This window comes from Microbacterium sp. NPDC055683 (assembly GCF_053617895.1).
This window is the reverse complement of record NZ_JBSHGQ010000026.1, coordinates 1-55,111: the sequence shown is the minus strand read 5'-3', so window position 1 is coordinate 55,111 and position 55,111 is coordinate 1. Positions and strand designations below refer to the sequence as shown.

At 73.0% G+C, this 55,111-nt stretch carries 46 protein-coding genes and 1 pseudogene; 33 read left to right on the top strand and 14 right to left on the bottom strand.

Going from position 1 to position 55,111, the window contains the following annotated elements; translation table 11 throughout:
- Positions 1-48 precede the first annotated feature (48 nt).
- A complete protein-coding gene (locus ACWGPF_RS11270) occupies positions 49-1,050 on the bottom strand; it encodes an isopenicillin N synthase family dioxygenase (RefSeq protein ID WP_345438059.1) in 1,002 nt (333 codons plus the stop codon).
- A gap of 181 nt (positions 1,051-1,231) precedes the next feature.
- Between ACWGPF_RS11270 and ACWGPF_RS11265 the strand changes: the two genes are divergently transcribed.
- On the top strand, positions 1,232-2,563 hold the full coding sequence (locus ACWGPF_RS11265; protein ID WP_452332915.1) for an amidohydrolase family protein: 1,332 nt from the start codon (positions 1,232-1,234) through the stop codon (positions 2,561-2,563).
- Between the two features lie 28 nt (positions 2,564-2,591).
- A complete protein-coding gene (locus ACWGPF_RS11260) occupies positions 2,592-2,942 on the top strand; it encodes a heavy-metal-associated domain-containing protein (protein ID WP_452332914.1) in 351 nt (116 codons plus the stop codon).
- A 72-nt stretch (positions 2,943-3,014) separates the two neighbouring features.
- On the opposite strand, the gene ACWGPF_RS11255 is transcribed toward ACWGPF_RS11260, so the two are convergent.
- Positions 3,015-4,388: a lactonase family protein gene (locus ACWGPF_RS11255; protein WP_452332913.1), complete on the bottom strand. Its 1,374-nt coding sequence runs from the start codon at positions 4,386-4,388 to the stop codon at positions 3,015-3,017.
- A gap of 223 nt (positions 4,389-4,611) precedes the next feature.
- Here ACWGPF_RS11255 and ACWGPF_RS11250 point away from each other — a divergent pair, with 223 nt between their 5' ends.
- From ACWGPF_RS11250 to ACWGPF_RS11225, 6 genes are all read left to right on the top strand, one after another.
- Positions 4,612-5,307 (top strand): DUF1684 domain-containing protein, encoded by a 696-nt coding sequence (locus ACWGPF_RS11250; protein WP_452332912.1) that lies wholly within the window; start codon positions 4,612-4,614, stop codon positions 5,305-5,307.
- Positions 5,308-5,335: 28 nt separating this feature from the next.
- On the top strand, positions 5,336-6,832 hold the full coding sequence (locus ACWGPF_RS11245) for an ABC transporter substrate-binding protein (RefSeq protein WP_452332911.1): 1,497 nt from the start codon (positions 5,336-5,338) through the stop codon (positions 6,830-6,832).
- Positions 6,833-6,900: 68 nt separating this feature from the next.
- Positions 6,901-7,863, top strand: coding sequence for an ABC transporter permease (locus ACWGPF_RS11240; RefSeq protein ID WP_452332910.1), 963 nt, complete (start codon positions 6,901-6,903; stop codon positions 7,861-7,863).
- Entirely contained in the window at positions 7,860-8,720 is an 861-nt protein-coding gene (locus ACWGPF_RS11235) for an ABC transporter permease (RefSeq protein WP_452332909.1), read from the top strand. The genes ACWGPF_RS11240 and ACWGPF_RS11235 overlap by 4 nt, the downstream gene beginning before the upstream one ends.
- Complete coding sequence (locus ACWGPF_RS11230; RefSeq protein ID WP_452332908.1) at positions 8,717-9,508, top strand: ATP-binding cassette domain-containing protein; 792 nt, start codon at positions 8,717-8,719, stop codon at positions 9,506-9,508. Before ACWGPF_RS11235 ends, ACWGPF_RS11230 begins: the two co-directional genes overlap by 4 nt.
- Positions 9,502-10,260, top strand: a complete 759-nt coding sequence (locus tag ACWGPF_RS11225; RefSeq protein ID WP_452332917.1) for an ABC transporter ATP-binding protein — start codon at positions 9,502-9,504, stop codon at positions 10,258-10,260. The genes ACWGPF_RS11230 and ACWGPF_RS11225 overlap by 7 nt, the downstream gene beginning before the upstream one ends.
- A gap of 154 nt (positions 10,261-10,414) precedes the next feature.
- Here ACWGPF_RS11225 and ACWGPF_RS11220 read toward each other — a convergent pair whose 3' ends face one another.
- From ACWGPF_RS11220 to ACWGPF_RS11210, 3 genes are all read right to left on the bottom strand, one after another.
- The gene (locus ACWGPF_RS11220) at positions 10,415-11,254 is read right to left on the bottom strand and encodes an SMP-30/gluconolactonase/LRE family protein (RefSeq protein WP_452332907.1); all 840 of its coding nucleotides are present in this window, start codon (positions 11,252-11,254) and stop codon (positions 10,415-10,417) included.
- A 203-nt stretch (positions 11,255-11,457) separates the two neighbouring features.
- A complete protein-coding gene (locus ACWGPF_RS11215) occupies positions 11,458-12,741 on the bottom strand; it encodes an adenylosuccinate synthase (protein ID WP_452332906.1) in 1,284 nt (427 codons plus the stop codon).
- A 105-nt stretch (positions 12,742-12,846) separates the two neighbouring features.
- Positions 12,847-13,701: a sulfurtransferase gene (locus ACWGPF_RS11210; RefSeq protein ID WP_452332905.1), complete on the bottom strand. Its 855-nt coding sequence runs from the start codon at positions 13,699-13,701 to the stop codon at positions 12,847-12,849.
- A gap of 153 nt (positions 13,702-13,854) precedes the next feature.
- Between ACWGPF_RS11210 and ACWGPF_RS11205 the strand changes: the two genes are divergently transcribed.
- The 18 genes and pseudogenes from ACWGPF_RS11205 to ACWGPF_RS11120 all read left to right on the top strand — a co-directional run bounded on the left by ACWGPF_RS11205 (position 13,855) and on the right by ACWGPF_RS11120 (position 36,106).
- Complete coding sequence (locus tag ACWGPF_RS11205) at positions 13,855-15,039, top strand: LLM class flavin-dependent oxidoreductase (protein ID WP_452332904.1); 1,185 nt, start codon at positions 13,855-13,857, stop codon at positions 15,037-15,039.
- Positions 15,036-16,391 (top strand): NtaA/DmoA family FMN-dependent monooxygenase, encoded by a 1,356-nt coding sequence (locus ACWGPF_RS11200; protein ID WP_452332903.1) that lies wholly within the window; start codon positions 15,036-15,038, stop codon positions 16,389-16,391. Before ACWGPF_RS11205 ends, ACWGPF_RS11200 begins: the two co-directional genes overlap by 4 nt.
- Positions 16,388-18,286 carry an FAD/NAD(P)-binding protein gene (locus ACWGPF_RS11195; RefSeq protein ID WP_452332902.1) on the top strand — a complete coding sequence of 633 codons (1,899 nt, stop codon included), beginning with the start codon at positions 16,388-16,390 and terminating at the stop codon, positions 18,284-18,286. The genes ACWGPF_RS11200 and ACWGPF_RS11195 overlap by 4 nt, the downstream gene beginning before the upstream one ends.
- Before the next feature lie 117 nt (positions 18,287-18,403).
- A complete protein-coding gene (locus ACWGPF_RS11190; protein ID WP_452332901.1) occupies positions 18,404-19,543 on the top strand; it encodes an LLM class flavin-dependent oxidoreductase in 1,140 nt (379 codons plus the stop codon).
- Entirely contained in the window at positions 19,540-20,922 is a 1,383-nt protein-coding gene (locus tag ACWGPF_RS11185) for an NtaA/DmoA family FMN-dependent monooxygenase (protein ID WP_452332900.1), read from the top strand. The genes ACWGPF_RS11190 and ACWGPF_RS11185 overlap by 4 nt, the downstream gene beginning before the upstream one ends.
- Before the next feature lie 130 nt (positions 20,923-21,052).
- A complete protein-coding gene (locus ACWGPF_RS11180) occupies positions 21,053-22,060 on the top strand; it encodes an ABC transporter permease (RefSeq protein ID WP_452332899.1) in 1,008 nt (335 codons plus the stop codon).
- A complete protein-coding gene (locus tag ACWGPF_RS11175) occupies positions 22,057-24,633 on the top strand; it encodes a dipeptide ABC transporter ATP-binding protein (protein ID WP_452332898.1) in 2,577 nt (858 codons plus the stop codon). Before ACWGPF_RS11180 ends, ACWGPF_RS11175 begins: the two co-directional genes overlap by 4 nt.
- Positions 24,634-24,643: 10 nt before the next feature.
- Positions 24,644-26,263, top strand: coding sequence for an ABC transporter substrate-binding protein (locus ACWGPF_RS11170; protein WP_452332897.1), 1,620 nt, complete (start codon positions 24,644-24,646; stop codon positions 26,261-26,263).
- Positions 26,260-27,267, top strand: coding sequence for an LLM class flavin-dependent oxidoreductase (locus ACWGPF_RS11165; protein ID WP_452332896.1), 1,008 nt, complete (start codon positions 26,260-26,262; stop codon positions 27,265-27,267). The genes ACWGPF_RS11170 and ACWGPF_RS11165 overlap by 4 nt, the downstream gene beginning before the upstream one ends.
- A 71-nt stretch (positions 27,268-27,338) precedes the next feature.
- On the top strand, positions 27,339-28,721 hold the full coding sequence (locus ACWGPF_RS11160; protein ID WP_452332895.1) for a M20/M25/M40 family metallo-hydrolase: 1,383 nt from the start codon (positions 27,339-27,341) through the stop codon (positions 28,719-28,721).
- A 136-nt stretch (positions 28,722-28,857) separates the two neighbouring features.
- Positions 28,858-29,154, top strand: coding sequence for a hypothetical protein (locus tag ACWGPF_RS11155; protein ID WP_452332894.1), 297 nt, complete (start codon positions 28,858-28,860; stop codon positions 29,152-29,154).
- A gap of 95 nt (positions 29,155-29,249) precedes the next feature.
- Positions 29,250-29,977, top strand: a pseudogene (locus ACWGPF_RS11150) (transporter substrate-binding domain-containing protein); the annotation flags it as partial.
- Complete coding sequence (locus ACWGPF_RS11145; protein ID WP_452332916.1) at positions 29,966-30,715, top strand: ABC transporter substrate-binding protein/permease; 750 nt, start codon at positions 29,966-29,968, stop codon at positions 30,713-30,715. The pseudogene ACWGPF_RS11150 and the gene ACWGPF_RS11145, both read left to right, overlap by 12 nt.
- A complete protein-coding gene (locus ACWGPF_RS11140) occupies positions 30,712-31,440 on the top strand; it encodes an amino acid ABC transporter ATP-binding protein (RefSeq protein ID WP_345438003.1) in 729 nt (242 codons plus the stop codon). Before ACWGPF_RS11145 ends, ACWGPF_RS11140 begins: the two co-directional genes overlap by 4 nt.
- A 136-nt stretch (positions 31,441-31,576) precedes the next feature.
- Positions 31,577-32,770, top strand: coding sequence for an LLM class flavin-dependent oxidoreductase (locus ACWGPF_RS11135; protein ID WP_452332893.1), 1,194 nt, complete (start codon positions 31,577-31,579; stop codon positions 32,768-32,770).
- 13 nt (positions 32,771-32,783) lie between these two features.
- The gene (locus ACWGPF_RS11130; protein ID WP_452332892.1) at positions 32,784-34,145 is read left to right on the top strand and encodes an NtaA/DmoA family FMN-dependent monooxygenase; all 1,362 of its coding nucleotides are present in this window, start codon (positions 32,784-32,786) and stop codon (positions 34,143-34,145) included.
- 12 nt (positions 34,146-34,157) lie between these two features.
- Positions 34,158-35,021 (top strand): DUF1684 domain-containing protein, encoded by an 864-nt coding sequence (locus ACWGPF_RS11125; RefSeq protein ID WP_452332891.1) that lies wholly within the window; start codon positions 34,158-34,160, stop codon positions 35,019-35,021.
- Entirely contained in the window at positions 35,018-36,106 is a 1,089-nt protein-coding gene (locus ACWGPF_RS11120) for an LLM class flavin-dependent oxidoreductase (RefSeq protein ID WP_452332890.1), read from the top strand. The genes ACWGPF_RS11125 and ACWGPF_RS11120 overlap by 4 nt, the downstream gene beginning before the upstream one ends.
- A gap of 188 nt (positions 36,107-36,294) precedes the next feature.
- Here ACWGPF_RS11120 and ACWGPF_RS11115 read toward each other — a convergent pair whose 3' ends face one another.
- From ACWGPF_RS11115 to ACWGPF_RS11090, 6 genes are all read right to left on the bottom strand, one after another.
- Positions 36,295-37,041: a hypothetical protein gene (locus tag ACWGPF_RS11115; protein WP_452332889.1), complete on the bottom strand. Its 747-nt coding sequence runs from the start codon at positions 37,039-37,041 to the stop codon at positions 36,295-36,297.
- A 340-nt stretch (positions 37,042-37,381) separates the two neighbouring features.
- Positions 37,382-38,437, bottom strand: a complete 1,056-nt coding sequence (locus ACWGPF_RS11110; protein WP_452332888.1) for a GNAT family N-acetyltransferase — start codon at positions 38,435-38,437, stop codon at positions 37,382-37,384.
- On the bottom strand, positions 38,434-39,573 hold the full coding sequence (locus ACWGPF_RS11105; protein WP_452332887.1) for an LLM class flavin-dependent oxidoreductase: 1,140 nt from the start codon (positions 39,571-39,573) through the stop codon (positions 38,434-38,436). Before ACWGPF_RS11105 ends, ACWGPF_RS11110 begins: the two co-directional genes overlap by 4 nt.
- Before the next feature lie 65 nt (positions 39,574-39,638).
- Positions 39,639-40,637, bottom strand: coding sequence for an ABC transporter substrate-binding protein (locus ACWGPF_RS11100; protein ID WP_452332886.1), 999 nt, complete (start codon positions 40,635-40,637; stop codon positions 39,639-39,641).
- Between the two features lie 44 nt (positions 40,638-40,681).
- Positions 40,682-41,467 carry an amino acid ABC transporter ATP-binding protein gene (locus ACWGPF_RS11095; protein ID WP_452332885.1) on the bottom strand — a complete coding sequence of 262 codons (786 nt, stop codon included), beginning with the start codon at positions 41,465-41,467 and terminating at the stop codon, positions 40,682-40,684.
- The gene (locus ACWGPF_RS11090; RefSeq protein WP_452332884.1) at positions 41,464-42,537 is read right to left on the bottom strand and encodes an amino acid ABC transporter permease; all 1,074 of its coding nucleotides are present in this window, start codon (positions 42,535-42,537) and stop codon (positions 41,464-41,466) included. Before ACWGPF_RS11090 ends, ACWGPF_RS11095 begins: the two co-directional genes overlap by 4 nt.
- A gap of 154 nt (positions 42,538-42,691) precedes the next feature.
- On the opposite strand from ACWGPF_RS11090, the gene ACWGPF_RS11085 reads away from it, so the two are divergent.
- Positions 42,692-43,738 carry an aldo/keto reductase gene (locus ACWGPF_RS11085; protein WP_452332883.1) on the top strand — a complete coding sequence of 349 codons (1,047 nt, stop codon included), beginning with the start codon at positions 42,692-42,694 and terminating at the stop codon, positions 43,736-43,738.
- Between the two features lie 930 nt (positions 43,739-44,668).
- Here ACWGPF_RS11085 and ACWGPF_RS11080 read toward each other — a convergent pair.
- Both ACWGPF_RS11080 and ACWGPF_RS11075 read right to left on the bottom strand, forming a co-directional pair.
- Positions 44,669-45,979 carry an LLM class flavin-dependent oxidoreductase gene (locus ACWGPF_RS11080; RefSeq protein WP_452332882.1) on the bottom strand — a complete coding sequence of 437 codons (1,311 nt, stop codon included), beginning with the start codon at positions 45,977-45,979 and terminating at the stop codon, positions 44,669-44,671.
- Positions 45,976-47,043, bottom strand: coding sequence for an LLM class flavin-dependent oxidoreductase (locus tag ACWGPF_RS11075; protein ID WP_452332881.1), 1,068 nt, complete (start codon positions 47,041-47,043; stop codon positions 45,976-45,978). The genes ACWGPF_RS11080 and ACWGPF_RS11075 overlap by 4 nt, the downstream gene beginning before the upstream one ends.
- 153 nt (positions 47,044-47,196) lie before the next feature.
- On the opposite strand from ACWGPF_RS11075, the gene ACWGPF_RS11070 reads away from it, so the two are divergent.
- The 3 genes from ACWGPF_RS11070 to ACWGPF_RS11060 all read left to right on the top strand — a co-directional run bounded on the left by ACWGPF_RS11070 (position 47,197) and on the right by ACWGPF_RS11060 (position 49,888).
- Entirely contained in the window at positions 47,197-47,727 is a 531-nt protein-coding gene (locus ACWGPF_RS11070) for a GNAT family N-acetyltransferase (RefSeq protein WP_452332880.1), read from the top strand.
- A 4-nt stretch (positions 47,728-47,731) separates the two neighbouring features.
- Positions 47,732-48,787 (top strand): D-cysteine desulfhydrase family protein, encoded by a 1,056-nt coding sequence (locus ACWGPF_RS11065; RefSeq protein WP_452332879.1) that lies wholly within the window; start codon positions 47,732-47,734, stop codon positions 48,785-48,787.
- 75 nt (positions 48,788-48,862) lie between these two features.
- Positions 48,863-49,888, top strand: a complete 1,026-nt coding sequence (locus tag ACWGPF_RS11060; protein ID WP_452332878.1) for a PLP-dependent cysteine synthase family protein — start codon at positions 48,863-48,865, stop codon at positions 49,886-49,888.
- A 24-nt stretch (positions 49,889-49,912) separates the two neighbouring features.
- Here the strand turns inward: ACWGPF_RS11060 and ACWGPF_RS11055 are convergent, their stop codons facing one another.
- Positions 49,913-51,229, bottom strand: a complete 1,317-nt coding sequence (locus tag ACWGPF_RS11055; RefSeq protein WP_452332877.1) for a M20/M25/M40 family metallo-hydrolase — start codon at positions 51,227-51,229, stop codon at positions 49,913-49,915.
- 171 nt (positions 51,230-51,400) lie between these two features.
- On the opposite strand from ACWGPF_RS11055, the gene ACWGPF_RS11050 reads away from it, so the two are divergent.
- The 3 genes from ACWGPF_RS11050 to argG all read left to right on the top strand — a co-directional run bounded on the left by ACWGPF_RS11050 (position 51,401) and on the right by argG (position 55,066).
- Positions 51,401-52,810 carry an MFS transporter gene (locus ACWGPF_RS11050; protein ID WP_452332876.1) on the top strand — a complete coding sequence of 470 codons (1,410 nt, stop codon included), beginning with the start codon at positions 51,401-51,403 and terminating at the stop codon, positions 52,808-52,810.
- Between the two features lie 56 nt (positions 52,811-52,866).
- Positions 52,867-53,586: a Pr6Pr family membrane protein gene (locus tag ACWGPF_RS11045; protein WP_452332875.1), complete on the top strand. Its 720-nt coding sequence runs from the start codon at positions 52,867-52,869 to the stop codon at positions 53,584-53,586.
- Positions 53,587-53,647: 61 nt separating this feature from the next.
- A complete protein-coding gene (argG, locus tag ACWGPF_RS11040) occupies positions 53,648-55,066 on the top strand; it encodes an argininosuccinate synthase (protein WP_452332874.1) in 1,419 nt (472 codons plus the stop codon).
- Positions 55,067-55,111 lie beyond the last annotated feature (45 nt).

Genomic DNA, 55,111 nt, shown 5'->3' with positions numbered 1-55,111 from the left:
GGGCGGGCGCCTCGATCGTCGCCCGCCCCGCCCGCTCTGCTCAGCAGATTACCCGCGGCCGCGCGCGTAGTTCGCCGCCACCCGCTGGTCGAGGTAGTCGCGTGCGGTGAGGGGAGGGTACGTGCCCTGGGGCGGCTCGATGACGACGTCGCGGTTCGCCTGCGCGAAGAACGGGATGCTGTAGCGCGCGCCCGTGTACTCGCCGGCGCCCGGCACGCGCACGCGGTGGAAGTTCGACAGCAGCTGGTCGTCGCTCCAGCGCATGAGCATGTCGCCGATGTTGCACGTGATCGCGTCGTCGCTCGGCACGACGGGCGTCCACTCGGGGGCGTCGACATCGCGGCCGGGGCACACCTGCAGCCCGCCCTGGCCCGTGCGCTGGAAGAGCAGCGTGAGGCAGTCGAAGTCGGTGTGGGCGCCCGCGCGCCAGACGCCGGGCTGATCGCGCAGCTCCTCCGGGAGCGCGTAGTAGTGGATGAGCCGGAGCGTCGACTGGTACGCGTCGCTCGACGGGTCGTGCGCCTCCGCGAAGAAGTCGCGCGCGAACCCGAGGCGATCGGCGAAGCACGACAGCACCTGCATCGCGAGCGCCCAGCACTGCGACTCGAAGTCGAGCATGAACGAGCGGAAGCCGGGCAGCTCCTCCTCGTCGGGCCAGAGAGCGGCCATGTGCGGGCGCGTGATCTGGTACGACTCCTTCTGATCGGGGGTGCTCACCGACGGGCGCACCTGGCTCGTGTGCTCCCAGCCGGCGTTGTCGGCCTTGACGAGGGGCAGCTTCTCCTTGCTTCCGCGCGGGAGGTCGAAGAACGCCGCGGAACGGGCGAACGCCTCGTCGACCATCTCCTGCGGGATGGGGTGGTTCACGAGCTGGAAGAAGCCGATCTCCGTCGCCGCACGCCACAGCTGCTCGGTGATCTCCTCCCGGCGGTTCTCGAAATCGGACACGTCGATGCGGGGCACCTCGACGTCGGTGCGCAGCCCGCCGAGGCCGCCCATGCGGGCTTCCTTCTCGAGCTCGGCGAGGTCGTACGAGGGGTTCGCGGTCATGGTGATCCTGCTCTCTCGGCCACATCCCGTGGCCAGGGTGCCCCGGGACGCCGATCGCCTGGGCAGTGGCTCCACTGTGCAGGATTGCATGCGATCTTGTCCATACTGCGCCTTGTAAACTCTGAGTTACATACACTCTCGGGGTTTGCATGGCGGGCCGCCCCACCCTCACGCTGAGGTCATGACCCCCTCCCCGCTCCTGCGCGCCGCGCCGACGCGACGGCCGTCGGCCATCCTCGACTCCTCCGTTTGGAACGGCGAGGAGTTCGTCCCGCACCGCGACGTGCTCATCGAGGACGGCGCGATCGTCGAGGTGCGCGCACACGGCGATCGCGGATGGCCCGTGGCCGACGCGATCGACGGACGCGGTTCCCATGTGCTGCCGGGGTTCGCGAACACGCACACGCACCTGCAGCAGTCGACCTGCCGCGGCGTCGGAGAGGGGCAGCCGCTGCTCGCGTGGCTGCTGACCGTCGGCGAGCACATGGCCGACGTCGCACCCGAGCGGGCGTACCTCGCCGCCGTCGCCGGCGCGCTCGAGGGGCTCCGGAGCGGATCGACGACGCTCGTCGAGCACATGTGGCCGCATCCCTCCCCCGAGGTGCACGATGCGGTGCTGCGCGGACTGCGTGACGTCGGCGTGCGCGCCGTGCTGGGCCGCGGCGTCGCCGACCGCGCGGACGCCGGCCGCCGCTGGGGATTCGACCCCCGTCTCATGCAGCCGCTCGACGACGCGCTCGCCGACGTCGATCGCCTGCGTGCGTCCGCCGCGGGCTCACGGGTGACGATCGGCCTCGCGGTGCCGAACCCGCGCACGCTCACGCGCGAGGGCATGCGCGTCGTCCGCGCCTTCGCCGACGCGCGCGACATGCCCGTCATGATCCACCTGCTCGAGACGACGACCGACGACGACCAGTGCCGAGCGCACACGGGGATGGACGCCGTGACGTATCTGCACGACGCCGCGTTCGTCTGGGAGCGGCTGCTCGCGGTGCACGCCGTGCAGCTCTCGCGCGAGGCCATGGACCTGTTCGCCGCGCACGGCGTCGGGGTCTCGTGGAACCCCGTCTCGAACCTGCGGCTCGGATCGGGGTTCGCGCCCGTGCTCGCGATGCGCGAGGCCGGGGTCGCGGTGTCGGTCGGCGTCGACGGTGCCGGGTCGAACGACCGTCAGGACATGCTCGAGACCATCCGGACGGGCGCGTACACACAGCGCGCCGCGCACGGCAGGGCCGACCTGCTCGGCGCCGCCGACATGATCGGGATGGCGACGCACGGGCTGGGAGGGACGCCGGGCATCACCGCGGGCGCACGAGCGGACCTGACCGTCATCCGCTTCGACCGCGACTTCGCCTGCCTGCCGGTGACGGATGCGGCGGCGTCGCTGCTGACGACGGGGACGCCGCGGATCGTCGACACCGTGATGGTCGACGGCGAGGTCGTGGTGGACGACGGACGTTCCACCCGCATCGACGAGGAGGCGCTCGCGACGGCCCTCGCTCAGCTTGCCTGACATACCCCCTGGGGGTACTCTGGCGCGTATGGGCATCGACGGACGCATCGACCTCGGACTGACGGACGCGAACGCGGGAGGATGCTGCGGCGGCGCGGCGTCGGACGCGGACGGAGCGTGCTGCATGGCGCCGTCGGGCTCGGGGTCGGACTCGGCGCGACCCGAGGCGGCGCAGGTCGTGCTCGTCGACGGCATGACGTGCGGGCACTGCGTGTCGGCCGTCACGGAGGAGCTGTCGGCGCTGCCGGGCGTCGCGGGCGTCCACGTCGAGCTGAACGCCGGCGGCACGTCGCGCGTCACCGTGCGCGCCGCCGCCCCGCTCGACCCGGCGGCTGTGGACGCCGCCGTCGCCGAGGCGGGCTACGCCGTCGTGCGCTGAGGCGGGGCGGCGTCGGGGCGAACGGCCGCCGTGCGCTGAGGCGGGGCGGCATCGGGGCGAACGGCCGCCGTCCTACCGGGTCGGCAGCAGCACGGTCGGGCTCGCGAGCGGCAGCCGGTGCCGCACCCGCCCGGGGACGCCCGTGCGGCCGTCCAGCGGAAGCGACACGATCTCGCTCGATCCCTGGCCGGCGATGAGCAGGGCGTCGCGGCCGACCACGTGATGCCGGGGGATCGCGACCCCGGCCTCGACGAGCGCGACCCGCTCGAGCGCCTCGCCCGCGCCCCGCACCCGCAGCACCGCGATCGCGTCGGAGCCGCGGATGCCCGCGTACAGCACCTCTCCGTCACGCGAGCGGGCGAGCTCCGCCGCGGTGTCTCCGCCTCGCACGTCGGGCGATGCGGCGATGCCCCCGCGCAGAGCCCAGCGGCCATCCGCTCCCTGCGCGAGCGTGAAGACCTCGCACGAGAACTCCGTGACGACGTGCAGGTGCCCGCTCGGGTGGAGCAGCAGGTGCCGCGGCCCCACCCCGAACGGCAGCACCACCTCGTGATCGAGCACGAGGCCGCGCGGCGACGTGCGCCAGATGCGCACGAGGTCGAAGCCGAGATCGGTCGTCGCGACACGGCCGCCGGGCAGCGCGACGGCGCAGTGCGCGCGCGACGGGCGCGGCTCGGACGACGCCGGCGCCGCGTCGACGAGCACGTCGCGCTCGCGCACGGCGGCGAGGATGCCGCGCACGGCCGGGTCGTCGAAGGGGTCGGCGTCGGCCTGTCCGAGTGCCGCGAGGAGGCCGGCGAGCCCGTCGTCGGCCTCGCCGCCCGCGAGAAGCGCCGCGATGCGGCTCGGGTCGGCCTCTGCGTCGACGAGCGCGCGGAGGTCCATGGCGCCCGACCAGTCGGGGGCGCGCTCGGTCAGGAGCGATGCGATGTCGCCCGGCGTCGCGCCCTGCGCGAGCAGCTCGCCCGCGTCGACCGTGCCCTCACCGTCGCGCACATCGGTGAGATCGGGCTCGCGCGCGACCGCGTAGGGATCGGCGGCCGCGGCACCGGTCGTCGGCGCGCCGAGCGAGCCGTCGGAGCGGAGCGGCACGTGCACGACGCGGCCGTCGCCCCAGCACGAGGCGACGAGGTGCGTGCCGTCGGCGGCGACCTGGATGTGGCACACCGCGGCGCCCGCCTCGACGCTCTCGCCGAGCGGGGCGAGGGAGGCCTCCCCCGTCCTGCGGAACGCGGCGATCCGGCCATCCGCCTCGAGCGCCGCGTACACGATGTCGCGCGACGGGTGCGCCGCCAGCCACGACGCCGACTCCGCCTGCGCCGCGAGCCCCCGGTCGGCGAGCATGCCGCCCGACAGGGGCGAGTCCGCCTCGCCCGCCGTGACGAGCGAGATGCCCTCCGACTCCGCGCCCTGCGCGGGCCCCCAACCGCCGATCCAGAACTTCACCGGTCCATCCTCCCCCCTCACTCTCCTCCCTGCTCGCTGCCGCCCTCCCTCGCCGCTCTTCTTCCCTCTTCTTCTCGCCCTTCTTCTCGCCCTTCTTCTCGCCCAACGGATATCCGTTGGCCGTGCGGGCACCTGTTTGCGCGTCATCCGCTGTGCTCTCGACAATCGGATATCCGTTGGGCGAGAGTCCCCCTGGCCGCCGCATGCGCGAGAATGGATGGCGATGTCCGGATTCGAAGAGCACACCCGCTGGCAGGCCGAGCGCCGCGACGCCGTCACCTCGGCGACGGGGAACCTCGCCCTCGTCGAGACCCGATGGACGGGCGCACTGCCCGACCTCGACGCCGAGCAGGCCGCCGCGCCGGCGACCGTGCAGGTCACCCGCGTGCAGCGGACCGACCTCGACACGGGCGAGCCCGAGCACGGCCTGCGTTTCTGGGATTCCGATTCCCCCGCCATCCGGGCCTTCGACCGCATCGACACCTATGCATACGACCCCGCGTGGGTGCTCGAGGGCCGGTTCACTCCCGTCGACGGCGACCGCACGGTGCCGTTCGAGCACATCCGCGACAACGGCGGCACGCGCGACCTCGTCGTCCCCGGCGACATCCGCCTCGAGCTCGACGGCCGCGAGTACACGCTCGCCGCCTTCGACGACGGCGGCACCCTGCTGCTCGTGTTCGCCGACGAGACGAACGGCGCCGAGACCTACGGGTCCGGCCGCTTCCTCTTCGTCCGGCTGCGCGACGACGAGGGGTCGGTCGTCCTCGACTTCAACAGGGCGTTCGTGCCCCCGTGCGGCTTCTCGGCGCAGTACAACTGCCCGCTGCCGCCCGCATCCAACCGGTTCCCGCTGCCCATCCGAGCAGGCGAGAAGAACGTCGTCTTCCGCGACGGCTTCGACATCTACGCGGCGTGAGGCCGCGCGCTCTCACCCTGGAGTACCCATGAGAACATCCCGCATCGCCCTGTCCGCGGGCCTCACCCTGTCGCTCGCGCTCGTCGCGGGCTGCGCCGGCGGCGCGTCCGACGACACCGCCAGCGAGGACGAGACCATCTTCATCGGCTCGCTGTACGAGCCCACCAACCTCAGCAACACGCAGGGCGGCGGCCAGGGCGTCACGGAGGCCCTCACGGGCAACGTCTACGAGGGCCTCTACCGCCTCGCCGACGACGGCGAGATCGAGCCGCTCCTCGCGGAGGACGCCGAGGTCTCGGATGACGGCCTCACCTACACGATCACCCTCCGCGAGGGCGTCACCTTCCACTCCGGCGACCCTCTCACGTCGGCGGATGTGCGCTCGAGCGTCGAGGCCGTCACGGCCGACGACTCCGTCTCGGCCCGCAAGTCGAGCTTCGAGGTCATCTCCGACATCGCGACGCCCGACGACCGGACGGTCGTCTTCACGCTGTCGGAGCGCTCGATCTCGTTCCTCTACAACCTCAGCTACGTCTGGATCGTGAACGACGCAGCCGGCGACATCACCGACAGCGAGGACGGCACCGGCCCCTACACGCTCGACGAGTGGCAGAAGGGCTCGACCCTCGCCCTCGCGCGCTGGGACGACTACTGGGGCGAGCCGGCGGAGAACGCCGAGGCCGTCTACACCTACTTCACCGACGCGACGGCGCAGAACAACGCCCTGCTCTCGGGGGAGATCGACGTCATCACGACCATCCAGAGCCCGGATGCCCTCGCGCAGTTCGAGGGCGACGACGACTTCGTCGTGAGCGAGGGGACGTCGACGACGAAGGAGCTGCTCGCGTTCAACGACCGCGTCGCGCCGTTCGACGACGCGCTCGTGCGCAAGGCCGTGTACTCGGCGATCGACACCTCGCAGCTGCTCGAGTCGATCTGGGGCGACTACGGCACGCTCATCGGCTCCATGGTTCCGCCGACCGACCCCTGGTACGAGGACCTCACGGGCGTCAACCCCTACGACCCCGACCTCTCGCGCGAGCTGCTCGCCGAGGCGGGTTACGCCGACGGCTTCACGTTCACGCTCGACACCCCGAGCTACGACCCGCACCCCGTCGTCGCGGAGTTCCTGCAGTCGCAGCTCGCCGAGGTCGGCATCACGGTGGAGATCAACACGATCAGCGCCGACGAGTGGTACACGAAGGTCTTCCAGGAGCAGGACTTCGAAGCCACCCTGCAGGAGCACGTGAACGACCGCGACGTCGTCTGGTACGGCAACCCCGACTTCTACTGGGGCTACGACGACGCCGACGTGCAGCAGTGGGTCGCCGAGGCCGAGCAGGCCGAGACGACCGACGAGCAGACCGCCCTGCTGACGCAGGTCAACGAGAAGATCGCCGAGGACGCGGCGAGCGTCTGGCTGTACCTCTACCCGCAGATCGTCGTCGCCTCGAGCGACCTCAGCGGGTACCCCGTCAACGGCCTGAACTCGCAGTTCTTCGCCTACGACATCGTCAAGTCCTGACCCGCGACGGGGCGCCGCCTGCCGGCGCCCCGTCGCCGTCTGACGACACAGGCCCCTCCTGAGAACACATGCTCGCCTACCTGCTGCGCCGATCCGCGTTCCTCGCGGTCTCGCTCGTCGTCGCCATGATCGCGGTGTTCGTGCTGCTGCGACTGCTGCCGGGCGATCCCGCGAACGCCCTGCTGTCGGTCGACGCGACGCCCGAGCAGATCGCCGCCGCCCGGGCGCAGGTCGGTTCCGACCAGCCCCTCCTGCAGCAGTTCGCGACGTGGGCCGGTCAGCTGCTGCGACTCGACCTCGGCGAGTCGTTCCTGAGCTCCCGCCCCATCGGCCCCGACATCGCCGACCGCCTCGCGGTGACCATCCCGCTCACCCTCATCGCGTTCGCCGTCGCCCTGCTCGTCTCCCTCGCGATCGGCATCACCGCCGCGGTGAAGGCCGACCGCTGGTACGGCATCGCGCTGTCGGGCTTCGCCCAGCTCGGCGTCGCCGTCCCGGTCTTCTGGGTCGGAGTCGTCCTCGTCTGGGTGTTCGCGCTCGGGCTCGGCCTCCTGCCCTCCGGGGGCTTCCCCCGCGACGACTGGGAGGACCCGGCCGATGCGCTGCGGTCGCTCACCCTGCCGGTCATCGCGATCGTGGTCGTCATGAGCGCCTCGCTCAGCCGCTACGTGCGGTCGGCCACGCTCGACGTGCTCGGCAGCGACTACCTGCGCACCGCGCGGGCGGGCGGCGCGTCGACGACGGAGGCCCTGCTGCGCCACGGCGTGCGCAACGGCGCCGTGCCGGTCATCGCCGTGCTCGGCATCGAGCTGTCGACGACCCTCCTCGGCGCCGTCGTCGTCGAGAGCGTCTTCACCCTTCCGGGCCTCGGCAGCATGCTGCTGCAGGCGATCGAGCAGCACGACTTCCAGGTGATCCAGGGCGTGCTCGTCGTCAGCACGCTGTTCGTGCTGCTGATCGGCTTCGCGGCCGACATCGTCCAGCGCCTCGTCGACCCGCGCCTGCGCACGAGCGTCTCGGGGAACCGATGAGCCAGGTCGCCGTCCAGCAGATCACCGGATCGGTGCCGACGCGCCGCCGGCCGAAGGCGACGCTCATCGTGGGCGCCGTGCTCACGGGGCTCGTCGTCCTGACCGCCGTCGTCTCGCTCGTCTGGCTGCCGTATCCGCTCGCGGACACGAGCGGAGGGCGCCTCGAAGGGCCGGGCCCGCTCCATCCGCTCGGCACCGACCGCCTCGGCCGCGACCTGCTCTCGCAGCTCATGGCGGGCGCGCGCATCGCGCTCGCGGTGGGAACGGGGTCGGTCGCCCTGGCGGCCCTCATCGGCATCGTCGTCGGTCTCGTCGCGGCGTTCGCCCGGCCGTGGATCGACGACACGGTGTCGGCGACGCTCGACGTCGTCATCGCCTTCCCCGTCCTGCTGCTCGCGATGCTCGTGGTCGCGGTGCAGGGCGCATCGCTGTGGTCGGCCAGCCTCGCCATCGGGCTCGCGATGTCGGCCGTCGTCGCGCGGCTCACGCGCATCCTCGCGCGCCGCGTGCTCCAGGAGCAGTTCGTCACCGCGGCCCGCACGAGCGGGACGTCGCTTCTCGGCGTCGTGTTCCGACACGTGCTGCCGAACATCGCGCCGACGCTCGCCGTCAGCCTCGCCCTGCAGTTCGGCGGTGCCGTGCTCGCCGAGGCGAGCCTGTCGTACCTCGGCCTCGGCGCCCCGCCGCCGAACGCCTCGTGGGGACGCATGCTGCAGGAGGCGCAGGGCACCGTCCTCACGGCGCCCGTCGGCGCCATCGCGCCGGGTCTCGCCGTCGTCGCGCTCGTTCTCGGCGTGAACTTCCTCGCCGACGGCCTGCGCGACCTCGCCGATCCGACCAGACGGAGGGCGCGATGAGCCTGCTCGAGGTCTCGGGCCTCACGATCCGGTCGACGTCGGCGACGCCCGTGAGCGACGTGTCGTTCGCCGTCGACACCGGCGAACGGCTCGGCATCATCGGCGAGTCGGGGTCGGGGAAGTCGCTCACCTCGCTCGCCGCGACGGGCCTGCTGCCGCCGTCGCTGACGCCGTCCGGCTCGATCCTGCTCGACGGGCGCGAGGTCGTCGGCGCCCGCGACGCCGTGCTGCGGCCGCTGCGGGGACCGGTCGTGCAGATCGTGTTCCAGGAGCCGCTCACGGCGCTCGACCCCCTCATGCGCGTCGGCCGGCAGATCGCCGAGCCGCTGCGGCGCCATCTCGGTCTGCGCGGCGCCGCACTGCGCGACGCGGTCGCCGCGGCGCTCGACGAGGTGGCGCTGCCCGATCCGCGGATCGCGCGGGCGTTCCCGCACGAGCTGTCGGGCGGGCAGCGGCAGCGGGTCGCGATCGCCATCGCGCTCGCGGCGCGGCCGCGCCTGCTCATCGCCGACGAGCCCACGACGGCCCTCGACGTCACCGTGCAGCATGGCGTGCTGTCGCTGCTGGAGCGACTCGTCGCCGAACGCGGGATGGCGCTGCTCTTCATCAGCCACGACCTCGCGGTCGTCTCGCGGATGGCCGAGCGCCTCGTCGTCCTGCAGAACGGGTCGGTCGTCGAGGAGGGCCCGGTCGCGCGCGTGCTCGCGGCGCCCGGCCATCCCTACACGCAGGCGCTCGTCGCGAGCGCCCGCGCCCTCGACGACGTGCTGGACGGAGCGGGATCGTGACGGTGCTGGAGCTGCGGGGGGCCGGCTTCTCGTACGGCAGGCAGCGCGTGCTCGACGACGTGTCGATCTCCGTCGGCGCCGGCGAGACGGTCGGTCTCGTCGGCGAGTCGGGGGCGGGCAAGTCGACCATCCTGCGGCTGCTGCTGGGGCTCGCTGCTCCGCAGCCCGGCGAGGCGCTGTTCGACGGCGCCCCGCTCGACCGGCGCGACCGCGCGCTCATGCGCCGCTTCCGCGCGAGCGTGCAGCCGGTGTTCCAGGACCCGTACTCGTCGCTCGATCCCCGGCAGCGCATCGACCGGATCGTGGGTGAGCCGCTGCGCTCGCTGCGCCTCGCCCGCGGCGCGGACGCCGATCGGCGCATCGCCGAGGCGCTCGCGTCGGTCGGCCTCCCGGCCGACACCGCGCGGCGGTATCCGCACGAGTTCTCCGGCGGCCAGCGGCAGCGCATCGCGATCGCGCGCGCCGTCGTCTCGCGCCCGCGCGTGCTGCTGGCGGATGAGCCGGTGAGCGCGCTCGACGTGACGACGCGCGTGCAGGTGCTCGCGCTGCTCGACGAGCTGCGGCGCGAGCACGGGCTCGCCCTCGTGATGGTGTCGCACGACCTCGCCGCGGTCGCCTCGGCATGCGACCGCACGGTCGTGCTGCAGGGCGGACGGGTCGTCGAGGAGGGGCCCACCCGGGCGCTCCTCGATGCCCCGCGCACCCCCTACGCGCAGGCGCTCGTCGGCGCCGTGCCGCGCCTGCCGCGCTGAGAGGCGCTCAGACCCCCTGCGTCTCCTCTTGCCCAACGGATATCCGTTGCCGTCACGCACATGAGATTCCGCGTTATCCGGTGCGCTCTCGGCAAACGGATATCCGTTGGCGGAGAAGGGGATGGGGCAGAGGGGCGAGGGAGAGGGCGGCGCGTCAGAGGCCCCGCGTCGCCGTCCGGACGCGGTACAGGCTCGTCGTCGCGGCGATGAAGAGCTCGTCGCCACCGGTCCCGCCGAAGCAGACGTTCGCGACGACCTCCGGGACCGGCGCGAACGCGACCTCCCCGCCGTCCGGCGTGTACACGTGCACGCCGTCGCCCGCGGACGACCACACGCGCCCCTCGACGTCGACCGCGATGCCGTCGGGCACGCCCTCGCCGGGCGCGGCGAAGAACCGCCCGTTCGCGACGCCCTCGCCGACGACGTCGTAGGCATGGATGGCCGGCTCTGCACCCGTGTCGGTCACGTACAGGGTCAGCCCGTCGGGAGAGAAGGCGATGCCGTTCGGCCGGTCGAGATCGGAGATCACGGCGACGGGCTCCTCGCCGTCGCGCACGCGGAACACCCCGCACGCGCCGTACTCTCGCTCACCCGGATGGCCCTCGCGAGGCTGCGTGATGCCGTAGTCGGGGTCGGTGAACCAGTACGCCCCGTCGGGCGCGACGGCGACGTCGTTCGGGGAGTTGAGGCGCACACCGGCGTAGGCGTCGGCGATCGAGGCGAGCGCGCCATCCGCCCCCTCGCGCTCGAGCCGCCGACGGCCGTGCGAGCACTGCACGACGGTGCCGTCGTGATCGAGGGTGCGGCCGTTCGTGAACTCGACGCCGGTGCGGTGCTCGGTGGTCTCTCCCGTGGCGGCATCCCACCGCAGGATGCGATCGCCGGGGATGTCGCTCCACCGCACGGCGTGCTCTGCGGGCATCCAGAGCGGCCCCTCGCTCCAGACGGCCCCCGTCGCGAGGCGTTCGGCGGGGCTGAGGATGAGCTCGGTCATGCCGCCATCCTCGCAGGCGCAGGTGATGGCGGGCGGCGCTTCGCCAGTGCGGATGTCGAGCTGGCGGCGCTTCGCCAGTGCGGATGTAGGCCCGAAGGCGGCTTTAGCCCTACATCCGCACTGGCGAACGCGCAGCCACCCGCACCAGCCCTACATCCGCACTGGCGAGCGGCGAACGGCGACCGGCGACCGGCCGACGCCTCTCAGACGAGGTCGTGGCGGACGATCACCTGGTCGCGGCCGGGGCCGACGCCGATGACCGAGATGCGCGTGCCGCTGATGGCCTCGAGCGCCAGCACGTAGTCCTGCGCGTTCTTCGGCAGCTCCTCGAACGTGCGCGCCGTCGAGATGTCCTCGCTCCAGCCCGGGAAGTACTCCAGGACGGGCGTCGCGTGGTGGAAGTCGCTCTGGTTCACGGGCACCTCGTCGAAGCGCTCGCCACTCACGTCGTACGCGACGCAGACGGGCACCTGCTCGAGCCCCGTGAGGATGTCGAGCTTCGTCAGCACGAGGTCGGTGATGCCGTTGATGCGTGTCGCGTAGCGCGTGATCGGGGCGTCGTACCACCCGACGCGGCGCGGGCGCCCCGTGGTCGTGCCGAACTCGAAGCCGGCGGCGCGCAGCCAGTCGCCCTGCTCGTCGAAGAGCTCGGTCGGGAAGGGGCCCGATCCGACGCGCGTCGTGTACGCCTTCACGATGCCGACGATGCGGTCGAGACGGCCAGGGCCGACCCCCGAGCCCGTGGCCGCGCCGCCGGCCGTCGCGGACGACGACGTCACGAAGGGGTACGTGCCGTGGTCGATGTCGAGCATGGTCGCCTGACCGCCCTCGAAAACGACGACCTCGCCCGCGTCGAGCGCGCGGTTGAGGAGGAGGCCGGTGTCGCACACCATGGGGCGCAGCCGCTCCGCGTACGAGAGCAGGTCCTCCACGATCTCGTCCACGGCCATCCCGCGGCGGTTGAAGACCTTCACGAGCAGGTGGTTCTTCTGGTCGAGGGCGCCCTCGACCTTCTGGCGGAGGATGCTCTCGTCGAAGAGGTCCTGCACGCGGATGCCCACGCGGTTGATCTTGTCGGCGTAGGCGGGCCCGATGCCGCGGCCCGTCGTGCCGATCTGGCGCTTGCCGAGGAACCGCTCGGTCACCTTGTCGAGCGTGCGGTGGTACGACGTGATGATGTGCGCGTTCGCGCTCACCCGCAGCTTCGAGACGTCGATGCCGCGGGCCGACAGCGCGTCGAGCTCCGCGAAGAGCACCTCGAGGTCGATGACGACGCCGTTGCCGATGACGGGGGTCACGCCGGGGCTCAGGATGCCCGACGGCAGCAGGTGCAGCGCGTACTTCTCATCGCCGATGACGACGGTGTGGCCGGCGTTGTTGCCGCCGTTGAACTTGACGACCCAGTCGGTCCGCTCGCCGAGCAGATCGGTCGCCTTGCCCTTGCCCTCGTCGCCCCACTGGACGCCCACGATCACGATTCCCGGCATGGAGTACCCCCTGGATGGGTCGGTGTGCCCGGGTGCGCAGAGCGGCCCCGGAGGAGGCGAACGCGGTGCGCGGCGCACTCCCCGGCCATCCTACCGGGGGCCCGATCAGTGCCCGAAGACGCGCTCCGCGGGGCTCGACCCGATCGCCACGGGCCGGCCGGCGCTCTGCGTCCACTGGCTCCAGGAGCCGACGAACACCTGCGCCTCGACCCCCGCCACGGCGAGGGCGAGGGCGCTGTGCGCGGCGGCGATGCCCGAGGCGCAGTAGAGCGCGATGTCGGTTCCCGGCGTCGCGCCGACGCGTGCGAAGGCGAGGAGGATCTCGTCGGCGGAGCGCAGGCGCCCGTCGGCGAGGATGTGCGTCACGGTCGGCACGTTCACGGCGCCGGGGATGTGCCCCGCGGTCGGGTCGTAGCCCGTCGCGGTGCCACGGTAGCGCTCGGGAGTGCGGACGTCGACGAGCACGCCGTGCGACGGGAACGCCGCGACCTCCTCGATCGAGAGGTCGCCGCGGCCGGGATCGTCCAGCACGACGTCGCCCGGACGCGGCGCCACGTCGCCCGAGGAGAGAGGGAGACCCGCGGCGATCCAGGCGCGCAGGCCGCCGTCGAGCACGCGCACGTCGACGCCCGTGCGGCGCAGCAGCAGCCACGCTCGCGCGGCCGCCACCGAGTCGTTGTCGTCGTAGACGACGACGAGGTCTCCCCGGTTCACGCCCCACCGCGTCGCCGCGCGCTGCAGGTCGGAGTGGAGCGGCAGCGGATGCCGGCCGGCCTCCGGATGGCCGCGCCGGGCGAGCTCCGACTCGAGGTCGACGTACACCGCGCCGGGCAGATGGCCCGCGACGTACTCGGGCCGGCCCTCCGGAAGGTCGAGCCGCCATCGCACGTCGAGAAGGGTCACGGGGCGCCCCGCCGAGAGGCGCGCGTGCAGGTCTTCCACGGTGAGGAGCGGGGACATCCCCCCATCCTGCGCAATCCCTATCGAGAGAGTAGGGATTGTGACGCAATGCGTCTCATGACGGCGCGAGTCGCCGCGTGACGACCGGCGTTGCGCGCGCCGTCGACGACCGCGACAGTGGTCGGCACCCCACCGCACGCCAGGAGGACCCCCATGCCCGATCAGGTGCACGTCGCCGTCGCCCTCGAGGGCGCGGGATGGCATCCGGCCGCGTGGCGCGACGACGCCGCCCGCCCCCGCGATCTCGTCACGCCCGCTTACTGGCGCGACCTGCTGCGAACGGCAGACGATGCGGGCGTCGTGCTCGCGACGATCGAGGACGCGCTGTCGTTCACGGCGCGCTTCGAGCACGAACCGCAGCCCGGGCGCGCGCGCGGGCGTCTCGACGCCGTGCTCATCGCGTCGTTCGCGGGCCCCCTGACGCGGCGCATCGGCCTCGTGCCGACCGTGACGACGACGCACACCGAGCCGTTCCACGTCGCCACGGCCGCTCAGACGCTCGACTTCGCGAGCCGCGGACGCGCGGGCGTGCGCCTCGTCGCCGGCGCCTCCGCCGCCGAGGCGGCGAACTTCGGCCGCGGGCGCACCGTGCTGTCCTCGCTGCCCGCCTCCGGCCGCGTGGAGGACTCCCCCGAGGCGCTCGCCGCCTTCCGCGAGGCCGACGAGTTCGCCGAGGTGCTGGAGCGGCTGTGGGACTCGTGGCAGGACGACGCCATCATCCGCGACGTCGAGAGCGGCCGCTTCGTCGACGCCGACCGCATCCGCCCCGCGGCCTTCGAGGGCGAGTTCTTCTCCGTCGCCGGAGCGTCGATCGTGCCGCGATCGCCGCAGGGCCGCCCCCTCGTGACGGCGCTCGCCCACCAGACGGTGCCGTTCCGGTTCGCGGCGGCACGCGCCGACGTCGTCTTCACGACGCCGGCGACGGCGGATGGCCTGGGCGCCATCCGCGCGGAGCTCGACGCCGCGGGCGGCGTCCCGCGCGTCTTCGCCGACCTGCTCGTCCTCGTCGACGACACCCGCGCCGCGGCGCGCGACGCGCTCGCGCGCCTCGACGACCTCGCAGGGACGCCGCTCGCCTCGGACGCCCGCATCGTCGTGGGCACGGCCGACGACGTCGTGGACGAGGTGCGGGCCCTCGCCGTCGCCGGCGCCGACGGCGTTCGCCTGCGCCCGGCCCGGCTGCCCCGCGACCTCCACCGGATCGCCGACGACGTGATCCCGCGGCTGCGCTCCGCGGGGGCGCTCGCCACCGACGACGGATCGGCCGTCACGCTGCGCGATCGGCTCGGGCTCGCGCGCCCCGCGGATCGCCGCGTCCGAGCAGAGGAGGCCGCATGACCGTCCGGCAGATCCACCTGGCCGCGCACTTCCCCGGGGTCAACAACACCACGGTGTGGACCGATCCCTCCGCCGGCAGCCAGATCGACTTCTCGTCGTTCGAGCACTTCGCGCGGACCGCCGAGCGCGGCTTCTTCGACTACGTCTTCCTCGCCGAGGGGCTGCGTCTGCGCGAGCACCGCGGCCGCATCCACGAGCGCGACGTGCTCGGCCGCCCGAACACGCTCGCGGTGCTCGCGGCGCTGACCGGCATCACGGAGCACGTCGGACTCGTCGGCACGCTGTCGACGACCTTCAACGAGCCCTACGAGCTCGCACGGCAGCTCGCGACGCTCGACCACCTGTCGGGCGGCCGCGCCGGCTGGAACGCCGTGACGAGCTCGGACGCCTTCCACGGTGCGAACTTCCGGCGCGGCGGCTACCTCGCCCACGCCGACCGCTACGAGCGCGCCAAGGAGTTCGCGGCCCTCGCCAAGCGGCTGTGGGACTCCTGGCCCGAGGAGGGCCCCGTGGCCGATGCCGGCACGGGCGTCTTCCTGCCGGACGGAGCACCCGCCCGCGTGCGCCACACCGGCTCGCAGTTCGACGTCGACGCCCTCTTCGACGTGCCGCGGTCCCCGCAGGGCCGTCCCGTCATCGTGCAGGCCGGCGACTCGCCGGACGGCCGAGACTTCGGCGCGGAGCACGCCGAGGTGATCTTCTCCCTGCACACCGAGTTCGCCGCGGCACAGGACTTCTACCGCGACGTCAAGGGCCGTCTCGCCGCGTGGGGACGCGAGGAGGACTCGCTCAAGATCCTGCCCGCCGCGACGTTCGCGATCGGCGACACGGAGGACGAGGCCCGCGAGCGCTCGCGCGAGATCGCGCTGCAGCAGGTGCGCCCCGAGACGGCGCTCACCTACATCGAGCAGATCTGGAACCGGGACCTCTCGGGCTACGACCCGGACGGCCCGCTCCCCGACATCGAGCCCGACGCCGGCTCCGAATCGGCGCAGGGCTTCGCGAACCGCCACGCGGCCATCCGCGCGCGCATCGCGAAGCTGCGCGAGACCGCGGCGGCCGAGGGGCTCTCGATCCGCGAGACGGTCATCCGCCTCACGGCGCAGCACACGTTCGTCGGGACGCCCTCGCGCATCGCGGCGGAGATCGACCGCTACGTGCAGGAGCGCGCCACCGACGGCTTCACGATCGTCGGCCATCTCACGCCGCACGGCCTCGACGAGTTCGCCGAGCGCGTCGTGCCGCTGCTGCAGGAGCGCGGCTCGTACCGCGCGGAGTACGAAGAGGGTGCGACGCTGCGCGACCTGCTCGGGCTGCCGGCTCCCGTCCCGGCCCTCGCGGGGGCCCGGTGACGCGCGTCGTCCTCGCGGGCGGCGGGCCCCGGGCGGTCATGCTCCTCGAGCGTCTGCTCGCGCGGCTCGAGGGCGCGACGCCCCCGGATGCCCCGATCGAGATCGTCCTCGTCGACCCGCACCCGATCGGCGCCGGGCGCATCTGGCGGCGCGCGCAGTCGCCGCTCCTCAAGCTCAACTCGATGGCGCGCGACGTCACGGTGTTCACGGACTCCTCGTGCACGATCGAGGGCCCCGTCCGGCCGGGGCCGTCGCTCATCGGATGGCTCGAGCGCTGGCGCGAGGGCGATCTGCCCGACGTCGAGATCGACACGGCCGTGCGGGACGAGGCGCTCACGCTGGCAGGCGACGGCTTCCCGACCCGGCGGCTGCACAGCCACTACCTCGACTGGTTCGCGCGCACGACGATCGCCTCGGCCCCCGCCGGCGTCTCGATCACGGTGGAGCGGGCCGTCGTCACGAGCGTGCGCGACGCGGATGGCGCGCACGTCGTCGTGCTCTCCGACGGACGAGAGCTCGACGCAGACGTCGTCGTGTATGCGCTCGGGCACAGCAGCCGACGACCGGATGCGCCCTCCCGCGCGCTCGCGGACGCCGCGTCCGCGCACGGGCTCGTGTACGTACCGCCCGCCTTCACGGCCGACGCCGACCTCTCGGCCCTCGCCCCCGGCGCCGACGTCGTCGTGCGCGGGATGGGTCTCGCCGCCGTCGACCTCGTCGTGCTCCTCACCCAGGGGCGCGGCGGGCGGTTCTCGGATGGCCCGGGCGGGCTCGTCTACACACCGTCCGGCCGCGAGCCGCGTCTTCACCTCGGGTCGCGGCGCGGCGTGCCCTACCGGTCGAAGGTCTCCTCGGCCATCCGCGGCGAGACGCCGGTCCGGGAGGTGCTCACGCCGCGCGCGATCGCCGATCTCGTCGCGCGCCCGGAGCCCCTCGACTTCGAGCGCGACGCGTGGCCGCTCATCGCGGCTGAGCTCCTGCACGGCCACTACCGCGAGCTGTTCACGGGGCATCCCGAGCGGGTCGCCGGCACGTGGCCGGCGTTCCGGTCGGTGCTGCAGGCGCACCGCTGGGACGACCCCGCGCTGCGCGACCTCATCGCCGAGGTCGTCCCCGATCCGCGCGACCGCTTCGACGTGCAGAGCCTCGACACCCCGCTGGCGGGGGAGGACTTCGCCTCGGCGGACGCCGTGCACGAGCGCCTCCTCGCGCACATCCGCGACGACCTCGATGCGCGCACCTCGCCCGACCGGAGCGCATCGCAGGGCGTCTGGCTCGCCGTGCTGCTGTCGTTCATGGCCCTCGCCGAGGTGCCTGCGGAGCGGTGGAACGCCCGCTCGCGCGCCGTGTCGCTGCCGACGCGCTGGCACACGTTCTTCAGCTACGTCGCGAGCGGCCCTCCCGCGCACCGGCTCGACGAGCTGCTCGCTCTCGCGGACGCGGGGATCGTGCGCTTCCTCGGGCCCGAGATCGACGTGCGCGTCGACCCGGAACGCGGGTTCGTCGCCTCGAGTCGCCGCGTTCCGGGGGATGTCGCGGCGCGCGCCCTCGTCGACGCGTGGCTGCCCGCGGCGAGCGCGGCCGACAGCGACGACGCCGCCCTGCGCGAGCTCGCGCACGTGCACGGCACCGAGCTGTCGGTGTCGGACGGGGAGTACACGGGTGCTCTGGGGCGCATCGTCGTCGACGCCGACGGGCGCGTCGTGCGCCGGAACGGCGCGGCGCACGAGACGCTCTTCGGCATCGGGCCGTTCACCTCTGCGCCCGAGGGCGGGGCCTTCACGCGCCCGCAGGCAGACTCGCTCTCGCTGCGGCAGACCGACCGCGTGGCCGGCGCCATCGCGTCGGCGCTCGCCGCCGCGCGGCATCGGGACGAGGCCGTCGCGCGGGTGTGACGCCGCATGACCGCGTGCGACCAGCGGTGACGCTCGTGGTCCGCCCGGGCGCCGGCGCTTCCTAGATTCGGGGCACGGCCGACGCCGCACGCGCCGGCCCCGATCAAGGGAGCGGACATGGCCATCCCCCGGCTCATCGGCATCGACCTCTCGGGCGAGGGCGCACATCCGGCGGCATGGCGCGCCGCGCGCCACGAACCGGCCGCCGCGCTCGCGCCGGCGCGGCTGCGCGCGCGGCTGCAGGCGGTGGAGCGCGCGGGCTACGCCTTCGCGGTGCTGCCCGACGGACCGGGCGACCCCGCGCCGGGCGTGCAGGCCCGACTCGACGCGATCGAGCTCGCCGCGTTCGCGGGGGCCGTCACCTCCCGTATCGGCCTCGTGCCCGTCGCGGGTATCCGGCACGCGGAGCCGTTCCACCTCGCGAACCAGCTGTCGAGCCTCGACCTCGGCTCGCACGGCCGGGCCGGATGGATCGCCCGCGTCGTCGACGACGACGCCCTCTCCGGCGCGTACGGCAGGGCGCGCGCGACGTCCGACGACGCGCTCGTCGCGGAGGCCGCCGATGTCGTCCGGGCGGTGCGCCTGCTCTGGGACACCTGGGAGGACGACGCCCTCGTCGCCGACATCGCGCAGCAGCGGTTCCTCGACATCGACCGCTGGCACCACGCCGACTTCGTGGGCGAGACCTTCTCCGTCCGCGGCCCCGGGCTGCTCCCGCGACCGCCCCAGGGCCAGCTCGTCGTCTGGGCCGACGAGCACGCGCTCTCCCCGCGCCTGTCTCCGCTCGTCGACATCGCGATCGTGCACGGCGTCGACGCCGAGGCGATCGCACGAGCCGCCGATGCGGCCCGCGAGCGCGGCATCCCCCGCGTCATCGCCGCCGTGGAGGTGCTCGTCGACACCCGGCGCGCATCGGCTGCCGCGCGGCTGCACGCGCTCGACGCGCACACCGTGTGGCGCGCCGGCCGGGACGCACGTCTCGTCGGGACGCCAGCCGCCGTCGCATCGGGGCTGGCCGACGTCCTCCGCCACGTCGACGGCGTGGTCGTGCGCCCCGCCGTCCTCGACGAGGACGCGGCCGCGATCGCGGAGGAGGTGACGGAGATCGTCTCCGAGACGGTGCCGCTGCGCATCCCGCTCTCGGGCGAGACGCTCCGGGAGGCCTTCGGGCTCGAGCGTCCCGCGAACGTCTTCGCCGTGCGCGGGGACGCGCACCCGGCTCCGGCCGCCCTGTCGACCGCGGGGAGCCCCGTATGAGCGCCCGCGACTACCCCCGCCCCGACGCACGGCTGCACCTCAACGTCTTCCAGCCGTTCGGCCCCGTCTACGACTGGTCGCGCACGCCCGACCCGCTCGACTTCTACGCGTTCGAGTCGTACGTCGAGCTCGTCCGCGACGCCGAGCGCGGGCTCTTCACCGCGCTGTTCCTCGGGGAGAGCCTGCGCCTGCGCGAGCACCTCGGCCGGCTCAACGACATCGCCGTCACCGGCAGGCCCGACGCGCTCGTGCTGTTCGCGCACCTCGCGGCGCACACGAGCAGGATCGGCCTCGTCGCGACGCTCAACACCACCTACACGGATCCCGTCGACCTCGCGCGGCGCATCGCGACGGTCGACCTCCTGAGCGAGGGGCGCGCGGGGTGGAACATCGTGACGACCGACAACGGATGGACGGGCGAGAACTTCCGCCGCGGGGGGTTCCTCGCCAACAGCGAGCGGTACCGCTACGCGGAGGAGCACGTGAGCGCCGTGCAGGCGGTGTGGGAGGGGTTCCCGCGCGACGCAGCCGAACCCACCCGTGCGGGCGACGGGTGGGCACGCGAGGGGAGCATCCTCCCCGTCGTCCGCGACGGCGATCGGATCCGCGCGCGGATCGTCCCGCAGGTGCCGCCGAGCCCGCAGGGGCAGCCGGTGTACTTCCAGGCGGGCGACTCCGACGAGGGGCGCGACTTCGCCGCGCGATGGGCGGAGGGCGTGTTCACCCACCACGTGGGCTTCGACGAGGCCGTCGCGTTCACGGCGGACATGCGTCGTCGCGCCCGCCGAGCCGGGCGCCCCGGCGACGACCTGAAGATCTTCCCCGGCGCGCAGATCGTCGTCGCCCGCACACGGAGCGAGGCGGAGGAGCGCGCCCGATCCGTCCAGGAGCTCGGCCTGAGCGATCGGCGAGTCCGCCAGGTGGTCGAGGAGGTGTGGCAGGTCGACTCCGACCTCGACCTCGACGGCCCGCTGCCCGCGGACGACCCGTCCGGCGTGCGCCAGAGCCGCACGCACGGCATCGTGCACACCGGACACGAGCCCGACGTCAGGGCGCGCGCATGGCGGGCGCTCGCCGACGAGCGCGGCTTCACCGTGCGGCAGCTCGTGCACCATCTGTCCGCTCAGCGCCGGTTCGTGGGCACTCCCGGCGAGGTCGCCGACGAGCTCGCGCACCTCGTGCGCTCCGACGCGTTCGACGGGCTGAACGTCTCACCCGACGCGTTCCCCGACGGCCTGCGCGACATCGTGGACCTGCTCGTCCCCGAGCTGCAGGAGCGCGGGGTGTATCCCGCGACGTACGAGGGACGCACGCTGCGGGACCATCTCGGGCTGCCGGAGAGCACGGCGCTCCGACGCGGCTCGGCCCACGTCGTATGACGTCGCGTGTCGGCGCGTGTCGGCCCGTTGCCGTCCGTGAAGGGCGGTGACGGGGCGGCGGCGCCGCTCCACCGGCCCGGTGCGACGCTGGCCGTTCCGGACCGACCCCACCCGCTCCGAGAGGACCCCCGTGCTCCGCTATGTGCTCACGCGCCTCCTGCAGGCCGTCGGCGTGCTCTGGGCCGCCTACACGGTCTCGTTCCTCGTGCTCTACGCTCTGCCGTCCGATCCCATCCGACTGCTCGCCGGCAGCGAGGCCACCGACGTCACGGGCGAGCAGCTCGACGCGCTCCGCGCCGAGCACGGGTTCGACCAGCCGCTCATCGTGCAGTACCTGACCCAGCTGTGGCGCGTCGTGCGCGGCGACCTGGGATCATCGCTGCAGTCGGGACGCCCCGTCGCCGACATCGTCGGAGAGGCCGTGGGGCCGACCGTGCAGATCGCGCTGGCCGGTCTCGTGCTCGCCGTCCTCCTCGGCGCCGGACTCGCCGTGTGGGCGACCTTCACGCGCAGCCGCCGCCTGACGGCGTTCCTCCTCGGCCTGCCCCCGCTCGGCGTGGCCGTGCCGGGCTTCTGGTTCGGGCTCCTCCTCATCCAGTGGCTCGCGTTCGGCCTGCACCTCTTCCCCGCCGTCGGCGACACCGGCCCCCTCTCGCTCGTCCTCCCCGCGCTCACCCTCGCGCTGCCCACCGGCGCGACGATCGCGCAGCTGCTCGCCAGAAGTCTCGAGCAGACGCTCGACGAGCCCTACATCGACACCGCCCGCGCCAAGGGGGCGGGCCGCGCACGGGTCCACCTCGCCCATGCGCTGCGCAACGCCGCGCTCCCCGCGCTCACGATGACGGGCCTCGTCGTCGGGCAGCTGCTCTCCGGCACCGTCGTCACCGAGACCGTGTTCTCGCGTCCCGGCATCGGGCGCGTCACCGCGTCTGCCGTGCAGACGCAGGACATCGCCGTCGTCCAGGGCGTCGTCCTGTTCGCCGCCGCCGTGTTCGTGATCGTCAACCTCGTCGTCGACCTCGTCTACCCCCTCCTCGACCCCCGGATCGTGCTCGCCGGCGGCGCGCCCGAACCGGAGGAGGAGGACACCGGGGCTGCCGACGACGACGCCCTCGAGCCGATCGGAGCGAAGCCGTGACCGACACCCCCACCCTGCTGCCCGACGCTCCCGCCGGGCGATCTGGAGGCTTCGCCGGCACGGCCGCCGACCGCTTCGACGACGCCGTGCAGGAGCGCTCCGGCCGTCGCGGACTGCCGTCCGCGCTCGCCGCCCTGCGCCGCCCCGCCGTCGCGCTCTCGGTGCTCTGGCTCCTCGTGCTCGCCGTCGCCGCGGTCGCTCCGGCCGTCATCGCGCCCGGCGATCCGTTCGCCGGCGTGCCCGCCGACAAGCTGCAGGCACCCTCCGCCGCGCACTGGTTCGGCACCGACCAGATCGGCCGGGACCTCTTCACGCGAGTGGTCCACGGCACCTCGCTCACTCTCTCGGCGGCGATCCTCGCCGTCCTCGTGGGCATCGTCGCGGGCTCCGCGCTCGGGCTCATCGCCGGATTCGCCGGCGGGCGCGTCGACGCGCTCGTCATGCGCGCCGCCGACGTGCTGCTCGCGATCCCCGGGCTCCTCCTCTCCCTCGCGATCATCACGGCCCTCGGCTTCGGCACCGTGAACGTCGCGATCGCCGTCGGCGCCGCGAGCATCGCCTCGGTCTCGCGCATCATGCGCTCGGAGGTGCTGCGCGTGCGCAGCTCGCCCTACGTCGAGGCGGCCCGCGCGTCCGGCAACCGCGAGCTCCGTGTGCTCTGGCGCCACGTGCTGCCCAACTCCGCCGGGCCCGTCATCGTGCTCGCCGTCCTGGAGCTGGGAGGAGCCATCCTCGCCGTCTCCGCTCTGAGCTTCCTCGGATACGGCGCGGCACCGCCCGCGGCCGAGTGGGGGTCGCTCGTCTCCGGGGGGGCGCGACTACCTGAGGAACGCGTGGTGGCTCACCACCTTGCCTGGCATCGCGATCATCCTCACGGTGCTCGCCACGGGGCGCGTCTCGCGCGCCCTCGACACCCGAGGGGGCCGCCGATGAGCGCCGAGCACGTGCTGAGCGTCGAGGATCTCGCCGTCCGCTACCGCACCCGCCGAGGGACCGTCGACGCCGTGCGCGGCGTCAGCCTGCACGTCGCCGCCGGCGAGACGGTGGCGCTCGTGGGCGAGTCCGGATCGGGCAAGTCGACGACCGCCCATGCCGTCGTGCGCCTGCTGCCGCCGGCCGCGCAGATCGTCGCAGGGCGCGCGCTCGTCGGGGGCGCCGATCTCGTCCGAGCGGGCGAGCGCGAGCTGCGCCGGCTGCGCGGCCGGGCCGTCGGCCTCGTTCCGCAGGACCCGACCGTGAGCCTCAACCCCGTGACCCGCATCGGCGACCAGGTGGCCGAGGTGCTGCGCATCCACCGGCTCGCGGCACCCGCCGACGCGCACCGGCTCGCCGTGGACGCGCTCGCCGCCGCGGGCGTGCCGCAGCCCGCCGCGCGTGCGCGCCAGTACCCGCACGAGCTCTCCGGCGGCATGCGGCAGCGCGTGCTGATCGCGATCGCGACGATCGCGAAACCCGCCCTCCTGATCGCGGACGAGCCGACGAGCGCCCTGGACGTCACGGTGCAGCGGCGCATCCTCGACCAGCTCGACACCCTGCGCGTGGAGCGGGGCACGAGCATCCTCCTCATCACCCACGACCTCGGCGTCGCGGGCGACCGAGCCGATCGCATCGTCGTCATGCGCGGAGGACGCGTGGTCGAGGAGGGCACCCCGGACGCCGTGCTCGGCGCGCCGTCGGACCCCTATACGCAGGAGCTCATCGCCGCGGCGCCGAGCCTCGGAGCACGCGGGGTGTACATCGACGCGCGCCGCACCGCCGATGGCCCGATCGGCGCCGCGGAGCCCGTGCTCTCTGTCGCGGGGCTCGTGAAGGACTTCGCTCTGCCCGGCGGACGTCGGCAGCGCGCGGTCGACGACGTGTCGTTCTCGCTCGGACGGGCCCGCACGCTGGCCGTGGTCGGGGAGTCGGGTTCGGGCAAGACCACGACAGCGCGTCTCGCCCTGCGGCTCGTCGACCCGACAGAGGGCTCCGTCGCCCTGGACGGCGAGGACGTGACCTCGGCGAGCGGCGCGCGCCTGCGAGCGCTGCGCCGTCGCGTCCAGCTCGTCCAGCAGAACCCGTATGCGGCGCTCAACCCGCGGCTGAGCGTCGAGGAGCTCGTCGCCGACCCGCTGCACGCCCTCGGCATCGGTTCGCGCGCGCAGCGGCGACGACGCGTCGAGGAGCTCATCGACCTCGTCGCGCTCCCGTCCGGGCTCCTCGCCCGCCGACCGGCCGAGCTCTCCGGGGGACAGCGTCAGCGCGTCGCGATCGCCCGCGCGCTCGCACCCGCGCCCGGGGTCGTCGTCCTCGACGAGCCCGTGTCCGCGCTCGACGTGTCGGTGCAGCACCAGATCCTCACGCTGCTGTCCGACCTCCAGCGCGAGCTCGGGCTGAGCTACCTGTTCATCTCCCACGACCTCGCCGTCGTCCGCCGCATCGCCCACGAGGTCGTCGTCATGCGACGCGGGCGCATCGTCGAGTCCGGCGCGATCGACGACGTCTTCGACCGGCCGGCGCACGCGTACACGCGCGCCCTGCTCGACGCCATCCCCGGCAGACGCGCAGCCGCGCCGTCCGCTCCGACCCGATAGAGGAACCACCATGCCGACCCGATCCCTGCTCCCCACCGCGACCGTGCTCGTGACCGCGTCGCTCCTGCTCGCCGGCTGCGCCGGCTCGACCGATCCCTCCGCCGAGCCGGCAGGATCGAGCGGCCCCGTGGACGGCGGCGAGCTCGCCTTCGCGATCGCGAACGACCCCATCTCCCTCAACCCCTCGGGGACGGGCTCGGGCAACGACACGCTCTACGTGACGCGTCAGCTCGTCGACTCGCTGCTCTACCAGAACCCCGACACGCTCGAGCTGGAGCCCTGGCTCGCGACGGGCTACGAGGCGAACGACGACGCGACGGCGTTCACCTTCACGCTGCGCGACGACGTCACCTTCTCCGACGGCACGCCGTTCACGGCGGACGACGTCAAGGGCACCTTCGACGACATCGTCGCGGCGGGCGCATCGAGCCAGGCGGTCTCATCGTTCGTCGGCTACGACGAGACCATCGTGATCGACGAGCACACGGTCGAGGTGCGCTTCACCACCCCCAACGCCGCGTTCCCGAACGCGACGGCGTCGGTCGGCCTCGGGATCGTCGGCGCCGCGACCCGCGAGGTGCCCTACGACGAGCGCGGCGACGGCTCTGCGCTCGTGGGGACGGGCCCGTTCACGCTGGAGGACTACACGAAGGACGTCGAGACGGTGCTCGCGGCGCGCGACGACTACGCGTGGGCGCCCGACGCCCTCGGCAGCGCGGGCGCGGCGCACCTCGACGCGGTCACGTTCCGCGTCGTGCCCGAGGCCAGCGTGCGCACCGGCGGGCTCGAGTCGGGCGAGTTCGACGTCATCGGCGGCGTGCAGCCGAACGACGTCTCCATCGTGGAGGGCGCGGGGCTGCCGCTCGTGTCTCGGGCCAACCCCGGCGTCACCTTCGGCCTGTCGTTCAACCTCGCGCACCCCGTCGTCGCCGACATCGCCGTCCGCGAGGCCATCGCCTCCGCGGTCGACGCCCAGACGGTGCGCGACACGTCTCTCAACGACCTGTTCGCCGTCGCGACGAGCGCTCTCGCGACGAACACGCCCTCGTTCGCCGACCAGAGCGCGTACTTCTCCTACGACCCCGCGCACGCCGAAGAGCTGCTCGAGGACGCGGGGTGGGAGGAGGGCTCAGACGGCATCCGCGAGAAGGACGGCGAGCGCCTCTCGCTCGATCTCGTGTGGATCACCAACTTCGGCCCGAACCAGACCTCCCTCGAGCTCATCCAGCAGCAGCTCAAGGAGGTCGGCATCGAGATCGAGCTGTCGGGCAGCACCGTTCCCGACTTCATCGCCCGACAGGACGCCGGCGATTTCGACATCGCCTGGGGCAACTCGTCCCGCGCCGACGGCGACATCCTGCGCACCTCGTTCTCCGCCGCGACCACGCGCTTCGCCATCGACGACCCCGAGCTCGAGGAGCTCCTGCAGGCGCAGCTCGCCGCGGCCGACGCCGCGACGCGCGACGACCTGCTCGCCCAGGCCCAGGAGCGGATCGCGAGCGAGTACTACCAGGTGCCGGTGCACGAGCTCACGTCGATCCTCGGCACGCAGGACGCCGTCCACGAGCTGTCGCTCGGCGCCGACTCCCGCCTCGACTCGCTCGTGGCCGTCTGGAAGGACGCCGAGTGACGACCATCCCGGCCGCAGGGTTCATCCTCGCGGGAAGCCATCCCGCCGGCGACCCGGCTGGCGGCCTGGAGGAGACGCTGCGCCTGTTCGCGCTCGGAGAGGAGCTCGGCTACGACGTCGCCGGCATCCGCCAGCGGCACCTCGAACGGGGCGTCTCGGCGGCGCTGCCGTTCCTCGCGGCGGCGACGCAGCGCACCCGCTCGATCGCGCTGGAGACCGACGTCGTCCCGCTCGGATACGAGAACCCGTTCCGGCTCGCCGAGGACTTCGCCACCGTCGACGCGCTGTCGGGCGGGCGCGTGAACGTCGGGGTGAGCTCGTCGGCGCCGCACGCGGCGCTGCTGGCGGGCCTCTCCCGCCCCGACCTCGATCCCGCGACCGATCCCTACGCCCTCATCGCGCGCTTCCTCGAGGCCCTCGAGGGGCGCGTGCTCGCGGACGAGCCCATCCGCACCCCCTACGGAGAGCAGGAGCCGCGCATCGAGCCGCACGTCCCGGGGCTCCGGGAGCGCGTGTGGATCGGCGGCGGCTCCCTCCGCTCCGTGCGGTGGGCCGCTGAGCGCGGCCTCCACCTCCTGCTCGGGAACGTCGGCGACGGCGACGCGGCCGACACGTTCGAGGAGGCGCAGGCCATCCACATCGGCGTCTACCGCGGCGAGTCGTCGGACACCGGGGCGCGCGTCGGGGTCGAACGCGTGATCATCCCCACCGACTCCGCGACGGCCGCACAGCGCGCGCACTACGCCGAGTACGCCGCGGCGCGGGATGAGCGCACCCGACGGCCGGTCGACCTGGGCGGACGCCGCGTGGTGTTCCAGCGCGATCTCCACGGGACGTCCGACGAGATCGTCGAGCGGCTCGCGGCCGACCCGACGTTCGACGGACGCACCGAGCTGCGGGTCGCGCTGCCCTACGCGTTCGCCGAGGACGACTACCGCCAGATCCTCTCCGACATCCGGCACGCGGTGCTCCCGCGACTGGGATGGGGGCCGGCGGCCGCCTGATCGGAGGCCGATGACGCCGCACGGCGTCATCGGCCTTCTGCTTCCGTCGCCATGTCGGATACCGTCGAGGGATGGCCATCCGGGGGAACGACGTCGCCGACGCGAGCGCGTCGCTCGGCCGTCAGACGACAGAGCTCCTCCAGCAGCTCATCCGCAACGCCGCCGTCAACGACGGCAGCCCCGACTCCGGTCACGAGATCCGCCAGGTGCGGACCCTGCAGGCCTTCTTCGAGGGCTCGGGGCTCGAGGGCGTCGTCGTCGAGCCGCACCCCGGGCGCGGCAACCTCGTCATCCGCATCCCGGGAACGGATCCGCACGCTCCGTCGCTCGCGCTCCTCGGCCACACCGACGTCGTGCCCGTCGAGCCCGCCGGCTGGGAGCGCGACCCGTTCGGCGCCGAGATCGTCGACGACGTGCTGTGGGGCCGCGGCGCCATCGACATGCTCGACCTGACGGCCGCCTACGCCGTCGTCACGCGCGAGATCGCGCGCAGCGGCTTCCGCCCACGCGGCGACCTCGTCTTCGCGGCCGTGGCCGACGAGGAGAACGGCGGGCACTACGGCGCCGGATGGCTCACGGAGCACCGCCTCGAGCTCATCGACGCCGACTACGTCCTCACCGAGTCGGGCGGCGCGCCGGCGGGCAGCCGGCCGGCCATCGGCGTCATGATCGGCGAGAAGGGCCAGGCGCCCCGCACGCTGCGCGTCACGGGCGTCCCCGGTCACGGATCGGCGCCCTGGGGCTCGCGCAACGCCGCCGTCATCGCGGCGGAGGCGATCTCGCGCATCTCGCGCTTCCGCACCCCCACCGTCATCACGCCGCAGTGGCACGCGTACGCCGAGGCGCTCGAGCTCGGCGCCGACGTCACCGCAGCGCTGCAGAGCCCCGAGCGGCTCTACGAGGGGCTCCCCGCGACGGGCCGTCTGCAGGGTTTCGCCCATGCGTCGACCCACACGACCATCTCGCCCAACGTCGTCCACGCGGGCGAGAAGCACAACGTCATCCCGGGTGAGGCGACCATCCGGCTCGACATCCGCGTGCTGCCCGACGTCGACGCCGCCGAGATCGAGGGCTACATCCGCGACGCGCTCGGCGACCTGCTCGAGCACATCCGCATCGAGGGCGACCTCATCGTGCCGTCGACCGTGTCGCCGGTCGAGACGCCGCTGTTCGACGTGCTCCGCTCCGCCGTGCGCCGCGCGCGGCCCGCCGCCGAACTGCTTCCCATGCTCGCCGCCGGCGGGACCGACGGCCGCTTCTACCGCGCCCGCGGCATCCCCGCCTACGGCTTCGGCGTGCTGAGCGACCGCTGGGACTACGGCACGTTCCGCACCCTCTTCCACGGCCACAACGAGCGCATCGACCTCGACTCGATCGCGCTCACGGCCGACGCGCTCGACTTCACGGTGCGCGACTTCCTCGGCCGCGACCACGGCGTGCGCGTCCCGCGCTGAACCGGCGGAGGGTGCACGGGCGTCCTCCCGTGCACAGGCGGTCCGCACCCGACTGCCGTCCACGAAGAGAGTGCGTGCGCCATCCGGCGACCGCGCGCTCTGGCATCGTCGACCCCGACGGCGCACACTGGAGGGCATGGAGATGACCGAACCGCAGGTATGGGTGTTCATGGGGCTGTTCGCGACCTTCGCGTTCACGACCCTCGGCATCATCTCCTCGAGCTTCACGCGCACGCTGCGCGCCGAGATCGGCAGGGTGGAGTCGTCGGTCGACGCCGTCCGCTCCGAGCTGCGCACGGAGATCGGCTCGGTCCGCACCGAGCTCGGCGGGCTGCGCACGGAGATGAACGCGCGCTTCGACGCCGTCGGCACGCGCATCGACCACCTCGACCGCGACGTCGCGGCGCTCACGCGCCGGGTCATGGGCGAGTAGGCCCTCCGCTCTCCTCGCGACGGCGCACCGCCGGTTAGGGTGGATGGTCGCCCACCGGCCGGTCGGGCGCGTCGCCATCCAGGAGAACCCGCATCGTGCACCACTTCACCGACCGACTGCGCGTCACCGCGCGGCGCGCAGGAGGCGCGCTCGTCGCGACCGCGATCGCCGTCGCGGCCGTCGTGGGCGGCGCGTCCGCCGCCTCGGCCGCCGACGAGGGCGAGACCTACGTCATCGGCACCGACACCACCTTCGCCCCGTTCGAGTTCACGAACGCCGACGGCGACCTCGTCGGCATCGACATGGACCTGCTCCGTGCGATCGCGGAGGACCAGGGGTTCAGGTCGAGATCCGCCAGCTCGGCTTCGACGCGGCCCTGCAGGCCCTCCAGGCCGATCAGGTCGACGGGGTCATCGCGGGCATGTCGATCACCGACGAGCGCCGCGAGGTCTTCGACTTCAGCGATCCGTACTTCACCTCGGGCATCCAGCTCGGCGTGCTCGAGAACAGCGCCATCCAGTCGCTCGACGACCTCGACGGCGAGACCGTCGCTGTCAAGACGGGCACCCAGGGGCAGACCTTCGCCGAGGAGAACAAGGACGAGTACGGCTTCACCGTCACCCCCTACTCCGACACGACCGACATGGTCGACGCCGTCAAGGCGAACCAGGCGGTCGGGTACTTCGAGGACTTCCCCGTGCTCGCCTACGGCATCCAGCAGGGGTCGGGCTTCCGCCTCGTGGGCGATCCCGAGCTGGGCGGCGAGTACGGCTTCGCCGTCAACAAGGGCGAGAACGCCGAGCTGCTGGCGATGTTCGACGAGGGCCTCGCGAACCTGCAGGCCTCCGGCGAGTACGACGAGATCGTCGACCGCTACCTGAGCGCCGACGACGCCGCGGCCGCCCCCGCCGACATCGTCTCCGTCGCGATCGAGTACTGGCCCGCGCTCATGCAGGGTCTGTGGCTGACGATCCTCTCGACGCTCGTCGCGCTCGTCGCATCGTTCGTCCTCGGCATCGTGTTCGGCTTCGGCCGGCTGGCGCGCTTCTTCCTGTTCCGGTGGATCGCCACGGCGTACGTGTACGTCTTCCGCGGCACGCCCATCCTCGTGCAGGCGTTCTTCGTGTTCTTCGCCGTCCCTCAGCTCTTCCCCGGCCTGCAGTTCAACCCGTTCGTCGCGGGCGCCATCACGCTGTCGCTCAACACGGGCGCGTACATGACCGAGATCATCCGCGGCGGCATCCAGGCCGTCGACCCCGGTCAGGCCGAGGCGTCGCGCTCGCTCGGCCTCGGCCACTGGAAGACGATGCGCAAGGTCGTGCTGCCGCAGGCCTTCCGCATCATGATCCCGTCGTTCGTCAACCAGGGCATCATCACGCTGAAGGACACCTCGCTCATCAGCGTCATCGGCCTGGCGGAGCTGACGTTCCAGTCGCGTCAGATCATCGCCTCGACCTACCTGTCGGCGCAGGTGCTCACGATCGTCGCCGTCATCTACTTCGTCGTCATCACGCTGCTGACGCTGCTCGCGAACCGCCTGGAGAGGACCTTCACCGCATGAGCAAGATCGAGGTCCGCGACCTGCACAAGTCGTTCGGCCACAACGAGGTGCTCAAGGGCATCGACCTCGCCGTCGGCGAGGGCGAGGTCGTCGCCGTCATCGGCCCGTCGGGGTCGGGCAAGTCGACCCTGCTGCGCTGCCTCAACAAGCTCGAGGAGCCGACGTCGGGCCAGGTGATCGTCGACGGCGTCGACCTCACCGACCGCAGCGTGAGGCTCGACGAGGTGCGCCAGCGCATCGGCATGGTGTTCCAGCACTTCAACCTCTTCCCTCACATGACGGTGCTCGAGAACATCACGCTCGCGCCCGTCGAGCTGGGGCGGATGACGAAGGCGCAGGCGAAGGAGCGCGCGCTCGCGCTGCTCGACCGCGTCGGCCTCGCCGAGAAGGCCGACGCGAAGCCGGCCTCGCTCTCGGGCGGCCAGAAGCAGCGTGTCGCGATCGCGCGCGCCCTCGCCATGGACCCCGAGATCATGCTGTTCGACGAGGCGACGAGCGCCCTCGACCCCGAGATGGTGGGCGAGGTGCTGCAGGTGATCCGCGATCTCGCGGCCGGCGGGATGACCATGGTGCTCGTCACGCACGAGATGGGCTTCGCCCGCGAGGTCTCCTCGCGCACGGTGTTCATGGATGGCGGCGTCGTCGTCGAGTCCGCGCCGCCCGCCGAGCTCTTCGGGGCGCCGAAGAACGCGCGACTGCAGGACTTCCTCTCCAAGGTCCTCTGACCGCACCCGTCGCGCCCCTTCCCGCCGTTACGGCGTGTGAAGGGGCGTGACCGCGTTTGACGGCCACCGGCGCCGGCCCCTGCGGCACGGGGGAGCCTGGTCCCGGCGACGCCCGTCGCCGGACAGGAGCACCGTCATGACGCAACGCATCCGCCTCGGGGTCGCCCTCGACGGCGCCGGCTGGCACCCCTCCGCGTGGCGCGAGCCCTCGGCCCGCCCCGCTGAGCTGTTCGAGCCCGGCTACTGGGTCGAGCAGGCGCAGCTCGCCGAGGAGGCACTGCTCGACTACCTCACGATCGACGACAGCCTGTCCCTCCAGTCGAGCCTGCCGTTCGAGCCGGATGGCCGCGCCGACGAGGTGCGCGGACGCCTCGACGCCGTGCTGGTCGCCTCCCGCATCGCCCCCGTCACGACGCGCGTCGGTATCGTGCCGGTCGCGACCGTGACGCACACCGAGCCGTTCCACGTGTCGAAGGCCATCGCCACGCTCGACTTCGTGAGCGAGGGGCGCGCCGGCTGGCAGCCGCGTACCTCGCCCCGACGCGACGAGGCCGGCCACGTCGGCCGCCGCGAGGTCGGCATCGACCGCGTCGACGAGACGACGGCCGCCGCGATCGACGACCTCTTCGCCGAGGCCGCCGACGCCGTGGAGGTCGCACGGCGCCTCTGGGACAGCTGGGAGGACGACGCCGAGATCCGCGACGTCGCGACCGACCGCTTCCTCGACGCCGAGAAGGTGCACCGCATCGACTTCGAGGGGCGCTGGTTCTCGGTGCGCGGGCCGGCCATCGTGCCGAGGCCCCCGCAGGGACAGCCCGTCGTCGCGGCGCTCGCGCACGCCCCTGTCGCCTACCGGTTCGCGGCGGCCGGCGCCGACGTCGTGTTCACGACCCCGCACGACGACGCCGCGACCGTGCTCTCCGAGGTGCGCGACGCCGAGCGCGCCGTCGGCCGCTCGGGCGCCCCGTTGCACGTGCACGCCGACCTCGTCGTGCTGCTGGACGGCGCCGACGAGAGCGCGGCCGACCGCCTCGCCCGGCTCGACGCGCTCGGCCGTCCGCTCGCCTCCGACGCGCGGGTCGTCACGGGCTCCGCGGCTGCCGTCGCCGACGCGATCGAGGAGCTCGCCGCCGTCGGCTTCGACGGCGTGCGCCTGCGCCCCGCCGTGACGACCGACGACCTCCCCCGCATCGCCGCCGACCTCGTCCCCGAGCTGCAGCGACGCGGGCTCTTCCACCATGTCTACGAGACCGAGACCCTGCGCGGGCACCTGGGCCTCGCGACCGACGTCCCGAACCGCTACGCGCGCAGCCGTTCCACGGCCGCCTGAACAGGAGCATCCGATGCCACGCAAGCAGATCATCCTCGCCGCGTACGTGGGCGGCGTCAACGAGCACACCCTCTGGGAGCACCCCGACGCGGGCAGCCAGATCGCGTTCTCGACGTTCCGGCAGGTCGCGCAGACCGCCGAGCGCGGCCGCTTCGACTACTTCTTCCTCGCCGAGGGGCTCGCCCTGCGCGAGCGCGCGGGTCGCGTGTTCGACCACGACGTGGCTGGCCGGCCCGACACGCTGCCCGTGCTCGCAGCCCTCGCGGCCGTGACCGAGCACATCGGCCTCGTCGGCACGATCAACGCCACGTTCAACGAGCCCTACGAGCTCGCCCGGCAGCTGCTGTCGCTCGACCACCTCTCGGGCGGCCGCGCGGGGTGGAACGTCGTGACGAGCTTCGACGCGTTCACGGGCGCGAACTTCCGGCGCGGCGGCTTCCTGCCGCGCGAGCAGCGCTACGAGCGAGCGGAGGAGTTCGTGAACGCCGTGCGGGCGCTGTGGGACTCCTGGCCGGACGACGCCATCGCCGCCGACAAGGAGTCGGGGGTCTTCCTCGCCGACGCGGAGGCCGGAGCCTTCCGGCGGGAAGGCCGCCAGTTCGACATCTCCGGGCGGTTCACGGTGCCGCGCAGCCCGCAGGGCCGGCCCGTCATCATGCAGGCGGGGGTCTCGCCGCAGGGACGCGACTTCGCCGCCGCCAACGCCGACGTCATCTTCTCCCCCTACCACCGCCTCGTCGAGGCGCAGGCGTTCTACACCGACGTGAAGGCCCGTGCGGCGGCCGCAGGGCGCGACCCCGGCAGCCTCAAGATCCTCCCGAGCGTCGGGTACGTCATCGGCGACACCGAGGCGGAGGCGCGCGACAAGGCGCAGTGGGTCCTCGAGCAGCAGCTCTCGGACAAGGCCATCCGCGTGCGCTTCGAGCAGCTGTGGAACCTCGACCTGTCGGGCTACGACCTCGACGGCCCGCTGCCCGACATCGAGCCGGACCCCGACGCGGCGCCCATCATCCAGGGGCGCGCGTTCACGTACCAGGACCGCTTCGAGACAGTGCGCGGATGGCGCGCGCTGGCCGAGGAGCGCGGTCTCACGTTCCGCCAGGTGGCGCACGAGACCATCGGGCGCAGCGACCTCATCGGCACCGCAGCGCAGGTCGCCGACCAGCTCGACGCGTTCGTGCAGCAGGACGGAGCCGACGGCGTCGTGCTCGGCGGGCACGTCACCCCGGGCGGCATCGACCAGTTCGTCGACGAGGTCGTGCCGCTGCTCCAGGAGCGCGGATCGCTCCGCACCGACTACGAGGGCTCGACCCTCCGCGACAACCTCGGCCTGCCCGTGCCCGCGCGCGACGCCGGCCTCGTCCCCGCCGTCTGAGAGAAGGACACCATGACCGCAGCAGTGAACGCCGCGCTCGACCGCGCGCAGTACGGGCGCGACTGGGAGGAATGGCACCGCGCGCACGAGGAGCGCCGCGCCGACCCGCTCGGGTTCCTCGCCATCACCGGCTTGCACTGGCTCTCGGCCGAGCCGGTCGACCTCCCGGACGCCCCCGGGCGCTGGACGACGGGCCCCGAGGGCCCGGTCGTCGAGCTCGACGCGGGTGAGGAGCTGCGCCTCGGCGGCGAGACGATCACCGGACGCCACGCGTTCGGGCCGCTCGCCGAGCGCGGCGGCCTCACGCTCGCGTTCCGGGACGGCGAAGTCGAGGGGGCGATCGAAGTCGCCCGCCGCGGCGGCTTCGACATCGTCCGCCCACGCCGCGCCGACCATCCCTTCCTCTCCGCGTACGCGGGCACGCCGACGTACGTGCCGAACGCGCGGTGGCGCGCCGCCGCGCGCTACATCCCGTTCGACGCGCCCGTGCCGACCGAGGTGGGATCGGCGGTCGACGGCCTGCTCCACGTCTACGACGCCCCCGGCCGGATCGAGTTCGACCTGCAGGGCGAGACGTTCTCGCTCACGGTGTTCCCCGGTCACGCGCCCGGCACGCTCACGGCGCTCTTCACGGATGCCACGAGCGGTCTCACGACGTACGCCGCGAACCGCACGCTGACCGTGCCCGCGCCCGACGAGGACGGCGCGACCGTCATCGACTTCAACCGCGCCGTCAACCTGCCGTGCGCGTACACCGACTTCGCCACCTGCCCGCTGCCGCCCGCGGGCAACCGGCTCCCCGTCGGCATCGAGGCCGGGGAGAAGACGCCGCTCGCACGCGTGCGGGCGGACGCCGCCGTGGCGGTGCCGGCGTGAGGTTCCAGCTGCTCGACATCGTCCCGTACCGCCCCGACCCGATCACGGGCCGCCAGGTGCCCCCGTCGGAGCGGCTGGAGCAGACGCTCCGGCAGGCGGAACGCGCCGAGGAGCTCGGCTTCGACGCCGTCGCGATCGGCGAGCGCCACGCCGGCCCGTTCCTGTCGTCGTCGCCCTCCGTCCTGCTGGCCGCCGTCGCGGCGCGCACCACGACCATCCGCCTCAACACGGGAGTCACGGTGCTGTCGCTCCTCGACCCCGTGCGTGCCGCCGAGGACTATGCGACGATCGACCAGCTCTCGGGCGGGCGGCTCGAGCTGACGATCGGCAAGGGCAACGAGGTCGCGCAGTACCCGCTGTTCGGGCTCGACATCGACGACCAGTGGGATCTGCTGGCGGAGAAGTACGCACAGCTGCGCGCACTGTGGTCGTCCGAGGACGTCTCGTGGCCGGCGGGGCCGTTCACGCGCGAGCTCGTCGGGGTCACGACGCAGCCGCGGCCGTTCGCGGGCGTGCCCCGCGTCTGGCACGGCTCGGCGACGACGCTCGCGTCGGCCGCCCTCGCCGCGCGGCACGGCGATCCGCTCTTCAGCGCCAATGCCATCCAGCCGCTCGAGAACTACGGCGTGCTCGTCGACCACTACCGCGCCGAGTACGCGCGTCACGGCCATCCGGAGGGTCTCGACTACACGGCCGCGGGCGCGGGGGCGCTGTTCATCGCCGACACGGCCGAGGAGGCCGTGCGCGACTACGGCCCCACCTACGACGCGATCGTGGCGGCCACGAACGTGCCGGGCAACAACACGCCGTTCCGCGACATCCGGCATGCCGTCGCCGAGGGCCCCGCGCTCGTCGGCACGGCCGAGCAGGTGGTCGAGAAGATCATCCGCTTCCACGACAGGCTCGGGCACGCGCTGCAGTCGGTGAGCCTGCCCACGACCGTCCCGTTCGAGCGGCAGCTCGAGATCCTCGAGCGCTTCGCGACGGAGGTGGCGCCCGTGCTGCGGCGCCGGCTGCCGACGACGCTCTGGACGGACGCCGACCCGGTGGGGAACCGGAGGGCGGACGCCGCGCTCGCGCGCTGACCGCCCGAAGCGGCCCGGAGAGAGGAGACTCCGGGCCGCTTCGTCGTGTGCGGGACGGGAGGAGCCGGGCTTCCGCCGCGGGCGTGCGATTCGTTCCGGACCAGCCATGAACGGCGCCCGCGTGAGAGCGGTTCTCGCGTGGGCCCCGTTTGTGGCAGACCTTGTTGTGATGCGCCGGGGAGCGGTGGTTACTCGGTGGTCGCCCCGTCGCCGCGCGCGAGGTCGTCGAAGTTCGGAAGCGGGTTGCCCGGAGCGAGGTCTTCGGCGGTCATGTCCGGGGCGACGGCGGATTCGAGGGGGAAGACGAGAACGGGTATCTCTGGCACGGCAGATCCTGAGGTGGCGTCAACTCCCTGGACCTCGAGGCCGAGCCCCGCGGGGTGGGCGATGTTGATGATCGCCTGGTCGGCGGGAGCACCTGCGCGCACGGTGGTGGTCTCGCCGGCCAGGTCGTTGCCGTAAGCGACCATGCGGGTTCCGGGCGCGATCGAGGCCGCGTACTCTTCGGCGGACGGGAAGCCGGGCAGCGCCACGTAGAGGCTCCCGTCGAACCCTGCGGGGAGTTCTCCGCTCAGGAGCTCGATGTTCTCGAGGCGGGCGATGACGGGCTCGAACTCGAACGCGTCTCCCTCTGTGAAGAGGAGGCCGTCGGCGAACTCGGTGACGTGGCCGATGGCGCCGATCTGCGAGACCTCGGCGAGCTCGTCCGAGCTCTCGAACACCGGCGCGTCTGCGTGGATCATCGACATGCTGACGAGGTAGTCGGTGATGTCCGTCGAGATCGTGACGGAGGGAGTCTCCGATTCATCCGCGCTCGACGCGGCGGTGGGCGGCGCGGGGGCTGTCGTGCATCCGGCGAGCGCGACCGCGGCGATTGCGAGCAGGACGCCCGGGAGGACGCGGGTCCGGGCTCGCGTAGGAGGGGTGATGGTCATGGCGTTGTCCTTCTCGGCGTGGTATCCCAGGCGTGCACCGTGCAGAAGGAGAGGAAGAGCACCGATGGGTTTGGCAACCCACATACTGCCGGCGCTGAGTCCCTGCGCACTGTCCCCTTCGGAGGACGGCCCTGCGGTTCTTGGCCTTCTCCCCCTACGGATATGTCAGCGAGTGCGCCGTTCTTACAACGTGTTACCAGAACGTGACCGGACGCCCCCGCACCCGATGGCGGCTCGTCCGCCCCGACGCTGACCTCCTCTGCACCATCCGCTGGGCGGAAAAGCCCGCTTTCCCGCGCCCGATCCGGGCGCCCGCCCACTCGCGCGAGCGATCCGTCCGTCAGACCCGCTTCTCGAAGGTCCGCGAGAACAGGTGCTCGGTGTAGGGCTCGTAGATCGGGATGGGCGTGTAGCCGAGCTTCTCGTAGAGCGCGACGGCGTCGTGCTGGCGATCGCCCGTCTGCAGGATCAGCCGCGGCGCCCCGCGTTCGACGGCGATGCGCTCGAGCTCGGCGAGCAGCGCGCGCGAGGCGCCCGTTCCGCGGCCCGACTGCTGCACGAACACGCGCTTCACCTCGAGATCGCGCGTGCCGTCGTGCGCGAGGTCGCGCAGCGCCGCATGACCGACCGCACGGCCGTCCGCGTCGACGGCGAGGACGACCGCGACGATGTCGGCGGGGTCGACCGAGAACGTGCGCTGCGAGCGCGCGAGAGCCTCCGGATCGTCGGCCGGCCAGCGATCGGCGTACCGCGGGCCGATCTCCTCGTCCATCTCGGCACGCAGAGCCACGGCACGGGGGTCGTCCCAGGTCGTTCGTTCCACGGACACCGACCGAGGGATGGCCGCTGCCGGCTCTCCGAGGTCGTAGCCGAACGCGAGCAGCTCGACGAAGCGCCCGGGCTCGACCTCCTTGAGCCCCTCGCGCTCGGAGAGCCGACGGAATCCGAGCTTCTCGTAGAGGCGATGCGCGCCGGTCATGTAGCCGCCGCTGTTCATGACGACGCGATGCGATCCGCGTCGTCGCGCGAGCTCGATGACATGCCGCGTGAGCGCGGCGCCGACGCCCCTCCCGCGGGCGGACGGCGCGACGGCGAGCTGGCGGAAGTCGGTCTCGCCGGGCTCCGCCACCTCGGCGAGCCGCCGGTTCGGGCGCGCGACCCACACGCTGCCGAGGATCGCGCCGTCGTCGTCGACGGCCACCCACACCTCGCCCAGCGCCGTGCGCCCCGCGACGTCGCGCAGCGATGCCTCGTAGGCATCCGAGATGAACCCGTAGCTCTCGCGGTAGGCGAGCGCCGTGACCCTGCCGGTCTCCTCGTGCTCCTCGTCGCGCACGAGGCGGATGGCGAAGCCCCGCTGCGAGGGCCGGGGCGCGACCGTCTCGACGGCGCTCATGCGCGCGCTCCCGCGGTCTCGACGACGCGCCCCGCGCCATCCAGCCCCCAGACCTCGGCGAGCAGCTCGAACGAGCGGATGCGGTCGGCGGGATCGTGCGTGAGGGTCGTGACGAGCAGCTCGTCGGCGCCCGTGACGCGCTGCAGCGTCTCGAGGCGCTCCGCCACGGTCGCCGGCGACCCGGTGAACTGCGTGTCGAGGCGATCCTGCACGATGCGCTGCTCGTCGGCGGTGAGCGGATGGCTCAGGGCCTCGTCGGGCGCGGGGAACGGGACGGCGCCGAGCCCGGCGCGGATGCTGTGCACCCATCGACCGTAACCGCCCGCGAGGCGGCGGGCCTCGTCGTCGGTCTCGGCCACGACGACGTCGACCGAGACCGTGACGTACGGGGTCGCTCGGCGTCCGGGGCGGAAGGCGCGGCGGTACTCCTCGACGGCGTCGAGCACGGTCCCCGGCGCGACGTGGTAGCTCGCGCCGAACGGCAGGCCGAGCTCGCCGGCGAGCCGCGCGCTGGGCCCTGCGCTCGTGCCGTGGATCCAGACGTCGATGTCCTGGCCCTCGGCGGGGGTCGCATGCACCGGCACGCCCTCTGGCGCGCGGTAGTCGCCCGCGATGAGGGCGAGCACGTCGTGGACGTCGTGCTCGAAGCGGTCGGCGTCGCCCGCCGTGCGCCGGAGCAGTCGCGCCTGCGCGACGAACCGGTCGGAGTCGACGGGGAAGGGCCACGGCACGGGCAGCAGGAGTCCGTCGACCGTGCGCGCGACGGGAGCCGGCCCCTCGGGCGGGGTCCGCCCCGAGCCGGAGCGCCCGATGCCGAGGTCGACGCGTCCAGGGTGCAGCGCGGACACGACGCCGGCGGCCTCGACGACCTGCAGCGGGGCGTAGTTCCCGATGATCGTCGCGGCCGTGCCGATGCGGATGGACTCGGTCGCCTGCGCGATGAGGGCGAGCAGCACGTGCGGGGCCGCTCCCGAGATGCCGGGGTTCAGGTGGTGCTCGGCGAGCCAGAAGCGGGAGTATCCCAGCTGCTCGGCGCGTCGGGCGAGGTCGATGCTCGCTCGCAGCCCGTCGGCCGGCGTCCGGCCGGAGCCGAACGCCGACAGCTCGAGGATGGAGAGGGGGACGCGCGCGGGCATGGGTCTCCTCGCAGACGGGCGGAGATCCGCCCGCGCCGTGCGGGGCGCGGGCGGATCGGGGCGGATCAGGACTTGGGCAGGCCCTCGGGGTTGACGACGCTCTCCGTCACGGCCTCGGACTCGAGGCCCCAGAAGTCGAGCACCTCGGCGTACTCGCCGCCGTCGATGATGGCCTGGAGCGCGATCTGCACGGGCTCGATCAGGCCGTTGTCCTTCGCGGTGGCCGCCGCGATGTTGGCCGTGAGCGGCCATCCGCCGGGGATGAGGCCGACGATCTTCGTGTCGCCCGTCTCGGCGGCCGACCACGCCGCCGTCGCGTTCGGGCCGAAGGTCGCGTCGATGCGGCCCGACTGCAGCGCGAGCGTCGCCGCGGCGTTGTCGTCGTAGTAGACGAGCTCCGCCGGCTCCTCGCCCGCCGCCTCGAGCTCCTCGTTCCAGGCGAGGAGCACCTGCTCCTGGTTGGTGCCGGAGCCGACCTGGATCTTCAGGCCGGAGACGTCGGCCGCCTCCTCGATGGAGTCGATCTCGCTGTCGGCCTGCACGGCGAAACCGAGGAGGTCGACGCGGTACGACGCGAAGTCGTAGAGCTCCTTGCGCTCCTCGGTGACCGTCACGTTCGAGGTGATGAGGTCGTACTTGCCCGACTGGATGCCGAGCGGCCAGTCCGCCCATGCGACCTCGACGGGGTTGTACTCGAGTCCGAGGGCGTCGGCGATGAGGGCGCCGATGTTGGGCTCGGTGCCGGCCGGGAGGGTCTCGCCCTCGGGGATGTAGCCGAGGGGCGGCAGGTACGACGAGTGGGCGACCGTGAGCTTGCCGTCCTCCACCGGCTCGAAGCCGCTCGCCTCGAGGGCGGCGACGGCCTCTTCGACGGGCTCGTCGAGACGCACCCATTCGATCTCGTCGGTCGTGACGTTCGCCTCGGTCGTCTCCTCGGCCGCTGCCGCCTCTGCGGCGTCGTCGTCCTGGTTGAGGAGGACGGCCGCGGTGATGCCGCCTGCGACGACGACGACGGCAGCGACGGCGGCGCCGATCGCGATGCCCTGCTTCTTGCTGATGGCCATGATGCGGTGGTTCTCTCTGGTTCGGGTATTCGGGTTCGGGTCGGTCAGCCCAGCACCTTGGCGAGGAACTCGCGGGTGCGGGGGTGCTCCGGGGCGACGAGCACCTGCGACGGAGGGCCCTGCTCGACGATCACGCCGCCGTCGACGAAGACGACGCGGTCGGCAACCTCGCGGGCGAAGCCGATCTCGTGCGTGACGATCACGAGGGTCGTGCCGAGCTGGGCGAGATCGCGGATGACGTCGAGCACCTCGCCCACGAGCTCGGGGTCGAGCGCGCTGGTCGGCTCGTCGAAGAGGATCACCTTCGGCTTCAGCGCGAGGGCGCGCGCGATGGCGACGCGCTGCTGCTGGCCGCCCGAGAGCTGCCGCGGGTACTGATCGGCCTTCTCGGCGAGGCCCACACGGGCGAGCAGCCCCAGCGCGAGCTCGCGCGCGTCGTCCTTCGACAGCGCGCCCGTCGCGATCGGCGCCTCCGTCACGTTCTCCAGCGCCGTGAGGTGCGGGAAGAGGTTGAAGTTCTGGAAGACGATGCCGATCTGCGTACGGCGCCGGAGGATCTCGCGCTCACGCAGCTCGTGGAGGCGCCCGCCGCGCAGCTCGTACCCGATGAGCTGTCCGTCCACCGTCACGGAGCCGCGGTCGATCGACTCGAGGTGGTTGATCGTGCGCAGCAGCGTCGACTTGCCCGAACCGCTGGGGCCGAGGACCGCGACGACCTCGCCCGGCTGGATGGTGAGGTCGATGCCGCGCAGCACCTCGTGTCCGCCGTAGCTCTTGTGGACGTCGTGGATCTCGACGAGACCGCGGGTGGCCTCCTGCGTGGCGGTCATCGTGCCCCTCCGTCCTGCGCGTCGTTCCCGTTCGAGCGCTGCGCGCTCGGCAGCGGCGGAGCGTCGGCTCCCGCGAGCGAGGGCGGGGGTGTGGCGTCGTCGCCGAGCCGCGCCCACTGCGTCCTGACCCAGTGCCGTGCCCGCTGCAACGGCGTCGGAGGCAGCGTGCGCACGGCGCCTCTCGCGTAGTGGCGCTCGATGTAGAACTGCGCGATGCTCAGCAGCGTCGTGATGATCGTGTACCAGACCACGGCGACGAGCAGCAGGGGGATCACGCGGCTGTTGCGGTTGTAGATGACCTGCACGGCGTAGAAGAGCTCGGGCAGGGCGATGACGAACACGACCGAGGCGCCCTTGACGAGGCCGATGACCTCGTTCGTCGCGTTGGGGACGATGGAGCGCATCGCCTGCGGCAGGATGATGCGGAACAGCCGGCGGCGCGCGGGGATGCCGAGCGCATGGGCCGCCTCGAGCTGGCCCTGGTCGACGGAGAGCAGGCCGGCGCGGATGATCTCGGCCGAGTAGGCGGCCTGGTGCAGTCCGAGCCCCAGGATGGCTGCGGCCCACTGGCTGATGAGCGTCGTCGTCGAGAACTCGACGATCCAGAAGTCGTCGGTGAACGGCCATCCGAGCCCGAGCGTCGGGTAGAGGTACCCGAGGTTGTACCAGACGACGAGCTGGACGACGAGCGGCACCGAGCGGAAGAACCAGACGTACGACCATGCCGCAGAGTTGAGCAGCGGTGACTTCGAGAGACGGGCGAGCGCCAGCAGCGTGCCGAGCGTGAACCCGATGACGGTCGACAGCAGGGTGAGCCACAGGGTGATGACGATGCCGCGCAGCACCGGCTCCGAGAAGAAGTAGTGGGCGAAGACATCCCACTCGTAGTTCTCGTTCGTGACGAGCGACCACGCGAACTGGGCCACGACGAAGACGATGACGGCGCCGATCGTCCAGCGCCACCAGTGGCGCGTGGGCACGACCCTCGCGCTCGCGACGTCGATGCGCTCGCGCGCCGGGGCATCCGGCGCGGGCGCGGCGCCGGCGCGGCGCGTGACGGTGTCGGTCATGGGGCTCCTCGGATCGGGTGGAGGCGACGACGCCGGTCGCCGCTTCCAGGACCGTAGGCGAGGTGCGCGGCGTCCGCGCGGCCCTGCACAACACGCGGCAACGAATCGATACGGGGCGTAACACGCACGGCCGCGGCGGATAGTCTCGGTCCTCGTGACCGAGACGCTGCAGACCCCCGACCTCGTCCACCTCGGAGACGGCTTCCGCGTGCCCGCGCAGGGGTACGGCGGCATGTCGCTCACCGACGTCTACGGACCGATCTCCGACGACGAGGCGCTGCGCACGCTGACGCACGCGGTCGACGCCGGCGCGACGTTCATCGATACCGCGAACATCTACGGCGAGGGTCGCAGCGAGCGCATCATCTCGCGTCTGCTGGCGACGCGGCGCGACGACGTGCAGCTCGCGACGAAGTTCGGCATCGTGCCGGGAGGGCGCATCGGCGAGCGGTCGGTGCGCGGCGACCGGGCGCACATCCGCGAGCAGATTGAGCTCAGTCTCGGCCGCCTCGGCACCGACCACGTCGACCTCTACTACCAGCACCGCGTCGATCCGGCCGTTCCGATCGAGGACACCGTCGGCGCGCTCGCGGAGCTCGTCCAGGAGGGCAAGGTCCGGCACATCGGGTTGTCGGAGCCGACGGGCGACGAGCTGCGCCGTGCGGCGGCCGTGCACCCGATCGCCGCCGTGCAGAGCGAGTGGAGCATCGTCAGCCGCGACGTCGAAGCGCACGTCGTGCCGGCCGCGCGCGAGCTCGGCGTGGGCTTCGTGCCGTACTCGCCCCTCAGCAGGCAGTGGCTCACGGGCGCCTTCGATGCGGCGGCACTGGGCGCCGGCGACGGCCGGCCGAAGTTCCCGCGCTTCGCTCCCGAGGCGCTCGTGGCGAACGCTCCCGTGCTCGCCGAGGTGCTCGCGATCGCGGCCGATGCGGGGCTGACCGCCGCGCAGCTGTCACTGGCCTGGCTCTACGACAAGGGCGAGACGCTGGGTCTGCCCGTCGTCCCGATCCCCGGCACGCGGTACGCCTCGCGCGTCGACGAGAACCTCGCCGCGATCGGCGTGGCGCTCGATCGGGAGATCGTCGCCCGGCTCGACGGCATCGCCGCGCGCATCACGGCGCACCGCTCATTCGATCCGCTGTGGGTGTCGGACGGGCGCGAGCAGCCCGGCTCGCCGCAGAACCCCCGCCCCGCCGCCTGACCCCGCCGCGGGGCCTGACCCCGCCGCCCCGTGGCTCGGCTCGCGCCGCCGCGTGGCTCGGCTCGCGCCGCCGCGTTCCCGCCGCGCTCTCTCGTCCAACGGATATCCGTTTGCGCCGCGGACATCCGATCGCGCCGCAGAAAGCGGTTCCCTCACCAACGGATGTCCGTTGGCGGAGAAGGAGGGGGTCGGGTTGACGCCGGCAGTTGAGACCGTCTCGTCGATGAACTGGTCGCCACGTGAGTTCCGACCCGTGCGCCTGACTTCGGCGCGCTTCGCGTGGCCCCGTGCGCATCGGACGGTGCGCTTTCGGATGGCCGTGGCTGCGCGGATAGCCCGGCGGGTGCGGATGGCCCGGCCGACGCGGATAGCCCGGCCGGTGCGGACAGCCCGGCCGGTGCGGACAGCCCGGCCGGTGCGGCGCGGAGCGGGCGCGACACCGGCCGGGCGGGGAGCGGGTTCGAGACCCCCTCAGGCCGGATCACCGACGAGCGGCTCCAGCGCGAGCGCCGCGACGACGGCGATGAGCGGCAGCGCGACCAGCGCCTGCAGGATCGCTTCCATGATGGCCTCCTCCCCGGATGCCCTGTGCATCCAGGACTCCAGAGAACCGCCCGCTCCCCTGCGCAGCCCTTGCCCGCCATAGGAGCAACCTGCAGGCATCCTGCCCGCTCGACCGCAGAATGCTGTGCGCCGGCTATGCCGGACGCTCGGCGAAGTCCCGCAACGACCGGGCGGTCCCGGACGGGCCAGCGACGCCGACGATCCCCCGCCCGCGCCACCTCGCCGAACGCACATCCATTTGCCGAGAGCACACGCGATCACGCGGCGGGAAGCGGTTCCCCCGTAAGCGGATATCCGTTGGGCGAAGAGGGGACGCAGACACCACGCCACCTGCGCCCGCCGCCTCCTCTGCGCCCGCCGCCTCTCCTACGCCCGCACGGCCTCCGGTTCGCGCACGGCGGGGAGTCCGAGGTTCTCGCGCAGCGTCGTCCCGGCGTACTCCGTCGGGTAGACGCCGCGCTCCTGCAGCTCGGGGATGAGGCCGTCGACGATGTCGTCGAGTCCCGTCGGCACGAGGTACGGCGAGACGTTGAAGCCGTCGACGGCGCCGGATTCGACGTAGCGGACGAGCAGGTCAGCGACTGAGCCGTACCCGCCGACGATCGAGCGCCGCGTCGTCTGCGCGATGACGAACTCGCGGATCGACAGCCCCTTCTCGGCGGCGAGCGCGCGCCACTGATCCGCCGTCTGCTTCGCGCGCAGGCCCGAGAACATCGACCCGCGCGTGCCGTCGGCCTCGTCCTGCACGGGGTCGACGTCGGGCAGCGGGCCGTCGGGGTCGTACTCCGACAGGCTCCGCCCCCACACCTGCTCGAGGTACGCCAGCGCGGTCTGCGGCGACACCTGCGCGTGCGTGACCCAGTCGGCCTTCTCGCGCGCCTCGGCGTCGGTCTCGGCGAGGATGAACTCCTGGCCGGGGAAGAACTTCAGCTCGTCGACTCCGCGACCGTAGGCGGGCAGGCGCCGGCGCACATCGGACGCGAACGCGATCGCGTCGTCGAGCTTGCCGTGGGCGGAGAAGATGACGTCGGCGTGCTGCGCGGCGAACTCCCTGCCCGTGTCGGAGTCTCCGGCTTGGAAGACGACGGGCCGCTGCTGTCGGCTGCGCGGCAGGGTCGAGGTCGTCGCGAACGGGATGAGGTCGTCCGGCGCCTCGACGTGCTCGCCCGGCTCCGCCGCCCAGAGGCGCTTGGCCGCCGTGACGAACTCGGCGGCACGGCGGTACCGGTCGGCGTGGTCGAGCCAGCCGCCGCGGCGGAAGTTCGCGCCCGTCCACGCGTTGTCGGTCGTCACGACGTTCCATCCGGCGCGGCCGTCGCTCAGCAGGTCGAGCGAGGCGAGCCTGCGGGCGAGGTCGTGCGGGTCGTTGTACGTCGCGTTCTGCGTCGCGACGAGCCCGATGCGCTCGGTCACGGCGGCGAGCGCCGCGAGCTGCGTCTGCGCGTCGGGCCGTCCGGCGACGTCGAGCTCGTGCACGCGGCCGAGGTGCTCGCGCAGGCGCAGCCCCTCCCCGAGGAAGAACGCCGAGAAGAGGCCGCGCTCCGCGGTCTGGGCGATCCGGCGGAACGACTCGAAGTCGTGCTGCGAGCCGCTCTGCGCGCTCGACCAGATGGTGCCGAAGTTGACGCCCTGGAAGAAGACGCCGAACTGGATGGTACGGGCCGGCTGGGTGGTCATGCGGCGGTCCTCTCGAAGCGGTTCGCGGGCTTTGCGAGCCGGAGCGTCTCGCGCAGCGTCGCTCCGGCGACGGGCGAGCGGAAGCCGATGGTGCGACGGAGCGCGGGGAGCACGAGCCGGCCGAGCTCCTCGAGGTCGACGTCGAGCACGGCGGGGTGCAGGCGCACGCCGTCGGAGACCTCCGCCAGGCGCGCGATGAGGGCCGCCAGGCCGTCCGCGTCTCCCGTCCAGCGCAGCCGATCCCCGCCCGCGGAGCCGCCATCGGGCCAGGCCCCGAGAGCGTCGAGGCGGCGCTCCGCCGAGACGCCGCGGGCGTCGAGGACGACGTCGAGCTCGACGACGACGCGTGCTCCTCCCGCGGCGCGCAACTCGGCGGCGCGCGCGACGACGGCGCCCTCGTCGCGTGCGGAGACGAGGGCGATCTCGGCGTCGGCGACGCGATCCGATGCCACGACGAGCTGGCCCTGCGGGGGCCGCGGCACGATCGACGGCCCCTTGACGGCGTAGCTCTCTCCGACGAAGTCGGCGTAGTGGAGCCGGTCGGCGTCGAGGTAGCGACCGGTCGCGACGTCGCGGATGACGGCGTCGTCCTGCCACGAGTCCCACAGCCGACGCGCCACCTCGACGGCGTCGGCGGCCTCGCGGGCGGCCGACGCGTCGTCGAGCGGAGGGCGGCCGTAGGCGGCGGCCTCGTCGGCGGGGGCGTCGGCGCGCACGATCCAGCCGGCGCGACCCGACGACGCCCAGTCGAGGCTCGCGAGCTGCGTGGCGACGTGGAAGGGCTCGGAGTACGCGGTCGACACGACGGGCAGCAGGCCGATGCCGCTCGTGAGCGGCGCGGCGAACGCGGCGCGTTGCACGGCGTCGAGACGCGCGGACGGCCCGAGGGGCGCGTCCTGGAACGTCGCGGCCGTGAAGCCGAACCGCTCGGCGCGCGAGACGACCTCGGCCACGCGGCGCGGCTCGAGCCACGGCTCGGTCACGCGGTCGAACGCCGATGCGGCGGCAGGATGGGCTCCCCCGCCGTCGAGCTCGACGGCCACCGCGAAGGGCGCATGCGTCATGTCGGATCCTCTCCCCCGCCCCGCGCGGGACGGCTCCCCCGAATCTAGGAACGCCGGCGCGGCCATCCGTCCCGTGTTACCGCGTGCGACGGCGTGTGACGATGCGCGATGCCCGCGGACCGCGGCGGCGACCGGCGGCCTATCCTCGGCGGGATGACCACGGTCGACGAGCGCCCCTCCCTCGCCTTCGCCATCCGCACGGCCCGCCCGTCGGAGTTCGCCGAGGTGGGCGAGGTGACCTACCGGGGGTTCGGGCACGGCGAGCCGGGCTCCCCGCAGCCCGATGCCGCGCGCCTGCGGCTCCTGCGCGATGCGAGCGCGCGCGCCGACGCCGGCGAGCTTCTCGTCGCGGCGACGCCGGATCGGCGCATCGTCGGCACGGCAAGCCTGCTGAGGGCCGACTCGCCGCTCGCCCGCCAGTCGCGCGACGGCGAAGCCGAGCTGCGGCTGCTGGCCGTGCTGCCCGAGGCGCGGCGGCACGGCGTCGGCGACGCCCTCATGCGCGTCGCGATCGCGCGTGCACGCGAGTGGGGCGCTCCCGCGCTCGTGCTCGACACCGGGCCCTGGAACGAGAGGTCGCAGCGGCTCTACCGGCGGCTCGGCTTCGTGCGCGTGCCGGAGCGCGAGACCATCCCGTCGTCGCGCGGCGGCATGCTCGCGGTGTACCGCCTGCCTCTAGGCTGACGGCATGTCCGCAGACGCGCTGCTCGACCCGCTCTTCCTCGACGCCGTCGACCCGGCCGTGCGCGATCTGCGCACGCTGCGCGAGGATCTCGTGACGGCGCCGACCCCGCTGCAGCCGCTCGACCGGCTGCGCGCGGAGCTGGGCGGCGGGCCGCGACTGTGGGTCAAGCGCGACGACCTGACGGGGCTCGCCCTCGGCGGCAACAAGGCGCGCAAGCTCGAGTACCTGCTCGCCGACGCGCGTGCGCAGCGGGCCGACGTGCTCGTGACGGTGGGGGCCGCGCAGTCCAACCATGCACGGCAGACCGCGGCGGCCGCCGCGAAGGCCGGGCTCGAGGCGGTGCTCGTGCTGCGGGTGCCGCCGGGGTCGACGCCCGAGTACACGGGGTCGGGCAACGTGCTGCTCGACCGCATCCTCGGCGCGCAGGTCGTGCTCGTCGAGGAGACGCCGGACGACCCGCACCCCGAGCGCGCAGCTGCCGATGCCGTCGTCGCGCAGCTTCGGGCAGACGGGCTGCGCCCGTACCTGATCCCGAGCGGCGGGTCGACGCCCGTCGGCGCCCTCGGCTACCTCGAGTCGTACGCCGAGATCTCCGCGTCGGAGCAGCGGTTCACCGAGGTCGTCGTGGCGACCGGCAGCGCCGGCACGCAGGCGGGGCTCGTCGCCGCGCAGGCGCTCCTGGGAGGCGACGCGCGCATCCACGGCGTCGCCGTCTCGCCGGATGTCGCGGAGCTCGCCGAGGCCGTCGACACGATCTCGGCCGGCACGCTCGCCTTCTTCGGGCGCGGGCCGGCCGATGCAGCGTGGGTCGACGGCGCGCACGTCGGCGCCGCGTACGGCGCGCTCACGGAGGGCGGCGTGGAGGCCATCCGCCTGTTCGCGCGGACCGAGGGCATCCTCCTCGACCCGGTCTACACGGGCAAGGCGGCCGCCGCGCTCATCGCCGGAGTGCGCTCCGGCGCCTACGGCGAGGACGACGACGTGCTGTTCCTGCATACGGGGGGCTCCCCCGCGCTGTTCGCGCACGCGCCGGCCCTCGGCGAGGCCTTCGCCGGCTGAGGCTCGGGCCGGCTCGGTTTCCCGAGATGACGGATGGCCCTGCCGGGGCGGGCGGCGGAGGCGTAGCGTTCCCGCATGACCGCTGATCGCCTGTCGCACGCCTTCCCCGATCCCGCGCTCGCCCGCGTCGTCGACGACGCCTTCGGCCTGGTCGGCGCGACGCCGCTCGTGCGCGTGAACGTGCTGACGGAGGGTCTCGACGCGGAGGTGTGGGTCAAGCTCGACCACCACAACCTGGGCGGGTCGTCGAAGGACCGCATCGGCGTCAACATCGTGCGCGAGGCGATCGCCGCGGGCGATCTGAAGCCGGGCGCCCGCATCATCGACTTCGGCGCCGGCAACACCGCGATCGGCTACGCCCTCGCCGGCATCGCGACGGGCCACCCCGTGACGGCGGTCGTCGGGCCCGACATCGCCCCGCAGAAGGTCGCGCTGCTGAAGCTCCTGGGCGTCGACATCATCCCCGGACGGCCCGACGTCGAGCGCGACGACCCCGAGCACTGGGCGGTCATCGCGCAGCGCTACGAAGACGAGGATCCGAGCACGTGGTGGGCGCGACAGGAGTCCACGTCGCCGAACCCGGCCGCGCACGTGCTGTCGACGGGGCCGGAGATCTGGCACCAGACGGATGGCCGTGTCACGCACTTCGTCGCGGCGCTCGCGACGGGAGGGACGGCGAGCGGGACGGGACGGTACCTCAAGGGCCGGAACCCGGCCATCCAGGTGATCGGGACGGCGTTCGCCGAGACGCCCAACGGCAAGGGCGAGAACAACCTGGCGCGCTACGTGGCGGGCGAGAAGGATCTCGAGAAGGACTGGACGGCGAACGTCGACGGCGACGTGCTCGACCGCTTCGAGGCGCGCAAGAAGGCCGACGTGATCGACTTCGGATGGCACGTCGCGCGCACCGAGGGACTCGTCCTCGGGCTGAGCTCGGTGCTGAGCCTGCGCGTCGCCCTCGACGCCGCGGCGAGCGCGCCCGCAGGCTCCGTGTTCGTCGTGTTCTCGGCCGACAGCGGTCGCGACTACCTGGCGCGCGAGTACGACGCCGACTGGCTGCGGGCCAACGACCTCGGACACATCGCCGACCGGTACGCCTGACCCGGGCGCCGCCGCGGCGGCCCCTCAGGCCGTGCGGAGGATCTGCTCCGTCACCCGGGCGGAGAAGTGCAGCGCGTCGACGGCGATGCGCTCGTCGGCGGCGTGGAACTGGCCGAACACGTCGAAGTCGGGAGCGACGCGCAGAGGCACGAACCCGTAGCCGCTGATGCCGAGGCGGGCGAAGTGCTTGTTGTCGGTCGACGCCTGCAGCAGGTACGGCACGACGACGCCGTCGGGGTCGAAGGCCGTGATGGCCTCCTGGAAGACGTCGATGATCGGCGCATCGACCGACGCCTCCGTCGCCGACCACCAGCGCCCTTCGCGGATGGCCACGTCGTCGCCCGCGACGTCGCGCAGATGCTGTCGGACCGCCTCGTCCTGACCGGGCAGGATGCGGATGTCGACGCGCGTGAAGGCCTCGGCGGGGATGACGTTCGTCTTGTGCCCGCCTCCCAGCACGGTCGGGGTGACGGTGTTGCGGGTCGATGCGTCGACGAGCGAGGAGATGAAGCCGAGGCTCGCGATGTCGTCCGCGAGCGTCTCGTCGGAGAACGCCAGCCCGCGCGCCTCTCCGAAGACGTCGAGGAACCGCTGCAGCGCGGCCGTGCGGTGCACGGGGAAGCGGTGCCCGCCGATCTCGGCGACCGCCTGCGCGAGGCGCACCACGGCGTTGTCGTCGGTCGGCCGCGAGCCGTGCGCGGCATGGCCCCTCGCCGTCAGGGTCGCCCAGGCGACGCCCTTCTCGGCGGTCGCGACGAGGTACGCGCGCCTGTCGTCGCGTCCCGTGAGCGGCACGGAGAACCCGCCCACCTCGCTGAGCGCCTCGGTGACACCCTGGAAAAGGTCGGGCCGGTTGTCGACGAGCCAGCTGGCGCCCCACACGCCGCCGGTCTCCTCGTCGGCGAGGAACGCGAGCACGATGTCGCGTCGCGGAACGATCCCCTCGCGCGCGTAGTGCCGTGCGACGGCCAGGATGGTGCCGGCGTAGTTCTTCATGTCGACCGCGCCGCGCCCGTACAGGTAGCCGTCGTGGATCTCGGCCCCGAACGGCGGGTGGCTCCAGTCGGCCTCATCGACCGGCACGACGTCGAGGTGCGCGTGCACGAGAAGCGCACCCGCCGACGGGTCGCTGCCGCGCAGCCGCGCGACGACCGAGCCGCGGCCCGGTCGCGCCTCGACGAGCTCCGAGGGGATCCCGACCTCGGCGAGTCGCTCCTGCACGTACCGCGCGGCCCGCGTCTCGCCGTCGCCGATCTCCGCCGCGACGCCGGTGTTGACGCTCTCGATGCGGATGAGCCCGCGCGCGAACTCCAGGGCCTCGTCCTCCAGCAGGGTCGTCACGGGTTCTCCTCTCGTCCGGCCGTCCGATCCACCGCGAGGGGCCGTCCGGTCCACCGCGAGGGTATGCCGCGGGCGAAGCAGGACGCCGGCGCCCCGTCGCACGCCGTCACACGCGGTCGCGGCAGGACACGGGACGGACGGCGGGCGCCCGCCGTCCCTACTGTCGGCACCGTGCCCCGTCCCGCCCGCCCCGCTCCGTCTCCGCGGGCGGCACTGTGGGCATGTCTGGCTGCGGGATTCGCCACCCTGTTCGACGCGACCGCGATCACCTACACGGTGCCCGCCGTGGGAGCGACGCTCGGCGGCGGCACGGCGGGCGTGCAGTGGCTCCTCGCCTCGTTCTCCCTGACGTTCGGCCTCGGGCTCGTGCCCGGCGGCCGGCTGGGTGACGCCTACGGCCGGCGCGGGCTGTTCGCCGTGGGCCTCGGCACCTTCGCGCTCGGCGGCGTGCTGGCCGTGACCGCGGGCGACATCGTCGTGCTCATCGTCGCACGGCTCGTCCAGGGTCTGGGCGCAGGGGTCATCAGCGCGCAGGTACTCGGCGCCATCCAGGACCTCTTCGTCGGCGCCGCGCGGCTGCGCGCGCTCGGGGCGTACACCGCGGCGGGGGCGCTGGCGGGGCTCGCCGGGCCCGTCGCCTCGGCGATCGCGCTGGGGTCCGCCCCCGAGGGCGCCGCCTGGCGCGTCGTCCTCGCCCTCCCGCTGCCGTTCGCCCTCGTCGCGCTCGTGCTCGGATGGCGCGGGCTCGCTCCCGGGCCGGCGAGGACGACACCGGTGTCGCTCGATCTCCCGGCCATCCTGCTGCTCGGCGGGATCGTCGCGGCCGTGACGCTGCCCATCGTCGAGCCGGGTCTGCCGCCCGCCCTCGTCCTCGTGCTCGTGACCGCATGCGGACTGGCCGCCGCGGCCCTCGTCGTGTGGGAGCGCCGCTACGCCCGGCGCGGGCGCCTCCCGCTCTTCGCGCCCGCGCTCATGCGGTCACGGGGCTTCGTGCAGGGCAACGTCGTGGCCATGGCGTGGTTCGGCGCGACGCTCGCCGCTGGCTCCGCCGTGACGGTGCACCTGCTGCAGCGCCCCGGCCTCTCGCCGCTCGCGATCGCGCTCTTCTTCGCCCCGGGAGCTGTCGCGCGGCTCGTCGTGTCGCTCTTCAGCCAGCGCATCGCGGCACGGCTCGGCGGCGCGACGGTGCCGCTCGGCCTCGGCCTGCAGGTCGCCCTCATCACGGCGCTCGCGAGCACGGCGCCGTCGCTCGACGACGACGCGCTGTTCGCCGCCGTCGTGGCCGCGCAGGTCGGCCTCGGCGTCTCTGGCGGCATCGTGGAGCCGCCGCTGCGGGTCATGACGCTCTCGTTCGCGCCGCCGGGGCTGCACGGCGTCGCGGCGTCGTTCCTGCAGCTCACCCAGCGGCTCGCCGCGACCTACCTCGTCGCGCTCGCCACGGGCATCCTGCTCGGTGCGACGGGGACGGGCACCGCCGCGAGCGTGAGCGCCGCGCTCGTCGCGTGCGCCGTGCCGTCGGCCGTCGCGTTCGCGGTGTCGTTCTCGCCGGAGTTCCGGCGGGCGGCGCCGCCCCGCGGGTGAGGCGGGCGCCGGCGGATGGCGGCGGGACGTCGGCGCGGGCCGGTATCGTCTCGGACATGACGGCACCGGCGCTCGCTGACGACTCCCCCGCTCGGATGGCCGGAGCGTGGGCCCGCGGATGGCAGGTGCTCCGGGTGGCGGCGGCCGTCCTCCTGCTCGCCGCCGTGGCGGCGCAGTTCGCCGACTCGTACCGCGAGGCGCAGGAGGCGACCGAGCCGTATGCGGCGCACCTCCCCACGGTGGTCGCGAACTTCTTCAGCTTCTTCACGATCGACTCCAACATCTCCAGTGCGGTCGTGCTCCTGCTGTCGGCGGTGGCGTTCTGGCGCGGTCGGGAGACGCGCGTGCGGGATGTCCTGCTCGCCTGCGTGTCCACCTACATGATCATCACGGGCATCGTCTACAACACGCTGCTGCGCGGCATCGAGAGCACGGCGTCGGTCGTCCCCTGGTCGAACGAGGTGCTGCACGTCGTCGGGCCGCTGTTCCTTCTCGCCGACGTGCTGCTCGCCCCTCGTCGCCGGGCGCTCCCCTGGACGGCCGTGTGGGCCATCGTGTCGTTCCCCGTCGTCTGGGCGGTGTACACCCTGCTCCGCGCGAACGCCATCACGAGCCCCGGGACGGGCAACCCGTGGTGGTATCCGTATCCCTTCCTCGATCCGCACCTGCAGGGCGGCTACGGCGGCGTCGCGCTGTACATCATCGGCATCGCCGTCGCCATGGCCCTCGTCGGCTCGGGCGTCGTCGGGGTGTCGCGACTGCGGGCGCGCAGCTGACCGCGGACGTCGCGGCGCCCCCGGATCGGGCGGACCCCTGCGCGCCTCTAGACTGGAGGCCATGTCGAAGGTCCTGGAATCCCTCCCCGTCGGCGAGCGCGTCGGCATCGCCTTCTCCGGGGGTCTCGACACCTCCGTCGCGGTCGCGTGGATGCGCGACAAGGGCGCCGTCCCGCACACCTACACGGGCGACCTCGGCCAGCCCGACGAGGACGACATCGAGTCGATCCCCGGGCGCGCGCTGCAGTACGGCGCGGAGGCGTCGCGCCTCATCGACTGCAAGCCGCTGCTCGTCGAGGAGGGGCTGTCGGCCCTCGCGTGCGGCGCGTTCCACATCCGCTCGGGCGGACGCACGTACTTCAACACGACGCCCATCGGGCGCGCCGTCACGGGTACGCTGCTCGTGCGCGCCATGAAGGAGGACGGCGTCGACATCTGGGGCGACGGCTCCACCTACAAGGGCAACGACATCGAGCGGTTCTACCGCTACGGCCTGCTCGCGAACCCCCGCCTGCGCATCTACAAGCCGTGGCTCGACGCGACGTTCGTGTCGGAGCTGGGCGGCCGCACCGAGATGAGCGAGTGGCTCGTCGCGCACGGCTACCCCTACCGCGACTCGGCGGAGAAGGCGTACTCGACCGACGCCAACATCTGGGGGGCGACGCACGAGGCCAAGACCCTCGAAGAGCTCGACGTGTCGCTCGAGACCGTCGACCCCATCATGGGCGTGCGGTTCTGGGACCCGTCCGTGCAGATCGAGACGGAGGACGTCACGGTGACGTTCGACGCCGGACGCCCGGTCGCCCTCAACGGCGTCGAGTACAGCGACCCGGTGGCGCTCGTGTTCGAGGCGAACCGCATCGGCGGCCGGCACGGCCTCGGCATGAGCGACCAGATCGAGAACCGCATCATCGAGGCGAAGTCGCGCGGCATCTACGAGGCGCCGGGCATGGCGCTGCTCTTCACCGCCTACGAGCGGCTCGTCAACGGCATCCTCAACGAGGACACCCTCGCGACGTACCACGAGCAGGGCCGCCGTCTCGGCCGCCTCATGTACGAGGGCCGCTGGCTCGAGCCGCAGTCGCTCATGCTGCGCGAGGCCATCCAGAAGTGGGTCGGCTCGACCATCACGGGCAGCGTCACGCTGCGCCTGCGCCGCGGCGAGGACTACACGATCCTCTCGACCGAGGGCCCCGGCCTGTCGTACGCGCCCGAGAAGCTCTCCATGGAGCGGGTCGGCGATGCCGCGTTCGGCCCCGTCGACCGCATCGGCCAGCTCACGATGCGCAACCTCGACATCGCCGACTCGCGCTCGCGCCTCGAGGGCTACGTCTCGCGCGGCCTCATCGGCGGCACGACGGGCGAGCTCATCGGCGCGCTCGAGAAGGGCGAGGCCGAGGAGATCACGACCGGAACCGAGGCCGACGAGGCGCTCGACGCCGTCGGCGAGTCGGCCGCGTTCGACGCCGGCACCGACTGACCGCGACGGCGATCGCCGGAACGCCGCGTCCGCCCTCTCCGGGCG

What these genes read in the sequence shown, in the direction of transcription:
- ACWGPF_RS11200 (WP_452332903.1), top strand. Translation starts at nt 15,036, where the DNA reads ATGACCGTCCGGCAGATCCACCTGGCCGCGCACTTCCCCGGGGTCAAC.
- ACWGPF_RS11065 (WP_452332879.1), top strand. Translation starts at nt 47,732, where the DNA reads ATGTCCGCAGACGCGCTGCTCGACCCGCTCTTCCTCGACGCCGTCGAC.
- ACWGPF_RS11130 (WP_452332892.1), top strand. Translation starts at nt 32,784, where the DNA reads ATGCCACGCAAGCAGATCATCCTCGCCGCGTACGTGGGCGGCGTCAAC.
- argG (WP_452332874.1), top strand. Translation starts at nt 53,648, where the DNA reads ATGTCGAAGGTCCTGGAATCCCTCCCCGTCGGCGAGCGCGTCGGCATC.
- ACWGPF_RS11265 (WP_452332915.1), top strand. Translation starts at nt 1,232, where the DNA reads ATGACCCCCTCCCCGCTCCTGCGCGCCGCGCCGACGCGACGGCCGTCG.
- ACWGPF_RS11105 (WP_452332887.1), bottom strand. Translation starts at nt 39,573, where the DNA reads ATGCCCGCGCGCGTCCCCCTCTCCATCCTCGAGCTGTCGGCGTTCGGC.
- ACWGPF_RS11125 (WP_452332891.1), top strand. Translation starts at nt 34,158, where the DNA reads ATGACCGCAGCAGTGAACGCCGCGCTCGACCGCGCGCAGTACGGGCGC.
- ACWGPF_RS11080 (WP_452332882.1), bottom strand. Translation starts at nt 45,979, where the DNA reads ATGACCACCCAGCCGGCCCGTACCATCCAGTTCGGCGTCTTCTTCCAG.
- ACWGPF_RS11060 (WP_452332878.1), top strand. Translation starts at nt 48,863, where the DNA reads ATGACCGCTGATCGCCTGTCGCACGCCTTCCCCGATCCCGCGCTCGCC.
- ACWGPF_RS11045 (WP_452332875.1), top strand. Translation starts at nt 52,867, where the DNA reads ATGACGGCACCGGCGCTCGCTGACGACTCCCCCGCTCGGATGGCCGGA.
- ACWGPF_RS11115 (WP_452332889.1), bottom strand. Translation starts at nt 37,041, where the DNA reads ATGACCATCACCCCTCCTACGCGAGCCCGGACCCGCGTCCTCCCGGGC.
- ACWGPF_RS11230 (WP_452332908.1), top strand. Translation starts at nt 8,717, where the DNA reads ATGAGCCTGCTCGAGGTCTCGGGCCTCACGATCCGGTCGACGTCGGCG.
- ACWGPF_RS11240 (WP_452332910.1), top strand. Translation starts at nt 6,901, where the DNA reads ATGCTCGCCTACCTGCTGCGCCGATCCGCGTTCCTCGCGGTCTCGCTC.
- ACWGPF_RS11090 (WP_452332884.1), bottom strand. Translation starts at nt 42,537, where the DNA reads ATGACCGACACCGTCACGCGCCGCGCCGGCGCCGCGCCCGCGCCGGAT.
- ACWGPF_RS11135 (WP_452332893.1), top strand. Translation starts at nt 31,577, where the DNA reads ATGACGCAACGCATCCGCCTCGGGGTCGCCCTCGACGGCGCCGGCTGG.
- ACWGPF_RS11190 (WP_452332901.1), top strand. Translation starts at nt 18,404, where the DNA reads ATGGCCATCCCCCGGCTCATCGGCATCGACCTCTCGGGCGAGGGCGCA.
- ACWGPF_RS11220 (WP_452332907.1), bottom strand. Translation starts at nt 11,254, where the DNA reads ATGACCGAGCTCATCCTCAGCCCCGCCGAACGCCTCGCGACGGGGGCC.
- ACWGPF_RS11185 (WP_452332900.1), top strand. Translation starts at nt 19,540, where the DNA reads ATGAGCGCCCGCGACTACCCCCGCCCCGACGCACGGCTGCACCTCAAC.
- ACWGPF_RS11100 (WP_452332886.1), bottom strand. Translation starts at nt 40,637, where the DNA reads ATGGCCATCAGCAAGAAGCAGGGCATCGCGATCGGCGCCGCCGTCGCT.
- ACWGPF_RS11250 (WP_452332912.1), top strand. Translation starts at nt 4,612, where the DNA reads ATGTCCGGATTCGAAGAGCACACCCGCTGGCAGGCCGAGCGCCGCGAC.
- ACWGPF_RS11270 (WP_345438059.1), bottom strand. Translation starts at nt 1,050, where the DNA reads ATGACCGCGAACCCCTCGTACGACCTCGCCGAGCTCGAGAAGGAAGCC.
- ACWGPF_RS11145 (WP_452332916.1), top strand. Translation starts at nt 29,966, where the DNA reads ATGTTCGACGAGGGCCTCGCGAACCTGCAGGCCTCCGGCGAGTACGAC.
- ACWGPF_RS11155 (WP_452332894.1), top strand. Translation starts at nt 28,858, where the DNA reads ATGGAGATGACCGAACCGCAGGTATGGGTGTTCATGGGGCTGTTCGCG.
- ACWGPF_RS11075 (WP_452332881.1), bottom strand. Translation starts at nt 47,043, where the DNA reads ATGACGCATGCGCCCTTCGCGGTGGCCGTCGAGCTCGACGGCGGGGGA.
- ACWGPF_RS11160 (WP_452332895.1), top strand. Translation starts at nt 27,339, where the DNA reads ATGGCCATCCGGGGGAACGACGTCGCCGACGCGAGCGCGTCGCTCGGC.
- ACWGPF_RS11245 (WP_452332911.1), top strand. Translation starts at nt 5,336, where the DNA reads ATGAGAACATCCCGCATCGCCCTGTCCGCGGGCCTCACCCTGTCGCTC.
- ACWGPF_RS11215 (WP_452332906.1), bottom strand. Translation starts at nt 12,741, where the DNA reads ATGCCGGGAATCGTGATCGTGGGCGTCCAGTGGGGCGACGAGGGCAAG.
- ACWGPF_RS11170 (WP_452332897.1), top strand. Translation starts at nt 24,644, where the DNA reads ATGCCGACCCGATCCCTGCTCCCCACCGCGACCGTGCTCGTGACCGCG.
- ACWGPF_RS11070 (WP_452332880.1), top strand. Translation starts at nt 47,197, where the DNA reads ATGACCACGGTCGACGAGCGCCCCTCCCTCGCCTTCGCCATCCGCACG.
- ACWGPF_RS11140 (WP_345438003.1), top strand. Translation starts at nt 30,712, where the DNA reads ATGAGCAAGATCGAGGTCCGCGACCTGCACAAGTCGTTCGGCCACAAC.
- ACWGPF_RS11210 (WP_452332905.1), bottom strand. Translation starts at nt 13,701, where the DNA reads ATGTCCCCGCTCCTCACCGTGGAAGACCTGCACGCGCGCCTCTCGGCG.
- ACWGPF_RS11205 (WP_452332904.1), top strand. Translation starts at nt 13,855, where the DNA reads ATGCCCGATCAGGTGCACGTCGCCGTCGCCCTCGAGGGCGCGGGATGG.
- ACWGPF_RS11235 (WP_452332909.1), top strand. Translation starts at nt 7,860, where the DNA reads ATGAGCCAGGTCGCCGTCCAGCAGATCACCGGATCGGTGCCGACGCGC.
- ACWGPF_RS11110 (WP_452332888.1), bottom strand. Translation starts at nt 38,437, where the DNA reads ATGAGCGCCGTCGAGACGGTCGCGCCCCGGCCCTCGCAGCGGGGCTTC.
- ACWGPF_RS11260 (WP_452332914.1), top strand. Translation starts at nt 2,592, where the DNA reads ATGGGCATCGACGGACGCATCGACCTCGGACTGACGGACGCGAACGCG.
- ACWGPF_RS11095 (WP_452332885.1), bottom strand. Translation starts at nt 41,467, where the DNA reads ATGACCGCCACGCAGGAGGCCACCCGCGGTCTCGTCGAGATCCACGAC.